Annotated in this window: 48 protein-coding genes, 1 tRNA gene and 1 pseudogene (1 of these 50 running past the window's edge); 25 read left to right on the forward strand and 25 right to left on the reverse strand. The window is 50.1% G+C overall.

Annotated elements, in window-relative coordinates; genetic code table 11:
- Nucleotides 1–36: 36 nt before the first annotated feature.
- Both istA and istB read left to right on the forward strand, forming a co-directional pair.
- A pseudogene (gene istA, locus F566_RS34885) lies at nt 37–1,578 on the forward strand (IS21 family transposase).
- Between the two features lie 12 nt (nt 1,579–1,590).
- Nucleotides 1,591–2,346 carry an IS21-like element helper ATPase IstB gene (gene istB / locus F566_RS0113870; RefSeq protein WP_020405046.1) on the forward strand — a complete coding sequence of 252 codons (756 nt, stop codon included), beginning with the start codon at nt 1,591–1,593 and terminating at the stop codon, nt 2,344–2,346.
- Nucleotides 2,347–2,741: 395 nt separating this feature from the next.
- On the opposite strand, the gene F566_RS0113875 is transcribed toward istB, so the two are convergent.
- Nucleotides 2,742–2,828 (reverse strand) — tRNA-Leu (locus F566_RS0113875).
- Nucleotides 2,829–3,095: 267 nt separating this feature from the next.
- On the opposite strand from F566_RS0113875, the gene rnr reads away from it, so the two are divergent.
- From rnr to F566_RS0113910, 7 genes are all read left to right on the forward strand, one after another.
- Entirely contained in the window at nt 3,096–5,606 is a 2,511-nt protein-coding gene (gene rnr / locus F566_RS0113880; RefSeq protein ID WP_020407600.1) for a ribonuclease R, read from the forward strand.
- Between the two features lie 37 nt (nt 5,607–5,643).
- Complete coding sequence (gene rlmB / locus F566_RS0113885) at nt 5,644–6,408, forward strand: 23S rRNA (guanosine(2251)-2'-O)-methyltransferase RlmB (protein ID WP_020407601.1); 765 nt, start codon at nt 5,644–5,646, stop codon at nt 6,406–6,408.
- 136 nt (nt 6,409–6,544) lie between these two features.
- Nucleotides 6,545–6,982, forward strand: a complete 438-nt coding sequence (rpsF, locus tag F566_RS0113890; RefSeq protein ID WP_020407602.1) for a 30S ribosomal protein S6 — start codon at nt 6,545–6,547, stop codon at nt 6,980–6,982.
- 17 nt (nt 6,983–6,999) lie between these two features.
- On the forward strand, nt 7,000–7,230 hold the full coding sequence (rpsR, locus tag F566_RS0113895) for a 30S ribosomal protein S18 (protein WP_020407603.1): 231 nt from the start codon (nt 7,000–7,002) through the stop codon (nt 7,228–7,230).
- Nucleotides 7,231–7,283: 53 nt separating this feature from the next.
- Complete coding sequence (gene rplI / locus F566_RS0113900; protein ID WP_020407604.1) at nt 7,284–7,730, forward strand: 50S ribosomal protein L9; 447 nt, start codon at nt 7,284–7,286, stop codon at nt 7,728–7,730.
- Between the two features lie 197 nt (nt 7,731–7,927).
- Complete coding sequence (gene dnaB, locus F566_RS0113905; RefSeq protein ID WP_020407605.1) at nt 7,928–9,370, forward strand: replicative DNA helicase; 1,443 nt, start codon at nt 7,928–7,930, stop codon at nt 9,368–9,370.
- A gap of 64 nt (nt 9,371–9,434) precedes the next feature.
- Entirely contained in the window at nt 9,435–10,385 is a 951-nt protein-coding gene (locus F566_RS0113910; RefSeq protein ID WP_020407606.1) for an SDR family oxidoreductase, read from the forward strand.
- A gap of 85 nt (nt 10,386–10,470) precedes the next feature.
- On the opposite strand, the gene fnr is transcribed toward F566_RS0113910, so the two are convergent.
- Together fnr and F566_RS0113920 are read right to left on the reverse strand one after the other, a co-directional pair.
- Nucleotides 10,471–11,241 carry a fumarate/nitrate reduction transcriptional regulator Fnr gene (gene fnr, locus F566_RS0113915; RefSeq protein ID WP_020407607.1) on the reverse strand — a complete coding sequence of 257 codons (771 nt, stop codon included), beginning with the start codon at nt 11,239–11,241 and terminating at the stop codon, nt 10,471–10,473.
- Between the two features lie 69 nt (nt 11,242–11,310).
- Nucleotides 11,311–12,402 (reverse strand): hypothetical protein, encoded by a 1,092-nt coding sequence (locus F566_RS0113920; RefSeq protein WP_020407608.1) that lies wholly within the window; start codon nt 12,400–12,402, stop codon nt 11,311–11,313.
- A 327-nt stretch (nt 12,403–12,729) separates the two neighbouring features.
- Here F566_RS0113920 and F566_RS0113925 point away from each other — a divergent pair, with 327 nt between their 5' ends.
- On the forward strand, nt 12,730–13,476 hold the full coding sequence (locus F566_RS0113925) for a lysophospholipid acyltransferase family protein (protein WP_020407609.1): 747 nt from the start codon (nt 12,730–12,732) through the stop codon (nt 13,474–13,476).
- 5 nt (nt 13,477–13,481) lie between these two features.
- Here the strand turns inward: F566_RS0113925 and F566_RS0113930 are convergent, their stop codons facing one another.
- The 3 genes from F566_RS0113930 to tdh all read right to left on the reverse strand — a co-directional run bounded on the left by F566_RS0113930 (nt 13,482) and on the right by tdh (nt 16,999).
- A complete protein-coding gene (locus F566_RS0113930) occupies nt 13,482–14,228 on the reverse strand; it encodes a substrate-binding periplasmic protein (RefSeq protein ID WP_020407610.1) in 747 nt (248 codons plus the stop codon).
- A 388-nt stretch (nt 14,229–14,616) separates the two neighbouring features.
- Nucleotides 14,617–15,816, reverse strand: coding sequence for a glycine C-acetyltransferase (kbl, locus tag F566_RS0113935; RefSeq protein ID WP_020407611.1), 1,200 nt, complete (start codon nt 15,814–15,816; stop codon nt 14,617–14,619).
- 154 nt (nt 15,817–15,970) lie between these two features.
- Complete coding sequence (gene tdh / locus F566_RS0113940) at nt 15,971–16,999, reverse strand: L-threonine 3-dehydrogenase (RefSeq protein ID WP_026180001.1); 1,029 nt, start codon at nt 16,997–16,999, stop codon at nt 15,971–15,973.
- A gap of 350 nt (nt 17,000–17,349) precedes the next feature.
- On the opposite strand from tdh, the gene F566_RS0113945 reads away from it, so the two are divergent.
- Nucleotides 17,350–20,310, forward strand: a complete 2,961-nt coding sequence (locus F566_RS0113945) for a M14 family metallopeptidase (RefSeq protein ID WP_020407613.1) — start codon at nt 17,350–17,352, stop codon at nt 20,308–20,310.
- A gap of 84 nt (nt 20,311–20,394) precedes the next feature.
- Here the strand turns inward: F566_RS0113945 and tpx are convergent, their stop codons facing one another.
- From tpx to moaA, 3 genes are all read right to left on the reverse strand, one after another.
- Nucleotides 20,395–20,892, reverse strand: coding sequence for a thiol peroxidase (tpx, locus tag F566_RS0113950; protein WP_020407614.1), 498 nt, complete (start codon nt 20,890–20,892; stop codon nt 20,395–20,397).
- 133 nt (nt 20,893–21,025) lie between these two features.
- Complete coding sequence (moaB, locus tag F566_RS0113955) at nt 21,026–21,538, reverse strand: molybdenum cofactor biosynthesis protein B (RefSeq protein WP_020407615.1); 513 nt, start codon at nt 21,536–21,538, stop codon at nt 21,026–21,028.
- A gap of 39 nt (nt 21,539–21,577) precedes the next feature.
- On the reverse strand, nt 21,578–22,612 hold the full coding sequence (gene moaA, locus F566_RS0113960; protein ID WP_020407616.1) for a GTP 3',8-cyclase MoaA: 1,035 nt from the start codon (nt 22,610–22,612) through the stop codon (nt 21,578–21,580).
- A 325-nt stretch (nt 22,613–22,937) separates the two neighbouring features.
- Between moaA and F566_RS0113965 the strand changes: the two genes are divergently transcribed.
- Together F566_RS0113965 and F566_RS0113970 are read left to right on the forward strand one after the other, a co-directional pair.
- Nucleotides 22,938–23,381, forward strand: coding sequence for a G protein-coupled receptor family protein (locus F566_RS0113965; protein ID WP_211210669.1), 444 nt, complete (start codon nt 22,938–22,940; stop codon nt 23,379–23,381).
- 38 nt (nt 23,382–23,419) lie between these two features.
- On the forward strand, nt 23,420–23,758 hold the full coding sequence (locus F566_RS0113970; RefSeq protein WP_020407618.1) for a hypothetical protein: 339 nt from the start codon (nt 23,420–23,422) through the stop codon (nt 23,756–23,758).
- Here the strand turns inward: F566_RS0113970 and F566_RS0113975 are convergent.
- Entirely contained in the window at nt 23,755–25,053 is a 1,299-nt protein-coding gene (locus F566_RS0113975) for an MFS transporter (protein WP_051085333.1), read from the reverse strand. The genes F566_RS0113970 and F566_RS0113975 overlap by 4 nt on opposite strands.
- A gap of 299 nt (nt 25,054–25,352) precedes the next feature.
- Here F566_RS0113975 and F566_RS0113980 point away from each other — a divergent pair, with 299 nt between their 5' ends.
- The 4 genes from F566_RS0113980 (at nt 25,353) to F566_RS32905 (ending at nt 30,308) form a co-directional block, all read left to right on the forward strand.
- Nucleotides 25,353–26,825 carry a NarK family nitrate/nitrite MFS transporter gene (locus F566_RS0113980; RefSeq protein WP_020407620.1) on the forward strand — a complete coding sequence of 491 codons (1,473 nt, stop codon included), beginning with the start codon at nt 25,353–25,355 and terminating at the stop codon, nt 26,823–26,825.
- Between the two features lie 62 nt (nt 26,826–26,887).
- Entirely contained in the window at nt 26,888–28,630 is a 1,743-nt protein-coding gene (locus tag F566_RS0113985; protein ID WP_020407621.1) for a bifunctional protein-serine/threonine kinase/phosphatase, read from the forward strand.
- On the forward strand, nt 28,627–29,796 hold the full coding sequence (locus F566_RS0113990) for an NnrS family protein (protein ID WP_020407622.1): 1,170 nt from the start codon (nt 28,627–28,629) through the stop codon (nt 29,794–29,796). Before F566_RS0113985 ends, F566_RS0113990 begins: the two co-directional genes overlap by 4 nt.
- Nucleotides 29,797–29,837: 41 nt before the next feature.
- A complete protein-coding gene (locus F566_RS32905; protein WP_020407623.1) occupies nt 29,838–30,308 on the forward strand; it encodes a putative zinc-binding protein in 471 nt (156 codons plus the stop codon).
- 5 nt (nt 30,309–30,313) lie between these two features.
- Here F566_RS32905 and F566_RS0114000 read toward each other — a convergent pair whose 3' ends face one another.
- The 9 genes from F566_RS0114000 to ubiU all read right to left on the reverse strand — a co-directional run bounded on the left by F566_RS0114000 (nt 30,314) and on the right by ubiU (nt 38,569).
- Entirely contained in the window at nt 30,314–31,405 is a 1,092-nt protein-coding gene (locus F566_RS0114000) for a hypothetical protein (RefSeq protein WP_020407624.1), read from the reverse strand.
- A gap of 119 nt (nt 31,406–31,524) precedes the next feature.
- Nucleotides 31,525–32,700, reverse strand: a complete 1,176-nt coding sequence (locus F566_RS0114005) for a hypothetical protein (RefSeq protein ID WP_020407625.1) — start codon at nt 32,698–32,700, stop codon at nt 31,525–31,527.
- A 152-nt stretch (nt 32,701–32,852) separates the two neighbouring features.
- Complete coding sequence (locus tag F566_RS0114010) at nt 32,853–33,071, reverse strand: hypothetical protein (RefSeq protein WP_020407626.1); 219 nt, start codon at nt 33,069–33,071, stop codon at nt 32,853–32,855.
- Between the two features lie 146 nt (nt 33,072–33,217).
- Complete coding sequence (locus F566_RS0114015) at nt 33,218–33,871, reverse strand: glutathione S-transferase family protein (protein ID WP_020407627.1); 654 nt, start codon at nt 33,869–33,871, stop codon at nt 33,218–33,220.
- Between the two features lie 74 nt (nt 33,872–33,945).
- Complete coding sequence (locus F566_RS32910; RefSeq protein WP_020407628.1) at nt 33,946–35,193, reverse strand: RNA polymerase sigma factor; 1,248 nt, start codon at nt 35,191–35,193, stop codon at nt 33,946–33,948.
- Nucleotides 35,194–35,234: 41 nt separating this feature from the next.
- Nucleotides 35,235–35,588 (reverse strand): YciI family protein, encoded by a 354-nt coding sequence (locus F566_RS0114025; RefSeq protein ID WP_020407629.1) that lies wholly within the window; start codon nt 35,586–35,588, stop codon nt 35,235–35,237.
- Nucleotides 35,589–35,770: 182 nt separating this feature from the next.
- On the reverse strand, nt 35,771–36,529 hold the full coding sequence (locus F566_RS0114030) for a substrate-binding periplasmic protein (RefSeq protein ID WP_020407630.1): 759 nt from the start codon (nt 36,527–36,529) through the stop codon (nt 35,771–35,773).
- A gap of 123 nt (nt 36,530–36,652) precedes the next feature.
- Nucleotides 36,653–37,531 (reverse strand): U32 family peptidase, encoded by an 879-nt coding sequence (locus tag F566_RS0114035; RefSeq protein ID WP_020407631.1) that lies wholly within the window; start codon nt 37,529–37,531, stop codon nt 36,653–36,655.
- A 42-nt stretch (nt 37,532–37,573) separates the two neighbouring features.
- Nucleotides 37,574–38,569 carry a ubiquinone anaerobic biosynthesis protein UbiU gene (gene ubiU, locus F566_RS0114040; protein ID WP_020407632.1) on the reverse strand — a complete coding sequence of 332 codons (996 nt, stop codon included), beginning with the start codon at nt 38,567–38,569 and terminating at the stop codon, nt 37,574–37,576.
- 187 nt (nt 38,570–38,756) lie between these two features.
- Here ubiU and ubiT point away from each other — a divergent pair, with 187 nt between their 5' ends.
- Nucleotides 38,757–39,374, forward strand: a complete 618-nt coding sequence (gene ubiT, locus F566_RS32915) for a ubiquinone anaerobic biosynthesis accessory factor UbiT (protein WP_020407633.1) — start codon at nt 38,757–38,759, stop codon at nt 39,372–39,374.
- Nucleotides 39,375–39,470: 96 nt separating this feature from the next.
- Here ubiT and F566_RS0114050 read toward each other — a convergent pair whose 3' ends face one another.
- The 5 genes from F566_RS0114050 to F566_RS0114070 all read right to left on the reverse strand — a co-directional run bounded on the left by F566_RS0114050 (nt 39,471) and on the right by F566_RS0114070 (nt 47,042).
- Complete coding sequence (locus tag F566_RS0114050) at nt 39,471–40,223, reverse strand: peptidylprolyl isomerase (RefSeq protein ID WP_020407634.1); 753 nt, start codon at nt 40,221–40,223, stop codon at nt 39,471–39,473.
- A gap of 84 nt (nt 40,224–40,307) precedes the next feature.
- Nucleotides 40,308–40,997 (reverse strand): respiratory nitrate reductase subunit gamma, encoded by a 690-nt coding sequence (gene narI, locus F566_RS0114055; protein ID WP_020407635.1) that lies wholly within the window; start codon nt 40,995–40,997, stop codon nt 40,308–40,310.
- Between the two features lie 9 nt (nt 40,998–41,006).
- A complete protein-coding gene (narJ, locus tag F566_RS0114060; protein ID WP_020407636.1) occupies nt 41,007–41,738 on the reverse strand; it encodes a nitrate reductase molybdenum cofactor assembly chaperone in 732 nt (243 codons plus the stop codon).
- The gene (narH, locus tag F566_RS0114065) at nt 41,738–43,279 is read right to left on the reverse strand and encodes a nitrate reductase subunit beta (RefSeq protein ID WP_020407637.1); all 1,542 of its coding nucleotides are present in this window, start codon (nt 43,277–43,279) and stop codon (nt 41,738–41,740) included. The genes narJ and narH overlap by 1 nt, the downstream gene beginning before the upstream one ends.
- Before the next feature lie 13 nt (nt 43,280–43,292).
- Nucleotides 43,293–47,042, reverse strand: coding sequence for a nitrate reductase subunit alpha (locus F566_RS0114070; RefSeq protein WP_020407638.1), 3,750 nt, complete (start codon nt 47,040–47,042; stop codon nt 43,293–43,295).
- A gap of 419 nt (nt 47,043–47,461) precedes the next feature.
- Between F566_RS0114070 and F566_RS0114075 the strand changes: the two genes are divergently transcribed.
- The 5 genes from F566_RS0114075 to F566_RS35480 all read left to right on the forward strand — a co-directional run bounded on the left by F566_RS0114075 (nt 47,462) and on the right by F566_RS35480 (nt 54,533).
- Nucleotides 47,462–49,348, forward strand: coding sequence for an ATP-binding protein (locus tag F566_RS0114075; protein WP_020407639.1), 1,887 nt, complete (start codon nt 47,462–47,464; stop codon nt 49,346–49,348).
- 115 nt (nt 49,349–49,463) lie between these two features.
- On the forward strand, nt 49,464–49,988 hold the full coding sequence (locus F566_RS0114080) for a VOC family protein (RefSeq protein ID WP_020407640.1): 525 nt from the start codon (nt 49,464–49,466) through the stop codon (nt 49,986–49,988).
- A gap of 343 nt (nt 49,989–50,331) precedes the next feature.
- Nucleotides 50,332–51,552, forward strand: coding sequence for an ETX/MTX2 family pore-forming toxin (locus F566_RS0114085; protein ID WP_020407641.1), 1,221 nt, complete (start codon nt 50,332–50,334; stop codon nt 51,550–51,552).
- Between the two features lie 200 nt (nt 51,553–51,752).
- Entirely contained in the window at nt 51,753–53,054 is a 1,302-nt protein-coding gene (locus F566_RS0114090) for a phosphoinositide-specific phospholipase C-related protein (protein WP_020407642.1), read from the forward strand.
- 399 nt (nt 53,055–53,453) lie between these two features.
- Nucleotides 53,454–54,533 carry an AraC family transcriptional regulator gene (locus F566_RS35480; protein ID WP_020407643.1) on the forward strand — a complete coding sequence of 360 codons (1,080 nt, stop codon included), beginning with the start codon at nt 53,454–53,456 and terminating at the stop codon, nt 54,531–54,533.
- A gap of 143 nt (nt 54,534–54,676) precedes the next feature.
- Here the strand turns inward: F566_RS35480 and F566_RS0114100 are convergent, their stop codons facing one another.
- Nucleotides 54,677–56,293, reverse strand: a complete 1,617-nt coding sequence (locus tag F566_RS0114100; protein WP_020407644.1) for an MFS transporter — start codon at nt 56,291–56,293, stop codon at nt 54,677–54,679.
- A gap of 551 nt (nt 56,294–56,844) precedes the next feature.
- Between F566_RS0114100 and narL the strand changes: the two genes are divergently transcribed.
- Both narL and F566_RS0114115 read left to right on the forward strand, forming a co-directional pair.
- A complete protein-coding gene (narL, locus tag F566_RS0114110) occupies nt 56,845–57,489 on the forward strand; it encodes a two-component system response regulator NarL (protein ID WP_020407647.1) in 645 nt (214 codons plus the stop codon).
- 104 nt (nt 57,490–57,593) lie between these two features.
- Nucleotides 57,594–57,671, forward strand: partial view of a phosphorylase b kinase regulatory subunit alpha/beta gene (locus tag F566_RS0114115; protein ID WP_051085337.1) — the 5' portion only. The gene runs 3,108 nt beyond the window's last position; 78 of the gene's 3,186 nt are visible here — the first part of the coding sequence; it begins with the start codon at nt 57,594–57,596; its stop codon lies beyond the right edge, outside the window.

Here is a 57,671-nt window from a genome sequence, read left to right on the forward strand (position 1 = left end):
CTGCTAACCTGCTGCCTTTTGCACTGGGGAGTGGGGATGCCAACCAAGAGACTATCAATGCGACAACTAAGAGAAATATTACGCCTGCGGTTGCAGGCAAACCTCAGCGTTCGGCAAATCCACCGTAGTTTACGCGTCAGTGTCGGCGCCGTTTCCAAGGTGCTGACCCAAGCGCAGGCGCTGTCTTTACATTGGCCAGCCATTGAGCAGATGGATGATGTTCAATTGGCTTGTCAGTTCTATCCCAATGCGGATACACGCCAGTCTACCCAGTTTGAAATGCCTGATTGGCGAGAGGTCCACCAGGAACTTGCCCGCAAAGGCATGACCAAGCACCTGCTATGGGAGGAATACACCCAGCAATATCCCAATCGGAGCTACATCTACCCGCAGTATTGCCATCACTATCAACGCTGGCAGCAAACGCAGCGCCGCTCCATGCGGCAGAGGCACAAGGCGGGCGAGAAGCTGTTCGTGGACTATGCCGGACAAACCGTCCCGATCGTCTGAGCCAGCACCGGGGAGGTCCGCGACGCCGAGGTGTTTGTGGCGGTGATGGGCGCCTCCAGTTACACCTTTGCCGAAGCCACCTGGAGTCAGGCGCTACCCGACTGGTTGAACAGCCACGCCCATGCGTTCAGCTTCTTCGGTGGTGTGCCGCAGATGGTGGTCCCGGATAATCTCAAGAGTGGCGTCAGCAAAGCCTGTCGTTACGATCCGGAAGTGAATCCTGCTTACCAGCAACTGGCGGCTCACTATGGCACCACCATTGTCCCGGCCAGGCCTTATAAGCCCAAAGATAAAGCCAAAGCGGAAGTTGGCGTACAGGTGATTGAGCGTTGGATATTGGCCCGCCTGCGCCATCAGACCTTCTTCTAGCTGGCGGAGCTGAACACCTGTATCCGTGTTTTGCTCAACGACGTGAATGCCCGACCGTTCAAGCAGCTCAGCGGGTCTCGGCAGTCCTGGTTCGAATCCATCGACAGGCCGGCACTCTCACCGTTACCCCTACAGGTTTATGAATACACCGACATCAAAACCGCGAAGGTCAACATCGATTACCACATTCAATACGACCACCTGTACTCTGTCCCGCATCATCTGGTGGGGGAGCGTGTAGAGGTGCATGCCAGCCGCACATTAATCACCGTGTTCTTCCACAATAAGACGATTGCCAGTCATCCCAGGCAGCACCGTCCAGGCATGAGCACGACCCCTGCCCATATGCCGACCCAACACCAAAAGCACCATGCCTGGAGTCCGGGGCGATTGATGAACTGGGCTCAGGACATTGGTGATGAGGTGCTTGGTTGGGTGAAGTATCAGCTCAACAGCAAGCCACATGAGCAACAAGCCTATCGAGTGTGTCTGGGGCTGCTCAATCTCTCCCGCCAGTACCCCCGGGAGCGTCTCAACAGCGCCTGCGCCATTGCCAATCATCGGCACCTGTATCGGCTCAAGCACATCAAGTCCATCCTTCAGTCCAATCAGGACAGGCTTTACCAGGGGGCCGACGAGACGGCTCCTCAATTACCACAAGCTCACGAGAATATCCGTGGGCCTCATAGCTTTCACTAGCAGGACAACCTTATGATCCAGCATACCTTAACCCAACTGCGCCAGATGAAACTGACCGGCATGGCCGACGCGCTGACCATGCAAACTGAGCAACCAGGCAACTACGACGCCTTAAGCTTCCAGGAGCGTATTCAATTGCTGGCAGATAGCGAGCAGCATGAGCGGGAGCAGCGCAAGCAGCAGCGCCTGCTCAAAGCGGCCAAACTGAAACTGCATGCCACCGCCAAAGGCATCGACTACAGCCACCCTAGAGGACTTAGGCAATCGCAAGTGGCCTCTCTGTTGCCATGTGACTGGGTGAGCAAACATCAGAACCTGCTGCTCACAGGTCCCTGCGGCTGCGGGAAAACCTATCTGGCTTGCGCCTTGGCCCATACCGCCTGCTTGAAAGGCTATAGTGCGAAATACTACCGCCTCTCCAGATTGATGCTGGAACTCTCGCAAGCCAAAGCCGATGGGACCTACAGCAAAGCCCTCCAGCACCTGGCCAAGCTGGATCTGCTGATCCTGGATGACTGGGGGTTAGAGCCGTTGAAAGCAGCGCAACGGAATGACTTGATGGAGATTATGGATGACCGCAATGGAAGCTCATCCACGGTGATCATCAGTCAACTCCCCACGGATCAATGGTATCAATCCATCGGCGACAACACGTTGGCGGATGCCATCCTGGATCGTCTTATGCACAACGCACACAGAATCAACCTGAAAGGGGAATCGATGCGAAAAACCCGGTCTGAGTTGACCGATGGTGAACACTTGGCGTAAAAAAGGGCTTCGCCCAATGCGGGAGATCTCAGGTGTTCACGATGCGCCAGAATGCCTGTTCACGTTCGGCAGAATACGCAAATCAAACGTTTTCGACAATGGACACACTTTTTACTGGCAATTACCGGAATGAGAAGTAATTCTGCAAGAGCTAGTAGAAATATCAGAAAGAAGCCTTGGTCGAGGGAACTCATTAGGATTTGGTCTGCTATAAAGGATTATCTTTTAATAATTGGCTAGATATTGGGATCTAGGCGTGTCAAAAGAAACCAAGGATGCAGGTTGAAGATAGTCAGTATGGGGGAGTAGGAACCCAGAACGGCCGAATTAGTTCTCTGAGGAGTGTATCCTCGGAACTAATCAGCGTATATATGGGAAAATCCTGGAAAAGAAAATGGTGCCGAGGAGAGGACTTGAACCTCCACGGGGTTGCCCCCACTAGCACCTGAAGCTAGCGTGTCTACCAATTTCACCACCTCGGCACTTCAGGATGGCGCGCACTTTACTGGTCTGGTTTTCCTTTGTCAACGGTTTTGTTTGGAATTTTTTTGGTTCTAGTGTTAATGTGCGTTTTATCAACACTTTATTAGTCCCGGTCAAAGTGTTGTGTGCCTTGGAAAGGCTGAGAATTGTCGTCTGTAGAATGCTGTCTTTAACAAAAGTGAAACAGTGGCAGGACAATATGCCGGGCTAAAGCCTCGGGTGTGCACCTGAGGCTGAATGATATATAAAAATTATAGAGAGGATTAATGGCGAAAAAGAGCCAATCAATAAAAGACCCCCATGCCCAGCGCGAAGCTGAGCGTTATGACAATCCCACCGCCAGTCGCGAAGCGATCCTTGCAGCATTAGTAGAGCGCGGGACCCCGGCGACAATCGAAGAACTAGCCCACCATTTCGACATTGAGCAAGCTGAAGTTTATGAAGGTTTGCGGCGACGGTTGATCGCCATGTGCCGTGATGGGCAGTTGGTGTGCAACAGGAAGGGGGCGTATGGCATTGCCAAGAAGATGAACCTGATCCGTGGCCGGGTGCAGGGGCACCGTGATGGCTATGGGTTCCTGATCCCTGAAGAAGGTGGGGAAGATCTGTATTTATCCAGCCGCCAGATGCGGCGGGTGTTTGATGGCGATATTGTCCTGGTGAGGGAAGACAATCGTTCCTTCAAGGGCAAGAAAGAGGCTGTCATTGTTGAGATTGTTGAGCGCAAAACAGAAGAAATCGTCGGTCGTTTCTATCAGGAAGGTGGTGTGGCATTTGTCGTGCCGGATAACCCCAAACTGATTATGGATGTGATGGTGCCTGAGCATGCGATCAATGGTGCGCAAAACGGCCAGTATGTCACTGTCAAAGTGGTGCGGCAGCCGGAAGCCCGTTCCGGGCCCATGGGGCATGTTACTGAAGTATTGGGTGAGCACATGGCACCCGGAATGGAAATTGACGTGGCGCTCAGAACCCATGGCATACCTTTCCGTTGGCCGGAGGAAGTGGATCGGGAAGCCGAAAAGTTCACCACTGATATACCGGAGAATGACAAAGCGCATCGGGTGGATCTGCGTGATCTTCCTTTAGTGACCATTGATGGTGAGGATGCTCGGGACTTTGACGATGCGGTCTTCTGCGAACGCAAGCGCGGTGGCGGATGGCGACTGTATGTGGCTATTGCGGATGTCTCCAACTATGTGATTCCCGGAACGGCCCTGGATAAGGAAGCTTTTGAGCGCGGTAACTCGGTCTATTTCCCCAACCGTGTCGTGCCCATGTTGCCGGAAGTGCTCTCGAATGGACTTTGTTCGCTGAATCCCCAGGTAGAACGGCTGTGTATGGTGTGTGAAATGACCATCAGCGCGTCCGGTCGATTGAGCGGATACAAGTTCTATGAAGCGGTAATGCTTTCTAAAGCCCGTCTGACGTACAGCAAGGTGGGAGCGTTTATTGAAGGGCCGGATACCACAGAAGGTCGTGCTTTTCAGGATCGTTACCCTGACCTGGTGCCACATATCCGTGAGCTTCACAATTTGTATCTGGCGCTGAGGGCTGCGAGAGACGAGCGTGGCGCCATTGATTTTGAAACTGTGGAAACCCGGATTCTGTTTGATGCGGAGCGGAAAATCGACAAGATTGTACCGATCAACCGGAATGACGCTCATAAGCTGATTGAAGAGTGCATGCTGTGTGCGAACGTTGCCACTGCCAGGCTGTTTGAAAAATATGAAATTCCAGCCTTGTACCGGGTTCATGAGGGGCCTTCAGCCGAGCGGCTGGAGAAACTTAGGGCATTCCTGGGTGAGTTAAGTCTGTCGCTGCAGGGAGGCATGAAGCCTAAACCCACGGACTATCAGGATTTGCTTGAGCAGATCAAAGAACGTCCAGATAGTGCTACTTTGCAGACCGTGATGCTGAGATCACTGAGTCAGGCGAAGTATCAGCCAGACAATCAGGGGCATTTTGGTCTGGGTTATCAGGCCTATACTCACTTTACCTCGCCGATTCGTCGCTATCCGGATCTTCTGGTACATCGGGCCATCCGAGACCTGATTCGTGGTGAGCGGCCTTGCAGTAATGTGTTACGGGTAGACGGGGCCAAGCCTCTGAGCAAAAAAGCCCGTCACACTTACGACATGGCTGAGCTGGTCATGTTGGGTGAGCATTGCTCCATGACTGAGCGCCGCGCAGATGACGCCACCCGTGATGTCATGAGCTGGCTCAAGTGTGAGTACCTGACTCAGCATGTGGGCGACAAGTTCGAGGGAATCATTTCGGCGGTAACGGCATTTGGTCTCTTTGTCGAGCTGAAAGAGCTCTATGTCGAGGGACTGGTGCATGTGTCCTCCTTAAAGAGTGACTACTATCACTTTGATGCCGGCAAGCATCGTCTCGTCGGAGAGCGATCCGGAACCACGTTTCGTTTAGGGGATGAGGTTCATGTGCAAGTGGTGCGCGTGGATCTGGATGACCGTAAGGTGGATCTGGAACTGATGGGGGACCCGAAACGTCGGCCTCGTCCAAATAAAGGCGGTGGGTTCAAAGGTAGTCAGCGACGGAAGCAGATACTGGCAGAATGGAACGCTGACTATGAGCGCCAGAGTAAGAAGTCTGCCGACAAGGGGGGAGTCAGTTCACCTTCTGAAGAAAGGCCTGCCAAGGGCAAGAAAGGCGGTTCTGCAGGAAAGCCTGCGAAATCTTCAAAAGCCGGAGGGAAACCTAAATCTACGGGGGCTCGTAAGAAATCCTCGGCAAAACCCCGTAAGCGTCGTTAGAATACGCTATCAAAATCATTAATCACTTGAGGCGCTTGTGTCTGAACCAACCCTAGTTTTTGGTATTCACGCAGTGAAGGGACTGCTGTTAAAACATCCCGGAAAAATCGAAGAGCTGCTGTTTCTGGACCAGCGCCAGGACGGTAGGGTGCGTGAGCTGTTGGGGTTGGCAAGAGACAAGAGCGTGCATTCTCGATCTGTCTCGAAGAATGAGTTTGAAAATCTTCTGAAAGGTCAGAGTGATGCGGCTCATCAGGGCGTGATAGTCAGGATCAAGGCTGACCGGATCAGCAATGAGTCTGATCTTGACGATATGCTGGAAGCTTTATCTCCCCAGGACTTGTTTCTGGTGCTTGATGGCGTGACCGATCCTCATAACCTGGGGGCATGCCTGAGGTCAGCCAACGCGGCGGGGGTTAAAGCGGTGATTGTGCCGAAAGACAAGTCAGCCCCCTTAAACCCTGCTGCGCGCAAGGTGGCCTGTGGGGCTGCGGACATTACCCCTCTGATCCGGGTGACCAATCTGTCCCGAACCATCAAGCATATGCAGTCCTACGGCGTCTGGTTTGTCGGGACTGCAGGTGAAACGGATCATTCGCTTCATGAAGTGAGTCTGACAGGCCCTCTGGCTATTGTGATGGGGGCTGAAGATAAAGGAATGAGGCGCCTGACCCGAGAGAACTGTGATGCCTTGGTCAAGATCCCCATGATGGGGGAAGTCAGTAGCCTGAATGTGTCGGTGGCAACGGGGGTTTGCCTGTTTGAGGCCGTCCGCCAGCGCCATTCCCTGAAACAGGCCTGACTCAGGGCCTGAGGAATATAACTATTGCTTGCAAGTTGGTCTGCATAGGCCTAAAATGCTGCGCTCTCAAAATTAACTTCAACTCCTTGCCTTACGCTGATCGCAACGTAAGGCTGCTAATCCGAAGGGAGATACAATGCGTCACTACGAAATCGTGATCATGGTTCATCCTGATCAAAGCGAGCAGGTTCCTGCAATGATCGAGCGTTACACTTCCAGTGTAAATACTGGTGGTGGTAAGGTTCACCGTCTGGAAGACTGGGGACGTCGTCACCTGGCCTATCCAATCAACAAAATTCACAAAGCCCACTATGTGCTGATGAATATCGAGTGTACTCAGGAAGTCATCGACGAGTTGTCCCACAACTTCCGTTTCAATGATGCTATCCTGCGTGATCTGGTTCTGCGTGAAAAAGCGCCGGTTACAGATGTATCACCGATTAAAGCAGCAGAGTCTCGTGAACAGCGTGCTCCTCGCTCTGAAGACCGTCCATCCCGTCAGGAAGATGTCGATACCGACAGCAATAATGATGCGGAAAATGACGATTCCGACAACGATGAAAACGAAGAGTAATTAAGAGGAGACATAGTATGGCTCGTTTCTTCCGCCGCAGAAAGTTCTGCCGTTTTACTGCAGAAGGCGTTAAGCAAATCGATTATAAAGATGTAGAGCTGTTGAAGGGCTACATCACTGAAACCGGCAAGATCGTTCCTAGCCGTATTACTGGTACCAAGGCGCGTTATCAGCGTCAGCTGGCGACTGCTATCAAGCGCGCACGCTACCTGGCCCTGTTGCCTTACACCGATCGTCACGATAACTAAGAGATTAAGCGGTGGGGTAGAGCACCCTGCTGCACCGAATTGAGGTAATCAAGATGGAAGTTATTCTTCTGGAAAAAGTGGCCAACCTCGGAAGCCTTGGTGATCAAGTAAAGGTTCGTTCCGGTTATGGCCGTAACTACCTGGTACCCTACGGTAAAGCGGTACCAGCGACTAAAGCAAACGTTGAAATGTTCGAGCAGCGTCGTGCGGAGTTGGAAAAAGCACAGGCAGAGAAACTGTCTGAAGCTCAAGCTCGCGCTGATGCTGTCAACGGTAAGGAAGTGACTATCGTTTCCAAAGCCGGTGACGAAGGTAAGCTGTTTGGTTCTGTTGGTACCCGCGATATCGCTGATGCGATCTCTACTCTGGGAACAGAAATTACCAAAGCCGAAGTCAAACTGCCCGAAGGTGCTCTGCGCACTACAGGTGAGTTCGAAATCGACTTGCAGCTGCACAGCGATGTGTTTGCAACTGTAAAAGTGATTATTGTCGCAGAATAATTTCTGGCGATAATCCCTCAAGTCTACATGTTGACTTGAGACAGTCATGGAAAAAGGCAGTCTCGCCATGCGGACTGCCTTTTTTTGTTTGTGAAATTAATTATTTCAAATCCAATTGCTGTTGACCCTTTTCATTAGTGGCTTTTCATTGATAATAGTGGTCCAGATAAATCAGTTTTCTTTGTTTACAGGTGTTCATGAAAGACGCTCAAGTCAGTCAGGAAAATAGTGCCAGCTTCGAAAAAGCGAAGAATTCATCCACGGACGGGCAGGGCAGTACAAGCTCGTTAAGGTTGCCGCCCCATTCTATTGAGGCAGAACAATCGCTTCTGGGTGGGTTGATGCTGGATGGTGATTCCTGGGACAAAGTTTCCGAAGTTGTCAGTGCAAAGGATTTCTATCGTCAGGACCATCGGTTGATTTTTGCGGCGATTGAAAATCTGGTGAAGTTCGACAAACTGCCTGATGCGGTCACTGTGTCTGAACAGTTGGAAAACCGCAAAGAGCTGGATAAGGTCGGTGGTCTGGCATACTTGGGAGAGTTGGTGAAAAACACTCCCAGCGCTGCCAATATCAGGGCTTATGGAGAAATTATCCGTGAGCGCTCTGTCCTTCGTCAGTTGATTTCGGTATCGAACGAAATCACGGAAATGTCCTATGATACGGAAGGGCGGACCAGTACTGAAATACTTGATGATGCCGAGCGCAAGGTTTTCCAGATTGCAGAGGCGCGCCCGAACCAGGGGGGGCCTGAGTCGGTAAACCCGATTATCACAAAAACCCTGAAACGTATCGATGAGTTGTTCCATTCTGATGGCGGTATTACCGGGGTGACAACAGGTTTTGCCGACCTGGATAAGAGTACCTCGGGTATGCAACCCTCGGATTTGATTATCGTGGCTGGTCGTCCTTCCATGGGAAAAACCACGTTTTCGATGAACCTGGTGGAAAATGCTCTGATGGGGACCGGGTTGCCGGTACTTGTTTTCAGTATGGAGATGCCTTCTGATTCGATTGTCATGAGGATGCTCTCGTCGCTGGGGCGTATTGACCAGACCAAGGTCCGAAGTGGTAAGCTTGAAGAAGATGACTGGCTCAGATTGACGTCTGCAGTGAATATGCTGCGCGATAAGCCGCTTTATATCGATGATACTGCTGCACTCAGTCCGACGGAAATGAGGTCACGTGCCCGGCGTGTGGCCAGGGATCATGATGGCAAGATCGGCCTGATCATGGTGGATTACCTTCAGTTGATGAGGGTGCCGGGGATGACTGAAGGGCGAACGGCTGAGATATCAGAAATCTCGCGGGGCTTGAAGGCTTTGGCGAAAGAGCTTGATTGTCCGGTGGTGGCCCTTTCTCAGCTTAACCGAAGTCTTGAGCAGCGTCCGAACAAGCGTCCGGTAAACTCGGACCTCCGGGAATCCGGAGCGATCGAGCAGGATGCGGATGTTATCATGTTCATCTACCGGGATGAGGTGTATAACGAGGATAGTCCTGATAAAGGAATTGCCGAAATTATTATCGGTAAGCAGCGGAATGGTCCTATCGGCACTGTGCGTCTAGCGTTCCTTGGTCGTTATACCAAGTTTGAGGACCTGGCGCCGGATTATGACCGCTCGCGTTTTGATGATGAGTAATCTCGTCATATAGATAGATGATTGCCCAAATCCATGTTAATAAAAGAGAAAGTTGAGTTCTGACGTGTCCAGCCAAGTCGTGATCTGCCTTACAGGAATCGATCTGCCTATCGGGCAGGCTATCAGGAAGCGCCTGGAGGCAAGCAATTGTCTGGTCCAGGGGGTGCTTTCGGAGCATTTTAATTTGGCTACTGACTCCCTTGTCAGGGAATTCAAGAAGCTGGAAAAGTCTCACTATATTATCAATGCCGCTGAGCTGGCTGATCTGGAAAAAGCTGAAAAGCACCCGGATCTGGCCTATCAATACAACGTCAAAAGCTGCGAAGCAATCGTGGAGGTAGCCAAAGAGTGGAAGGCTTCTGTGATTCACCTTTCCAGCTATCAGGTGTTTGACGGTCAGAAAAAGAACCCGTACATCTCAGCCAATAAAGGGCGACCACTGAATGCCTATGGCCGGACCAAGTTGCAGAGTGAGGAATTGCTGCAGGAGCAATTGGAGGAGCACTTGATTCTACGCTTGGGTTGGCTATTGAGCGCTGGTGACAGTGGGTGGATGGTTGACTGTATGCGTCAATGGCAAGCTGATACACCGGTTTCCTGCTTGGAGGATGTTGAGCTGTCTCCGACGGCCTCGGAGGATGTTGCCAGAGTTGTAGATGCGATCATCAAGCAACTGAACTGTGGTGTCAGTGTTTGGGGGATCTATCATTACGCCAGCGCGGAATCCGTTTCACATGAGGAATTGACCAGGGCTGTCTATTACCAGGCCTATGGCCAGGATGCGCCGCAAAATCTACTACTGTCTCGTCGTCTGGAAACGGCTGCGATGGACTATTTGTTGCCCCGTAACGGAGTGTTGGGTTGTATCAAACTGCGCAATACGTTCGGAATAAAACAACTACCTTGGCGTCGATATCTGCCGGCGATGGTGGAGGAGCTGGTAGAGAAGGGATTGGTTAAGCCAAGTGTTGCTGCGGCCATGGCGGGCGAGGCGGAAACAACAGTAAATCGATGACGTCCCCGGGCTGATGTGGCCGCAGGGACTATTTGTTCATGCTTGGCTTAGCTCTCTGTTAGGTCGGTTTCCAAACATGAGAGCGTCAGGCAATACTTCCTGAGCGCTTGTGGTCCATGCACTTCACATCCTTCAGCATGGCCTGTAACCCTTCCAAGTCATTGATTTTGACATCTCTTCCCTGTACATGGATCAGGTTCTGTTGCTGAAAACGTGTTAATACACGACTCACCGTTTCGACGGCCAGTCCCAGATAGTTGGCAATATCGCTTCTGGGCATGGGGAGTTTAAACTCCGTATCTGACAATTTGCGACGACGAAAGCGGCTGGACAAAGAGAGCAACAATGAAGCGATTCTTTCCTCTGCCGTATTCTTGCTCAAAAGCATGGTGAGTTGCCTGCTTTCCTGGATTTCCTTACTCATCAGAGAGAAGAAGTGATGTTGCAGCTTTGGAATCTGGGTGGCGAGATCTTCGAATTTGGACAATGGAATTTCACAAACGGTTGTGCGCTCCAGAGCAACGGCCGAGCAGGAATATTCTTCCATGCTGACGCTGTCCAGGCCTATCATTTCACCTGGAAGGTAGAAGCCTGTGACTTGCTCCTCTCCATCCTCAGAGACGGTGAACGTCTTGATGGCACCGCTTCTTACAGCGAAACAGGATTTGAATGCTGATTGCTGTTCAAAGATGTAGTCACCACGGGACAGAATGCGCCCCTGTTTGATGATTTCTTCCAGGCGATCAATATCATCAGCTTCAACAGCAATAGGTATGCAGAGCTTGCTCAGGCTGCACTCATGACACCCATGATTTATCGAAAAGGATGAGGATGTTCGTATCCGTTTCGTATCCATAGACCAACTCCCAACGTAGAAAGTCTAGGATAGCTGAATAGGGTGAAAAAGAGAATCCATGTTCGTGGTTTAATAGAGTTCCGTAATGAGTTTTCTTGCCCTGTTGACAGGTAGCTTTCCGGCATCGAGTAACTGGTAATATTCTGTCAGACCACAGGTGTTATAAAACTCCAGGGCTGTGGTATAGGATTTGGCTCCCAGGCCAATACCTTTCACCAAATGTGAGTTTGTGGAGTTCCATCCCTGAGCAACGTAGAAAGAATCTGTCATGGGCGTGTATCTTGCTTTCAGCAAGGCGTGCTTAACGGTGACTGGGGGAAATTCGAAACCCTCCCGCGCGCTTGGGCCTGAGCCCGTTTTGGCCATCAGAACAGCGTCAGGAGCTGCAGAGATAATATCCTCGATATAAAGTGGAAGCTCATCCGCCAGTTCGTCTGTGAGATTAAGTCTCAGCAATACTTTGTTGATACCGTAATCTCTGACGAGATTGATCCAGTCCTTCACGTCCGGGAGAGGGAAGCTGTAAATCGTCGCTCCCGGATCATTGATGCATATTGTGTTGATTCCCAGACCGACCAGTAAAGCCAGCAGGTCATTAGACTTCGGAGGTGCATCCAGTTCAGATACCAGCATGGTGGCCGGATCATTTATTCCGACAAATGATCGATTGATGAAAAACATCAACTGCGTTAGCTCGCTTTCAGAAAGGAAGTGTACGAGGTCTCCGTTCCAGTGCATGTAAGTCAGCCGTATCTGGTCCGGTAGCGTCCTGCGCAGTATCTGAATTTCCTTGACCATATAGTCGATGTAGCGTTGTAGAGCTGAAGGGCTTTGATAAACGCTTCTCAGAGCCTGAATCTGGCTTCGGCTATACTGATTTTGTGAATCAGGCTGCCAGCCAGGTAATTGAAAGCTCAGAGCCAGGTTAGAAGGCGAATCAGCTCGCTCACATTCTTTCAGCAGCCAGTGGGAATTATCCGTCCCCAACTGAGACAGCGGTACCTCTGGTCCATTAAGAAATGTTCTAGGTGGAGTGTTCAGCAGGAATGGCCATTGGGCGTGAATATCCAATCCGGCGCACGAGGAAGCCTTGATATCTCGAAAGGCTTTACGATGCACTGCTTCGTCCAGATATAATGTACGTTGATCTCCTGAATACATTGATTCCTGTCCGCCTGTTGCTTCCCAAGTTAATGGAGGAGGTTATTGGAGGATTTACTAGTTAATGGAGATAAGTTTACGCTGGCAAGGCTTTTGCCTATTGACGTCTGTCAATTTTCGAGGCAGGTGAGTACTGACTTGGATCATTTCTATTTGAAGTGTTTAACGTTTCGTTTGGCAGGGATGGTGGAGTCTCATTTATTGCTACGGTGAGCCAAGCCTTGTTATCATCCCTGATCCCCTATATCCGTCGCTGTAAGTAGCTGCAAATCCTGGCTGCACAGCAAATTTTATTGGTGATTTTTCCAAACAGGATACTTTTCCCAAGTGCAGATAATTAATGCTTTAAGATCCACCATCTTTTATATCGGCTATGCCTTTGGTGTCATACTTGTTGGCTGTATGAGTATTTGCCTGGGCGCCTTTGTTGATTTTGAGAAACGTTATTATCTGATTTCCAGGTTTAATGTCTTTGCCATCTGGTGGGCCAAAGTCATCTGTGGCTTGAAATACGAGATTGAGGGGATAGAGAATATTCCGGAACAGGCATGCGTTGTGGTGAGCAACCATCAAAGTGCCTGGGAAACCTATTTATTGGGTATCATGTTTCGCCCTCAGGCAACCGTACTGAAGCAGGAACTGATTAAAATCCCATTTTTTGGCTGGGCATTGAAAAAGGTGATGCCAATTGCGCTTGACCGCAGCAAGCCAGCGTTAGCTCTGAAACAGTTGCTTAAACAGGGGAAGGAGCGTCTGGCGGCAGGTCTTTGGGTTGTGATTTATCCGGAGGGTACCCGAATCCGTAAAGGCGGATACGGGCGCTATAACAAGGGCGCAACCTATCTGGCATGTGCCGCTGGAGTACCTCTATTGCCTATCGCTCATAATGCAGGTACCTGCTGGCCTCTCGATTCCATGCTAAAGGTACCGGGTAAGATTAAGGTGGTCATTGGAAAGCCGATTCCAACGGAAGGGCGGTCCCGGGATGAAGTGCATAGTGAAATGGAGCAATGGATCAGGACAAATGTCCGGGCAATACCGGGAGGAGAAGCCTGGCCCGAAAGCCAGACTTGAAGGAATTAACGGTACCGGTCCTCAATCGCTTTGAGCTCGCCCGAAGCACGGATTTTTTCCAGTTCCGCATTCAGTTTGTTCACCACTGCATCTGGCGTATCCTTATTTACGGCCAGATACAGCTGTGTTTCTCTAACTGTGTAAACCGGTTTCAGACCGCGGACACCGTTTTGAAGAGCGTAGTAAGGTCCTGACACAGGGCCTGATATCCAGAGATCGATTTGCCCGCTCTCAAGGCGTTTGGGGTTCAGGTTGTCTTTGTCGAGGCTGGAAGTCTTGAAGCCGTTTTCAATCAGCCATTGCTCCCGGACATCCCCTTTGTAAGCGCCGATGAGATATTTTTTAGCCTCTTCAACGTCGTTGATAACGATATCCGAGCCCGGTTTGGCATATAGTACCCAACCGTCAGATGCGATGGGCCCGACCCACTTGAAAATGGGTTTACGTTCTTCGGTAAGTGTGGTGCCAAATACACCTCTGTATTCCTTGCGTTGTACGTAGTTGTATGCGTAGTTCCATTGACGCAATTTCATGGTGTAGGGGATACCGGCATTTTTGAAGATCAGTTTAACCACCTCGGTTATCAGGCCGGTGATTTCTTCTTCTTTATGCTCGTACTCAGCGTCACTGAGGCTCATGTTGTAAGGCGGGAAGTTTTCGGTGACAAGGTTAAACGTTGTTTCAGCCTGCGTGGTCCAGGATGCCACCAATATAACCAACGCTGATAGCAATCTAATGGATCTCGACGCCATAATGTCTCCTCGGGAAAAGTGTTTTATACGTATTTTTCTGTACAACCCAGTATTACTAAGAATACTAGTCCCCCTTGCTCGATTTGCCAGATCCCTTGGTACAATATTTGATCAGCTAATAAGCGGACCAAGCAGAACGTCCTTCAATTCTTCTTATATTTCAGATCCTTCTGCGGAAGCTTCGAAACTGAGTCTATATTACCTCAGTATGAGAAAAGGGGCATCACTTAGCCCCTTCCTGGTTTAGTCGCTGGAGCAATTTTTCAGGTAACGCTCCCGACCGTGAAGCAGATATCCATGTGGTATCTTTCTGGAATTGTGATGAATTGTCGCCCATTTTGGGCGTAGGAAATTGTTATTTTTTGTGTTTACCTACAGAGCAATCGTTTCAGTTTGAGGTAATCCCCAGCTCTTCTTTGACTGCTCTAAACTGACTGATAACAAACTCCAGATCCTGTTGGCTGTGAGCTGCTGATATCTGGGTGCGTATCCGCGCTTTCCCCTGAGGAACCACAGGATAGGAAAACGCCACCACGTAGATGCCTCTTTGCAGCATTTTGTCAGCAAATTCCACAGCTAGTTTGGCATCATACAGCATGATGGGAACAATGGAATGTTCTCCTGGCAAAATATCGAAGCCTAACTTGCTCATTTCTTCTCGAAAATACTGGGTATTTGCCTCTAACTTGTCGCGAAGTTCCGTGCTTGTTGTCAATAACTCAAGAGCCTTGATTGCTCCGGCGACGACAGGAGGAGCCACGGTATTTGAGAACAGATAGGGCCTGGAGCGCTGTCGCAATAGTTCCACAATTTCCCGGCGTCCGCTGGTATATCCGCCGCTGGCTCCGCCAAGGGCCTTGCCAAGTGTACCTGTCGTGATATCGATTCTGTCCATGCAGTTCCGGTACTCATGAGTACCCCGGCCGGTGGCTCCAACAAATCCGGTGGCGTGACAATCGTCAAAATGGACCAGCGCCTGATATTTCTCTGCCAGATCACAGACTTTATCCAGCTGTGCGATATAGCCATCCATGGAAAATACACCGTCGGTGGTGATCAGTTTGAATCGTGCTCCAGCATCGGTGGCTTCCTGCAGCTTCTGCTCCAGATCAGCCATATTGTTGTTCTCATAGCGATAACGTTTAGCTTTACAAAGTCGGATTCCGTCAATAATGCTGGCATGATTCAGTGAATCGGAAATTACTGCATCCTCTGGACCCAGCAGAGTTTCAAACAGACCCCCATTAGCGTCGAAGCACGAGGGGTAGAGAATTGTGTCTTCGGTTCCCAGAAACTCTGTCAGCTTTTGTTCAAGTGCTTTGTGGATGGATTGGGTTCCGCAGATGAAGCGCACGGAAGCCATACCATAACCCCACTTCTTCAACCCTTCCATGGCTGCTTCATTAACTTCCGGATGCTGTGCCAACCCAAGATAGTTGTTGGCGCACATATTGATAACTTCCTGACCACTGGAGACACCAACGTGAGCCCCCTGGGGAGAGGTGATTTCGCGTTCATGTTTGTACAGGCCCGCATCCTTGATAGCGTCCAGTTCCGTCTGGAGGTGTTGTTTGAAATTACCGTACATATCGTTATTTCCCCAACTGTATTCGCGTTTTATATTGTCTCCGGGAGCTTCTGGGTAGCTTCCTGGTAAAGTTTTGGCTGGTTGTACCCGGCTGTTGCTGGGTTTTTAACCTGATTGGCTGTTTTACGGAGCAGATATTATCTGCCTGCGCCCGTTAATCCGACCAGTTCAAAACGACTTTGCTGGCCTCACCGGCCCGCATCGCGTCAAAACCCTTCTGGAACTCGGTAAAGTGCAGCCGGTGAGAGATGACCGGGTCAATGTCCAGGCCACAGTCAATCATCACCGACATTTTGTACCATGTCTCGTACATTTCCCGGCCGTAAATACCTTTGATGGTGAGCATGTTGAAAATGACCGTATTCCAGTCGATGGCCATTTCGTTTTCCGGGATACCGAGCATGGCGATTTTTCCGCCATGGCACATGTTGGTCAGCATACTTTGGAAGGCGGAAGGGTTTCCTGACATTTCCAGCCCGACATCAAAGCCCTCATACATATTGAGGTCTTTTTGGACATCAGCCAGGTTTTCAGTCCTTACATCCACAGCGCGGGTGGCGCCCAGCTTAAGGGCTGTTTCCAGACGCTTGGGGTTGATGTCGGTGATGACCACATGACGTGCCCCGGCATGACGGCAAACGGCAGCTGCCATCGCGCCAATGGGACCGGCACCGGTGATCAGGACATCTTCACCTAACAGGTCAAATTGTAGAGCTGTGTGGACGGCGTTCCCCAGGGGATCGAACAGAGAGGCTATGTCCAGATCGATACCTTCATGGTGAACCCAGACATTAGACATGGGCAAAGCAACGTATTCCGCAAAAGCCCCAGGCCGGTTAACCCCAATTCCACTGGTGTGAGCACAGAGATGTCTTCGGCCCGCCATACAATTACGGCACCGGCCGCAAACCACATGGCCTTCTCCGGAGACAATCTGTCCGGGATGAAAATCGTTAACATTGGAGCCCACTTCCACGATCTCGCCAACGAATTCATGGCCGACCGTCATGGGAACAGGAATGGTCTTCTGGGCCCAGTTGTCCCAGTTGTAGATGTGGAGGTCAGTACCGCAAATAGCGGTTTTCTTTACTTTGATCAGCACGTCGTTAATGCCGATTTCTGGGCGAGGGACTTCCTCAAGCCAGAGCCCTTCTTTGGCTTCGCGCTTGACCAGGGCCTGCATGGTGTTCATCGGGTCACCTCCGTTGTCTGATCGTTATTGTTTTTTACTCACCGGTCATTATACGACCGCACTCTAAAACCCGTTATAGGTAAAAGGAATGGTTGCCTATTCAGCAATAAATCCTAGTCGATTGCCCTTAAGTAATTGTACCTATCACGACTTTACAAAAAATTAATGCGGGTAAAGAATGAACATTCACCTTTTATCAGGGGGGACTGGATCAAGATAGAACAATATGTCCGGTAATAACGCCCGATAGAGGTGGCTAGTCTCGAGTGCTTAAGGAAAAGCATTGCTTTCCTGTTGTTAAGCTGTGGTCCGGGTAAACCTCATCAAGAAGGAACTCAGCAATGAAACTAATAAAATGGTTAGGCTTTCTCAGCCTGTTTATACCCGCACTCGCCATGGCAAAAAGCCAGCTGGATATGGCATTTATAGAAGTGGATTCCTTTGAAGCCTCCCAGAAGCTAAGCACAATGAATCTGGATATTGCGAATGTCAGGGATGTCAGTACTGACAAAAAACGCAAGCTCCGGTATGAAGTTGTACTGTCAGTCAAAGATAAGGCGAAGCTTGCCAAGGAAGGTATCAAATGGAGTGCGATAGCCGCTCAGGCGCAACTTCGCAGCTTCTCCATCTCTGGTGCCAGCGACACTGTCTATCACAGTTTCGACGAGCCGGATCTTGGAGTAAAAGACACCCTTTTCAAAATGGCCGAGGACTATCCGGATCTGGTGACGTTGTACAGTATCGGTGAGTCTGTTCAGGGGCGTCCTCTGATCATGGTCAAGCTTGGTAAGAAAAACTGGTGGGACCGCTGGTTTGATCGTGGTCCTGTGTTGAAGGAACATGGCGATCGTCGGCGCAGTTACAAGCCGGAAGTTCTTTATGTTGCCGCACACCATGCCCGTGAGTGGGTTGCTCCTCAAATGGCGTTGCGTTACCTCAATTATCTACTGGAAAATTATGGTAAAGATGATCGGGTCACCAAACTATTAGAATCAGTCGACCAGTGGATAATGCCGGTAGGTAACCCTGACGGTTATGAATACACCTTCACCAATGAGCGCCTATGGCGGAAAAATCTTGCTGACAATGACGGTGATGGTGTCATCAGTCAACTGGATGGTGTTGACCTTAACCGTAACTTCTCGCGGAATTGGGGACTGGATGACGAAGGTTCAAGTCCAATCATTTCCGATGCAACCTATCGGGGTCCTGAAGCCGAGAGTGAGCCGGAAACCAAGGCTCTGGTGAAGTTCATCAAGCGGCATGATTTCAAATTTGTCATTTCCTATCACACCTACAGTAACCTGATTCTCTATCCGTGGGGATGGCAGGTACAAACGCCTTCGTTTGATGATCCCATTTTCCTGGCGCAGGCTGGAACGGATGAAAACCCGGCGATATACGACAGTATTATCGGGCAGGGGTATGATCCCGGAGTGAGTGCAGATTTGTACACCACGAATGGTGACTTCACTGATTATACCTATGGTGCCCTTGGCATACCCTCATATACGGTGGAGCTGACACCGGGTCAGGATTCCGAAGGGAATTTTTATGGCTTTGAGTTCCCTGATAACGAAGAAATGGTGCAGACGGTTTTTGAAGACAATCTGGAGTTTGCTATGTCAGTGGCGGAAAGTGCCCTGACGCCGAATAAGCCGGTATCACCCGTTGATATGAGCGCCGATGATATCTACCACGATGGGCTGACCAACTCCTGGGGGGAAACGCAAAACATTGATATTCTGGCCCAGAAGAATGTTGCACCCTGGACAAGGCTTGTATATCAGGTTGATGGTGGTCCCTGGCGGTTGGGAACTTTCAAGTCCCGTAAAGGGAAAATCTATAACACAGATAAGGGCACGTATTATTCCCGTTATGAAAGCAAAATAGATGGGCAAAGTGCCGGTAGTGAGGTGACTTACTACATCTGGTCCCCCTGGCAGCGCCTTGGACCATTCAATTACTCTGTTGAGCAGGCCAGCGGTGCAGATGTGCTGATTATTGCGGCCGAAGATTATACCGGTGACTATCCGGTGTATGACGACAATACCGCACCCAATTATCTGTCTTTCTACACTGATGCACTGGATGGGGCCGGTTACAGCTACGATATCTGGAATGTGGATGAGCGCCTGGCTGCTCCGGACTATCGTGAGGTGTTGAGTCATTACGATGCAGTGATCTGGTATACCGGGGACGACTTCGCTCCGACGCAACCGGATTTCATTATTCATGAGCAGATGAAGCTGGCCGTGCGTGACTACCTCAACTACTACGATGGTAAACTCCTGGCAACAGGGCAGGGATTGTCACAGCTGTCGACCGTATTTGGTAACTACTCGGATGATTTCTTCCAATACTACCTCGGCTCCTTTATCCATCTGGAAGCCGGTGGCGTTGATTCAGAAGGTCACCCTTATCCGTTTGAAGGGATTGAAGGTGATCCGCTGATGGATGGCCTGACACTGAATCTCAATGGTAGTGAAAGTGCCAATAACCAGACCAATAGTGATTCCTTCCTGGCGACCAGTGGATTCCTGTCCAGCTATGATCAGCAGATCGGTGCGACCTACATACGTCCAGGTGGTGGATTCGGTCCGACCTCCGGTGAGTACTATATCTACAGCGGCCAGGCGGATCAGAGCTATAAGCGTCTTGGGGGAACCTTCGTGGTACCTGCGGATAATCCGACATTGACCTTTAACATGGCCTACGAAACGGAAGCTGATTGGGATTTTGCCTTCGTGGAAGTTTCGGTGGCGGGTTCCGGAAACTGGACGACTCTCCCTGAAGCCGGCGGCGCAACGACCCAGAATACGGGGTCAAGCTGCACCTCTGGATGGGTGGATCAACTGCATCCATTCCTGGCGAATTATATGGATGCAGCCTGTAATCCGACTGGTACAACAGGCGAATGGCATTCACTGGAAGGTAGCAGTGCGGGCTTCAAAGCATTGACCTTTGACCTTTCCGCCTACGCTGGTGAGACTGTCGAGCTATATATTTCCTATGCATCTGACTGGGGGACTCAAGGCTTGGGTATCTTTGTTGATGATGTGAAACTTGGAAATGACGCGGCTGAGGACTTCGAAAGTGATTTTGGAGACTGGCAGCCATCCGCGCCCGACGGAACCTTCAATATCAACAACTGGGAACGTAAGCTTGGTGAAGGATTTGTGGACGGACCGGTCCTCCGCAGTGATAACACCGTATACTTTGGTTTTGGTCTGGAAGGGGTAGACGGGTTTGATAACCGTGTGGAACTTCTTGATCGCAGTCTGAAGTATCTGGGGCTCTAGTCTCAAGGATCTGAATGATCCCAGTAAAAAGCCGGCATGAAAATGCCGGCTTTTTTATGACCTGATAAAGTCTATTAAACTCTTTTACAACTTGGCCAGTGCGGCGTCGTAATCCGGCTCATCGGCAATTTCAGCGACTTGCTCGGTGTGGATAACATTGCCGGATTCATCAATGACCACAACCGCTCTGGACAGAACACCGGTCAGTGGTCCGCTGGTGATCAACACTCCGTAATCCCGTCCAAAATCCGGGGACCGGAATACAGAAGCGGTTTCCACGTTGCTGATTCCCTCTGCGCCACAGAAGCGGCCAAACGCAAATGGCAGGTCAGCAGACACGCAAAGGACTTTGGTGTTCGGCACTGCGCTGGCTTTTTCATTGAATTTTCTGACGGATGTGGCACAGGTCGGAGTATCCACACTGGGGAAGATATTCAAGACCAGCTTGGATCCGGCATACTGTTCCAGAGTGGCGTCTGACAGATCGCTTTTAACGAGGCTGAATGCCGGCGCCTTACTTCCTGTTTCCGGAAGTTCGCCAATAGTCTGAATCGGATTGCCTTTGAGGGTGATGGTAGCCATGCTGAACGCTCCTTGATAAAGGATGGATAGAGTTCATAACTTTAGCATAACTCCTGCCAGCACAACTCCCGCCATACACAGGGATAAATGTTATTTAATAAATTGCCGGGCAGGCAATTCAATAAGTAGCCTGCTACTTAGTAAACAACAGACCTGCCAGATTACAGGGCCCCTGGCGACTATCCAATTGTTTCTTCAGAATCTCATCCCAGGCCAACTTACAAGCGCCGGTGGATCCCGGCAGGCAGAAGATGGCGGTACTATTGGCCAGTCCAGCGATAGCTCGGGATTGAATGGTCGATGTACCGATATCATCGTAAGACAACTGGCGAAACAGTTCTCCAAAGCCGTCCATCGTTTTATCAAATAACGGAACCAATGCTTCCGGAGTGCTGTCGCGGGCGGTAAATCCAGTGCCGCCGGTGACCAGAATGACCTGTACTTCAGGGTCTGCAATCCAGGCGGAGACCATGGCTCTGATCTGGTAGATATCATCTTTCACCAGTAAGCGGTCCGCGAACAGGTGACCTGCGTCCTGCAATGCTTCACACAGATATTTGCCGGAAGTATCTGTATCTCTGTTACGTGTATCTGAAACAGTCAGAACCGCTATCTTTAGCGGGAGAAATTCTTGGCTAGCTTTCATGGTTTTCGTTCCAAATGTTCAAGGGACCGGGACTTCTGATCACCCACCAATTGAGGCCAGGTGGCGAGTCGAGCCGGTGAAACCGTCGTTAAGAAAATGTCCGGACTTTTTATCAGGGAGGCTTTGTCTGATCGCCCTGATGGTGCCAACAACATCACCTTGTAAAAGATAAGGTCGGAGGTCCACTTGGCTGTCACCAAACAGGCACAAGTGGAGTTTGCCTTCTGAAGATACCCTTAACCGGTTGCAGGAGTTACAGAAGTCTTTGCTGTAAGGCATAATCAGTCCAATGTTGCCCGCATAATCAGGGTGGCTGAATTCTTTGGCAGGACCTCCCAGCCGGTCTTTCAGTTTTTCAGTCCAGCCCTGCTCCAGCAAATGTGACTTGATTGATTCACCGGTAATTCTGTTTTCCCTGAAGAAGACCCGGTTGTCACCGGTTTCCATCAGTTCGATAAAGCGAACCGTCACAGGCATGTGTTTTACCCAGTCGATAAACCTCTCTAATTGATTGAGATTAAACTGTTGCAAAAGGACTGCGTTAATTTTGATATTCGAGTATCCCAGCTCAATGGCTCGATCGATACCGCTGAGGACCTTTGGCAGAATATCGTGACCGGTGATTTGGGCGAATTGGACGGGATCCAGGCTGTCGACACTGACATTAATCGCATCCAGACCAGCCTGTTTCCAGATAGGGATCTTATGCTTCAGGTTGTAGCCGTTGGTGGTGAGGGCCACTTTCTGTATGCCCGAAGTGGATTTACACATGGAAATCAGTTTATCCAGGTCTCTTCTTATGCCGGGCTCGCCACCTGTTAAGCGGACTTTCTGGGTTCCCAGAGCGGCAAACGCTTGCAGGAGGGTTTCAATTTCCACTTGATTGAGCGGCAACGGTTTGTGGGAGGACTGGTAACCGTTGGGCAGGCAATAATTGCAGCGAAAATTACAAGCCTCAGTCACAGACAGGCGCAAGTACTGGAAGCGCCTGCCGTAGGCATCCTCAAGAGTCGGGTACATAGGGCCGGTTTTGGTACCGCCCGATTGCACCACCGCACTTGGGTAATTCGGCATATTCATCTCCGCTGATAACAACTGATTTCAATGGTTTTCATTGTAGAGAACAGTAGGGAGAAGCTGGTTTGATCTTTATCAAGTCTTGCCGGATAGACTGGAAGGCAGAAGAGGTATCCCTTTATGGGTAGAAGGCTTTTGATCTGACAATTCTCAATATTAAGTAATTACAAAGCCCCTGTATTTGTACATCGGGGAAAATCCTGTAAGAAGATGTAGATACTCAGCTTTACTCAATTTACCAACAAGATAATAATTGCCTCTCTTATTGAGTTATCAAATACAAAGCTATCTTAGGTAGTTGAAAAGATCTATGAACTCTAACTTGTATAAAACCCCAGAAGCGAACCTGGATACGAGCCTACCAAGTGAAATCAAAAAGCTCTATTCTCCTAACCAGGTTGCGTGCGGCACAATTGGTGGTCCAATTGGGATAATCTATTTTTTAGCTTCAAACTTTTCTGCACTGGGTAAAGAAAGGGAAAAACAAAAAACACTGGTTATTGGAAGTCTTTTTATTGCACTTTTAATTGGATTAATGCCTTTTATTCCAGATGAGATGCCTGGAAGTGTTTTTACAATTGCTTATGTTGTTATCGCTCGAACGATATCAGTTAAATATCAAATGACCAAAGAGAGCATTATTAACTCCGAGCGCCACGACTTCTATTCAAATTGGCGTGTGTTTGGTATGGGGCTCGTGTGTTTGGTTGTTTCGTTTGTCGTGTTGATGGCGCCGTACCTTATTCTTGACTTAATGGGAGTATGATTACCCGAGTAAAAAATAGTTTAGGGTCTCGATAACAGATGAATTTGAAGTCCTATATTAAGAAAGCATTTCCTGAGGGCATGACCTATAACGATGCTGCACAGCTATGCCTGCAGTTGTATTGCTCGCTTGATGGTGTGCCTGAGCCACTTCATCCACAATGCACCAGGGATACCCTGTCAGAAACTTTTGCCCAGTTGGCACAAGAAGGAAATATTAAAGGCCCGGCATTGGAATCTGCCTATTATGGCGCAAACTTCCATCAAGTTGAGGATAAGGGACATTGGTTGGAGGTAATTGCCTCTATATTCAAAGTAGGAGAAACCAGGGATATGGACGCCGGAGCCAAGTTAATCCAGAGGCTGACACGCCTTTAGTCTTCCTCCAAGAAATTATGCTCAATCGCCTGCTGCACTCGACGTCTTTGCCGTTCGGCTTCGTTTGCAAAATGCATCACGATCATACAGCCGGCGAGTACTCCGTACAGCACCATAAAACAAGCTGAATATATATTCAGGAAATCGACCGCAATACCAAAAATAACGGGTAGGGTGAAACCGCCAACCGCCCCCAGAGTGGCAACTATGCCACCTGCACTTCCCATATGATGCGGGTAATAGTCATGAATGATTTTATACACTGAGGCCCGCCCGAAACCCTGGGCGATGCCAATTATATTGATCAGCACGGTAAACAGAGAAAGATTGATACCCAGGCTGAGATTAACATCATGTGTGATGCCATGGATGGTCATACTGGTTTGGGGGTAGCTCAGGAAAAACAGGCAGACTAAGCATATCCAGAATACGCTCCAGTTCACAGCCCTACCACCGTACCGGTCGGCAAACCAACCACCCAGCGCCCGCACCACACTGGACGTGGTGACAAACAACAGAGTGAACAGCATGGCTTGTGGTTGACTCAACTGGTAAGCCTCAACGTAGTAGTGGGGGAGCCACATCAATAGGGCCAGAAAACTGCCAAAGACGAAATAATAATAGAGACTGAAACGCCAGACCTGAAGGTGCTTGAGAGGTGCCAGCTGTTCTTGCAAGGTAAGGTTTTTTTGCGACTGCATATAGCGGGTTTCTTCGGGAGCGATCAGCATGAAAATGACAATCATCACCAGCATGCCGATGCCGTAAAGAGGGCCAACGTGGCTTTCACCCCAGTACTGGATAATTAAGGGAGCCAGAACCAATGTGATGGCGGCACCGGCATTGCCTGCACCGAAGACTCCCAGGGCGAATCCCTGTTGGCGGCGCTCAAACCAGGGAGTGACATAACGAATGCCGATGGTGAATGACACTCCTGATACGCCTAATAGCAAGCCGGCTGCTATGTATTCCAGGTAGCTCTCCATCCAGGGCAGGGCGAACAGAACTGGTAATACAATCAACATTTGCCAGAGAAATAGACGGCGGCATGAATAGCGTTCACTGAGAATTCCGGCGGGAAATCGCAGAAGAGCACCGGTAAGCATCGGGGAGGCCAATAGAAGGCCAAATTCGGTGGCACTTAATTGCAATTCTTCCCGAAGGTTGAGCCCAAGGACGGCGTAGAGGGTCCATACCGAAAAATTGGCGGCAAACGCGAGGGTGGCAGCGGCCAACGCCCGTTGTCCGAGTCTTTCGGTATACAGAATTTCCTTGGTGTTTTCTCTATGTGTCATCACTTCATCATAGCCTGAGCCCTTCAATGTGTTCAGGATAACCAGTAATTTAATATTCCAAACCCCGATGCCTCCAATGCTCCTGGCGCTACCTCTTGCGATGGTGGAGATACCTCTTTGGTGGTAGGTCGACCTGTAATTTGGCTGATTCGGGGCTGGCGACGATTCCTCCAAAGGAGTATGTAGTGAGGTGAGGTTAAAAAATGAACATGTGACGAGTTGATGCGAATCAATTTTCCAGAGTAGTTGCAGTGGGATATTGCAGTTGAATTTCACGGGCCTGTATTCAGGAGAACTATATGAACGACAGCAGTCTGAATCTGTTCCGGTTCAGCGATCCCAAAATCAAAACCTTGCATATCACTTGGTTTGCTTTCTTCCTGACTTTTGTTGTCTGGTTTAGTCATGCGCCGCTTCTCGCGTTTATCCGGGAAGCCTTCGATTTGACGGACCAGCAGGTAAAAGCCCTGTTGATCCTTAATGTGGCTCTGACGATTCCATCCCGTATCCTGATTGGAATGCTGGTGGATAAGTTCGGGCCAAAGATTGTCTACTCTGGATTGCTCGTCATATCCTCTTTTATCTGTCTTGGGTTTGCCACGGCAACCACATACGAAGCACTGGCGTTATTCCGCTTTCTGCTTGGCTTTGTGGGCGCAGGATTCGTGATTGGAATACGTATGGTGGGAGAGTGGTTTCCTGCCAAGCAAGTAGGGATCGCTGAAGGAATTTATGGTGGCTGGGGCAACTTTGGATCCGCTGCCGGGGCTATGACGCTGCCGACGATTGCCTTGATGTTTGGTGGAGATGATGGCTGGCGCTATGCTCTGGGGTTAACTGGTATCCTGGCTGGCCTCTATGGCTTGGTATATTACAAGAATGCCCATAATACGCCGAAGGCCTCCACTTACTTCAAGCCGAAGAAGTCTGGTGGACTGGAAGTTACCAGCATGAAAGACCTGATTTTCTATCTGGTAATGAATGTTCCCATGTATGTGGCCTTGGCCGTGCTGGCCTGGAAACTTTCTCCGGCCGGGCTGGGGCTGCTGTCAGATACGACCACCTATGCGTTGTGGGGCGGGTTGGTTGCTTTATACGCCTTTCAGGCACATCAGATCTGGCAAGTGAACTATGAACATCTGCGTGATGGCGTGCCTGAATATGAGCATTACAAGTTCAAGCAGGTAGCTATCCTGGATCTGGCTTATTTCGTTACCTTTGGTTCTGAACTGGCTGTCGTTTCCATGCTTCCGCTGTTTTTCCTGGAGACCTTTGATGGTCTGGATCCGGTAAAGGCGGGTCTTCTCGCCTCTGGATTTGCCTTTATGAATCTGGTGGCCCGTCCAACCGGTGGATTCTTCAGCGATAAGTTTGGACGGCGCAGAAGCATGATGATTCTGGTCGGTGGCCTTGCCATTGGCTATCTGATCCTCAGTCAGATCGACGGTGGCTGGTGGATTCCTCTGGCTGTTATCGCCACCATGGCCTGTTCTTTCTTTGTCCAGGCGGGTGAAGGAGCGGTTTTTGCGATCGTTCCACTAGTGAAAAGACGCATGACCGGACAGATTGCCGGGATGGCTGGTGCTTATGGAAATGTCGGCGCAGTATGCTATCTGACAGTACTGTCTTTTGTGGACTACAGTACTTTCTTTATGGTGATCGCAGGATCTGCCGGATTTATTTTCCTGGCTTGTCTGTTCCTGGAAGAGCCCAAAGGACAGATCGCCGAGGTAATGGAAGACGGTACTGTACATATGATCGACGTGAGCTGATGTTCACCTGTTGATCAGGAAAAGGATGATTTGTTCGGAATGATCTGGAACAGGAGATAGGTATGGCATTGCAGTTGGACATCGGACAACTGACCACAGCAGGAATTAAACCACTCAATGAGGATGCTGTGGGCCATACGTCTCTGGACAGTGAACTCTATACGGCGTCCAAGGGCGCCGTTTTTCTGCTGGCGGATGGTGTCAGCTCCTGTGAAGCCGGCCAGGAAGCCAGTCGGCAGGCGGTAATGGAGTTCCAGCGGGACTACCTGATTACGCCAGACACCTGGTCGGTGGAACATGCGGGCCGAAAAGCCCTGACCTCCCTTAATCTCAGACTCTATAAACGTAGCCACGAATTTACTCAGCAGGAAAAAGGTTATCTATGTACCTTTACCGGTCTGATCCTGAAGTCTCGGACAGCGCATTTCTTCCATTTGGGAGATAGTCGTCTTTACCGTCTTCGCGAAGGAGAGCTGCAGCAACTGACCAAAGATCATGTGGCGACTCTGGGTGGTGGACGCCGGATGCTCGCCAGAGCACTGGGAATGGACAGTGTTATTCAGATCGATTACGGGCAATCGCCAGTTATCGAGAATGATATTTTTCTCCTGACATCGGATGGTATTCATGACTTTCTGAATGCAGAGCAATTGACCTCCCTTCTGATCCTGGCAAGAAATGATGAACTCAGCGCTCATGATCTGGCGGATCTGATGGTTGATCGGGCATTACGTGCCGGTAGTGATGACAATATCAGTGTGATTCTGGTGAGAGTGTTGTCTCTGCCGGATTCTACATTGGAAGACTATAGCGGTGAATTGAACCGGTTGCCTTTTCCTCCGGACCTTGAACCTGGCATGGTGTTGGATGGCTATGAAGTCATCCGTGAATTATTTGCGTCCTCACGGAGCCAGTTGTATTTGGTGAAAGATCAGTCCTCAGGGGATCAATTGGTGATGAAAACCCCCTCGCGAAATTTCGAGGAGGATATGAATTACATCGACCGATTTATCCAGGAGGAGTGGATTGGAAAGCGGATCAGCAGCCCGCATGTGGTCAGAGTGGTTACCCAGACGACCAAGCGCACGGCCCTGTATTACCTGATGGAATATGTGGAAGGCGAGTCTTTGGATACCTGGATGGATCATCACAGGTTTCCCAAACCAAAGCTGGCTATTCAACTGGTTAAGCAGATTGCACAGGGATTGAGGGCGCTGCATGAGCACGACACGGTCCATCAGGATCTTAAGCCCGCCAACATTATGGTGATGCCGTCAGGCAATATTAAGCTTGTGGATTTCGGATCAGTCTATGTGGCCGGAGTGGCAGAGGTATTCCGGCCTCTTGAACAAGAGGGGGCTCTTGGCACAGCCTGTTACTCGGATCCTCAATATCTGCTTGGACACAACAGCGGACGACGGGGTGATTTGTATTCTCTGGCGACGATTACCTATGAAATATTTACCGGGGAATTACCTTATGGTGAGCAGATTAACGAGTGTCGTTCTGCTTTTGATTATGACCGTCTGCGGTATCGATCTGCCTCCCAGTTTAATCCGGTGATTCCTCTATGGTTTGATCGGGCACTGGAAAAAGGTGTTGCGATTGATCCAGAGCAGCGTTACCTCACAATAGATCAGTTTCTGAAGGACCTTCTTCACCTTAATCCTGATTTCTTGCGCAATGATCCCCGTCTTGGTGACGATCGCAGTCCTGTATTGTTCTGGCAGATACTTTCCGGGTTCTGGGTATTGATACTGTTGTTGGTGATCACGCTCTTTTCCTGCCAGGGAGGCGCTGCATGAAAATGCCCGGGCACCCTACTGTTTTGAACCTTGGTTTCCGGCCGTTTTTCCTTGGCGCTGTCATTGTTGCCATCCTTTCAATGGGAGCTTGGCTGATACTGCTCTCCGGACACCTGAACTTGAGTTTTGAGCATCTGGCCAGCCCTCAATGGCACGCTCATGAAATGATATACGGCTACGCCATGGCGGTCATTGCCGGTTTTCTGCTGACGGCGGTTCGCAATTGGACTGGAGAAGCGACACCCCAGGGATGGCCGCTTGGGGGGCTGTTTGGACTCTGGTGTCTTGCCAGACTGTTGTTTCTGGGAGGCAGCGGTTTGGTAGAGATAGTGGCAGTGGCGGACATACTCTTTAACTTGGTCCTGATGGGAGCTATTTGCCGCCCGATCCTGAAAGTTCGTCAATGGCGTCAACTCGGAATCATCGCAAAGCTGGGTCTACTGACGGCAGGAAATCTGCTGTTTTATATCGGGGTATTGGCTGATCAGCCAGGCCTGATCACTGTCAGTTTATACGGTGCGCTGTATCTGGTAATCGCTTTAATACTGACGATCGGGCGCCGAGTGGTTCCGTTTTTTGTGCGCAGTGCCTTGGGCGTTGAACTGCCTAACTCTCGTTGGCTTGATGCCACAAGTCTGGCGGGATTGCTGGTGTTCTTTGTCAGTGATCTTGTTATGCCTGGGCATGTGGTCAGTCAGGTGGCGGCGCTTGCCGTGTTCATTGCCAATGCTTTGCGACTGATCGGCTGGCATCATCTGGCGATCTGGCGCTATCCCATGCTGTGGAGTCTGTTTATCTCTTTCTGGTGCATTACCCTGGGATTCCTGATGTTCGCGACAGTGGACATTTTCACCTTTTCCCGATTGTTGGCGGTTCATGCTTTAGCTCTTGGTGGAATTGGGTTGATGACTGTCGCCATGATGGGGAGAGTGGCCGTCGGTCATACCGGGCGTCAGTTGTCTCATCCGCCATCGCAATACCAACTGGCGCTGGTATTGATAATAGCCGGGGGGATATTTCGGGTGTTAATGCCGCTGTTGTTGCCCGGTCTTTATCTTCATTGGGTATATATATCGGCGGCTTTCTGGATGGGTGGTTTTACCGTATTTCTGACCGGATATGCCGGAATTTTGATACGTCCCAGAGTCGATGGGCGCTATGGATAGGGACCGGGGCATGATGAATTAATTAGCAGGTGGAGGTTTGTATGTTTGAAAAAATTAGTCATCTTGAGTTTATCGCCGCCCAACAGCAGCGTTCTTATGCCGAACTGCCTTTAGTCTACGCGTGCTCGGGTTGCTCCAGTGCTGCGCAGATGGCCAATGCCCTGGCGGTGCGACTTGATCGGGAGCATCTGGCAGAAATGTCCTGTATCGCGGGGGTGGGTGGAGATGTCCAGCCTCTTGTGCGTGCCGCACAGCGGGGGCGTAAGATTCTGGCACTGGACGGTTGTCTGCTCCACTGTGTTCGCAACTGCCTTAAGCGCCATGATATTGAGCCTTCTTTTCATCTTGAGCTGGCGGATCACGGGGTGAAAAAACGTCATCATGCAGACGCTGCCGAAGAAGAAATTCAACGAGTATGGAATGAAGCGTTGATTCCGGCCCTGATCTGTCTGCAAAAGGAGGAGAGTCTGGACTCGGAGCATCAGCCTGACCGGGTAGGTCAGGCTGATTGAGCGGGCTATTCGAAAGAATCCAATATCACCCGACCCATGGTCTTGTCATCGGCGTTGGTGATATAGCGATACTCACGGAACCAGTCCCACCAGGCGTAGACTGTATGATATTCCACGTCCACACCAATGGTTTTGGCCAGGCTGCTGTTGTAATGATCAGCGCCGCTCAGGGCGAAAGTCATGTCTCTGCCGTCCTTGTTGGCCTGCATTTCATTGTGGGCCATTTTCTCACTCATGATGAGAGGATAGTGGTAGTTATACAACTGGTTCAGAGAAGGCGCTTTACTGACACTGGTGACTCTGCCATCGATGCGAAGATCCTGAACGCAGGAGTCAAAGGAGCCGTCATAAGCTGCGCCACAGGCACTGTGCAGTGGTACAACACTATCGTCTGAGCCTTTGATCAGAGGATGAGTGGCAAAGCCATAGAGCTCATTACCAGTGGCAGCAATCCGCAGGCGGGGAATCGCTGGAATGTTGTTGACGGCGGTATTTCTCGCGACACTGGGTTGCAGGTCAATGGCGACACCCGGGTTCATGCCGATTTCCAGGTCGTAGCCAAGAAACTCCAGCAAGGTCTCGAGAATGTCTGCGCCATGGTTCACGCCGTTAATCACATCAACACCGTAGTTGGCCAGTTCAGTCCCACCTCCGGCGCCTGCCATGTCGATGACCGCGGCAACCTTGAACCTGTTGGCCAGGGTTGAGCCGAGCAGAGACATTTTATTGGCGATAACATAACGCATCACCAGATCTCCGGTCGAGTGGGTGATGATAATACAGTCATTGTCACAGTGTCCTGAAGACAGAATTGGCTGTAGCTGGGTTGCAATCAGCTCGGCGATGCCACCTGCACCGGGTAGCCGTTTATTGGAAGGCCAATAAAGTATTTTGGTTGAGGGAGAGTCTTTGATGGCCGAATCGAATCCGTCCCAGTAGGCAATCCCATCTGACTGGCCATTATCACTGGGGGGGAGGGGAATATGCCAGGGAAGGAATCCTTGAATCAGAATCACATTTTCCCCGGCAAGTTGGGCGTAGGAGCCGGTGGCCACGAGCATAAGCGCGACGGCCAACATCAGTTTGAGTTTTTTCACCTTAATTCTCCAATTGTTATCTTTGTTGCGGAGAGCATACAGACGGTATTGCTCATGGAAATGCAGGACCTGCGATTGCGTTGTCAGGCCTTGCCTTGGGATAGTCCCTGTATTTGTTGTTATTGGGTGCTACCCAGTTGACGAAGGAACTCCAGACGCTTTTGCGCCTCTTCGTCGACATAGGGCACGTCGTCATATTCGTCAAAGCCATGTGCTGCAATGGCGAAGGACTCTTTTGACGAGCGGCCGTATTCAGTGGTGTAGGTGGGAGGAGCGGGCATGCGTGCCAGCATGATGTCCTTGAGTTTGTAGGGGCCAGGGTGCCCTTTTTCTTTCAGTGCGCTGATATGGGCGCGTAACGGTATGATTCCCCGGCTACTGCGAACTTCGTGCTGTGCTGTCAAGTGTACCAATGGCTGTTCTGAATCTGCACTATAGAGGTTCGCTCCGAGCTCATGATAGCCTGGGTTGTCTGTTTCGATATGGACCGGTATTTCCAGATACTCACCGTTGACCTGGGCGACATCAACATGCGTGAGTGTCGCGATGCCTTCAGTGTAGGTAACCGGGGTGCCCACTTCGTGTACCTGACCGTCAATTGTCAGACTGGCAACAGCGCGTAGTTCTGTGCTTGCAGGAGTTCTGGAAATTTCATTGGGATTAAAACGAAGCCGATAGCCCGGTGCGGCTCCTTCAATCCTGCTTGCAGTGGCCTGCACCAGTGTTTTGCCGCTTTCGACCAGCCTGCCTTCCACTTGAACCCAGGCGCCATCTGCCAATCCGTTGATGGTCACAATTGCCTGAATCGTCTCTCCAGTGAAATACTGGCGTTTATCGGTTTTCAGTAAAATGGTGGGGCTGTTCTCATCTTTGAAATCCAATGGCAGTGTTGCGGCAAAACTCTGGTTGGGAAGGTATTTCTGTAAAGCATCCTGGTCAGTGATGGGCATGGAGAACGTAGGGAATCGAATCTGGTCGGCATAGACATCGGCAACCTGGGCTAATCGTGCTTTGACTTCCTGTTCAAAGTAGGGATTATCCACGTAGTCCGGATCTTGGGGGGCGTTTTGGCCGGGAATATTGGCGGATTCAACTTTGACTGCCTTATGGGCGGAAGCCAGGGTAGCAGGTCTATTATGATCCTGGACTGAAGCATGATTCTGGTGGGCAGAGTTCGGGCTTTCTCCGGAATGTGAAATAAAGAGCAGCAATCCTGCAACGATGACCAGCCCCGAGACAGAAGTAAGACCCTTGTGTTTCCTGGCAAGATCCAGGACTTTTTCAAACGAAAACATAGCGGCGAATCCTGTGTCTTTTTGTTTTTATTAGACGGATATCTCTGCTGCACAATGCTTTAATTCAGGCACGGGAGATGCAGCCGAGTGGTTTTCGACACACTATATAAGGTTTTGTATGAGGATTGCCCCACCCAAATGGGGGAGCTGATCTAACGAATTTGGGCGAGAGAATTCAAAACGAACTGTCTCATATCGATCGTCAGAGTGAGGAGAAGATCCTGGTCAGGTGGTGGGGTATCCAGAGGGGGGTTGGAGAACATCATATGAAGGAAATAGGTGTGCGGGACACAACCTGAGTTGTGTCCCGCTGCAATAAGCGCTTCCTTTGCCAATTCCTGAGGCTCGTTAATCATCCTTGCCGCTTCCATGCATCGTGTCCCTACGTCGCTGATTGCATCCCTACGCTGCTTATATTAGTCATTCATCCGGTCAGGCAAAAGGCTACATATCCTAAAGGAATGTAAGAGATATCCTACGTGGTTTGAGACTGATGCAACTGCTTGTTTTTTGCATATCAGTCAGCCTCGGCCACGGCCTCAAGCATCTTTTCGTTTATCTGTGCTGTAGAATTCCAGCTCTCAACACAGTTCAATCTTTCCAGCCATTGAATGATGTTTTTGTATGGCTGATAGGGGACATCGCCGGCGTCCCAGTGGTCTGACTGAGAGGCAACAGCGAAATCTGCGATGGTTAGCTTGTCGCCTGCCACAAACGGGGTCTGTGCCAATTGGTCGTCCAGAATTTGCGCATAAATTGCAAATCTCTCTTTTCCTTCGGCAATTTTGGCCGGGTCTCCTGAAGCACCCATGAATAGAGGTTTAAAAAAGGTTTCCATGAGGATAGTGCCCGAAGCCAGATTAAAATGGGCCATTTCCCAGAACAGCCAGCGGGTGATGTTCGCTCTTTCCTGAGGGGAGCCTGAAAATAACTCTCCGGATCCGTATTGGCAGGCCAGATACTGACAGATCGCATTCGATTCCCAGAGTCTGAAATCCCCATCGACCAGCACAGGTACTTTCCGGTTTGGGTTAAGGGCGGTGTATTCAGGCGTCATCAGATCACCTTTGTCAAACTCAAGATACTCAATCTCCACATCCAACTGGAGGTGTTGGATAGTGGCCAGAACCTTACGGCAGTTTGGGGAACCGTAGACAAGATATGCTTTCATTTCGTCGCCTCATTCAATGGTTTTTGGTTGTTGCCTTACCTAGACGAATGAGGAGATAGAATCCCTACAGACTCCTAACGTTTTTTCTGAATTTCGGGAAGAAGGCTGTCGATCTTGTTTTGCAGATAGGATTTTTCTTCCCTGGTTTTACTGAAGTCATGCGCTTTTTGCAGGTTCGTAATGGCCTCAGTGAGATTGCCGGCCATCTCGTAAAGGTGCCCTATTACCACGTAGAAATGGCTGTATCCTTGCATGGACTTGTCATGGGCATACCCGTTCAACAGAGTGATGGCCTCATCAGGACCGTAGACATGGGCCAAGGCCACAGCGCGGTTGAGTTGAATAATGGCAGAGTCCTCAAACCTGACCAGTGAGTCATAGAGCATCAGGATTTGTGGCCAGTCAGTTTCTTCATTTGTCGTAGCGGTGCAGTGCAGTGCAGCAATCGCTGCCTGCACCTGGTAAGGTCCGGGATACTGCAATCTGAGTGCTTTGTCCAGCAGGGCCTGGCCGAGAGTGATCTGATCCTGATCCCATAATCTGCGATCCTGCTCCGGAAGAGGGACAAGGTTTCCTTCAGGTGAGAGGCGAGCACTATGCCTCGAGTCCTGAAAATTCAGCAGCGCCGCCAGTCCCAGTACTTCGCTGTTTTCCGGGTACAGTTTTAACAGAGTTTCCGCAAGAGAAGTTGCTTCCTGACATAAAGACTTCCTGATTGGATCCTCTCCCGGGCTGCAGCTATAGCCTTCGTTAAAGATCAGATAGATGACTTTCAGAACCGCCTCCAGGCGTGACTCCAAATGTCGCGGTGCTGGTATCTGGTAGGCAATTCTGGCCTGGGTGATCTTGTGTTTTGCCCTGAGCAATCGTTGTTCCATGGTCTTTTCACTGATCACCAGGGAACGTGCCACCTCTGACAGCGATAATCCAGCGACGGTTTTCAGTGTCAGGGCAATCTGGGTTTCCAGGGCCAAAGCCGGGTGGCAACAGGTAAATATCAGACACAGATAGTCATTCTGGAGATGTTGGCGGAGAATATCCTGCTCCTGTTGAAGGGGAAGGTCTGTGTCGCTATCCACCAGCTCCAGAAAAGGAAGGACAGATTTTTGGTGATATTGTCGGCGCCGAAAGATATCTGTGGCCCGGTTGCGAGCTGTGGTCACCAGCCAGGCCACCGGGTTTTCCGGAACCTGGCCGTTCCAGGTTTCTACGGCCTTCAAGCAGGCATCCTGTAGGCAATCTTCGGCCAGATCAAATTCGCCGGTCAGCCTGATCAGGGTGGCCAGCGCCGGGCCATAGGCCTTCTTAATTGCCTCTTGCATGATTGACCCTCACAGGAGGCCCTAACTTGTTTAGGAACGAGCTAACCACGGGGTACCGAGTAATTCACCGGTCTGACTTCTACACCTCCACCCTCAGGCACTGGAATCATTCTGGCATATTCCAGTGCCTGATCTAGATTCTCACAGTCCATAAGGTAGTAGCCCACAAACACTTCCTTGGATTCAGCAAAAGGGCCATCTGTGACAACCAGTTCGTCGTTTCTCCTGCGTACAGTTGTGGCGGTTTCGATACCATGAAGTCGATCGCCTGCAACAAAATGCCCTTTGGACTTGCTCAATTTCTGCAGCTTTCTGTGTTGCTCAAAAAGAGGCTCCATATCTACAGAGCTGTCTGGCCAGGCCGAGTCATGATGAATGAGTAACATATATTGCATCGAAAGGTTTCCTTGATTGATGAATGTATGCAATAGACGAACAGTGTTGTTCAAATCCTACAACTAAATGAAAAAAATTTATAACGTATCCGGAAATGCAAAGTTGAAATTGGGGGGGGCAAAAATTGAAGGTCTAATGTGGTGTACATAAACCCGAGAAATTCGATATCAGGGATTTCGTTTTAAGGATTATAGTAACCCTCAATCAGAAGGCTCTCGAGTTTGCCGTATTCTCCGGATTCCTTTAACCGCTTCAGGCCGTGATTAATGCTGCTCAGGATTTGTTCGGCCCGCTCTCTGGATATTTTCCGGGAAATCATCAGATGATAAGAAGATTTCAGCAGAGCTTTGTCATGATTGGTAATTTGGCTGGCTTGTGCGGCCGGGAAAATTTCATAGAGCGTTGTGTATCCAACCACCATTTCCACTGGAAACAGGTCAATTCTCCCCAGTAATAGTTTTCTCAGGTTAGTGGCATCATCAGTAATGGGCTCTATGGTAATCCTGTTTTCCTTGGCTGCCCGATCAAATTCATCGCCGTAGGAGTAGCCCAATGCGGTTCCGATACGATAGGGCTGAAGATCATCTATTGTGTCCCAGTTGAAATTGAAATCTTTTCGATGGAAAAACACTTTTTTGTTCACCATCAAAGGATCGGAAAAGATGAACTTCGCCATTCTTTCTTCGTTGGGAATCCAACACGGAGTGACATCCATTTCACCATCCATGACGGTAACCGCCGCTCTTTTCCAGGGGAAATAGGTGACCTGCAGTTCGAATTCTGTCATGGCTTTTTCGAGCAGATGAGTGCAGAAGCCGCCATGTTTTAAATCTTTCCCGGTAAATGGTGGCCACTCACCGCTACTGACGGTAATAATCTCCTTGGCAGATATGACAAACGATAAGAGTATCCCTACAGTGATCACGATGACTTGCTTCATTTTGGTGACACTGCTGATTGGAGGTATTGATCCAAGTATAGGTTATAAATTGACCATTAGGGAAGAATACCTCAGAACAGGTGATTATAGAGAAATCTTGACGATCAACCGGGCTGAAAAGTTTCAGGTATGCAGCTCCATTCCAGCCAGTCTGTTCCAGTACCCGTTACAGTGATGAGCCAGGTAAGGTGTGACAGTTGAAAGGTCGCTTTCCTTGGCGCTTTTCAGATTAGTCACCAGTTCCAGAACGGTGCGGCTTTCCGGTGCCAGTCTGATCAGTTGGATGCCCGTGGCCCGGATTTCCTGCCATTGATTCAGCAGGTTCAGGCACTTGCCGGACTGAGTCTGGATACCGTTAAGTGTAAACAGCTCCTGGCCATCCTGACTGGTAGCTTTCATACCCGCAGGATGCTGCAGGCAAATAAACTGGCACTGGTCCTTGGGCAGGTTGTGGGCTCTGGCGGTATAACACCTGGCAGAGTAAGCCAGTGTCATATGTCCATAAGCAAAGAGTTCTGTTTCTACAGGACTGGTTGCTGCCTGCATAATGTCTCTGATGGCATCTTTGCTTAGTTCAAGGGGGGGCACCCAGCGTATGCAGCCTGTATTAGCCAGCAATTCCAGGCTGTGCGCATTGTAGATATTCAATGCAGGCCCGGCGACATAAGGGTGTTGAAGTTTGGACAGTATGTTAACTGCAGCCATGTCATTGGCTTCTACCAAACAGCCGTGTTTGGCAGCTGTTTCACATAACCGGTAGAGAGCATTCAGTTCAGATTCGGCTTCGATCAGAGCCAGAGTGGATAAGACCACTTGTTTTCCGGCCTCTTTGAGGTTGTGAGCCAAACCCAGCCAATCATCCAGGTTGAGTTGCCTCCTTTTGGAGCAAACGGTTTCTCCCAGGTAAATAATATCGACATCCGAATCGGCAGCCGACTGGTAAAAATCCATAACGATTTTCTTTTCCCAGAAGTAGGGAAGGGGGCCAAGGGTAATTTTCATAGTAAGCTCGTAGTAATCCGCTATAAATTTATACTTCGTTGGTTACTGCCAGGGGCGAGAATAAGCGCCGAGGGTTGTCTGGCTACCCTCGGACAAAGACTGAAGAGCCTGCATCCATTGATGATGAGTCGTGTATCTCTCAGGGGACTGTCGAAGCTCATCCAACGCCTGCCGCCACACGGAGACCACTTGACTGACATATGCCGGGCTGCGCTGGCGCCCCTCGATTTTGACCGCTTTGACTCCGGCGGCTTGAAGTTCCGGTAGTATCTCCAACGTGTTCAGACTGGTGGGTTCCTCAAGGGCGTGGTATCGGTGTCCATCCACATCGAATCGACCTTTGCACAATGTGGGGTATCCGGCTTTCTCGTCGGCACGGTAGCGATCAATCACTACATTGTTAAGTCGTGACTCCAGGTGTTGGCCAGTTTCCCGCCATTCTACGAAACGAGCCGGCGAGCAGACTCCTTGTGTATTGGGTGATTCGCCAGTGATATATGACGATAGATAACAACGACCTTCAGCCATGATGCAAAGGCTGCCGAATCCAAAGACTTCCACGTCGACAACGTTACTTGAGGCAACCTGTTTGACTTGTTTAAGTGAGAGAACTCTCGGCAGGACCGCCCGCTTGATATTGAACTGTCGGACATAAAATTCGAGCGCACCGATATTGGTGGCAGATCCCTGTACGGAGAGATGCAACGCCAGCTCGGGGTGGTTTGTGTGAGCGTATTCCATCACACTCATGTCGGCAGCAATTAATGCGTCTGCGCCTATAGCGACTGCCTGATCAACGGCTGACTGCCAGCGGTGCCATTCCCGTTGTTGTGCATAAGTGTTTATGGCGACAAAAAGCTTCACCCCCTTTTGTCGGGCAAGATCAAGCGCCTGTCGCGCTTTGCGGTCGTCAAAATTCAAACCTGCAAAATGCCGGGCGTTGGTGTTGTCTTTGAATCCGATGTAGATCGCATCGGCGCCTGCTTCTACGGCTGCCTTAAAAGCGGGAAGGCTCCCGGCGGGACATACCAGTTCCATATTTACCTCTGAATGACATCGAACTTTCTTTGTTTGAGTGGGCATGTTGATAAGAGGTTTTCAGCATACCCGCATGTATTCCCAGCCTATTGTGAAAAGGCCGGCTGTTTGTTGATTGATATCAATGTCGATCACGGTTAAAGCCGTTTAAATAACCCTTTCCAGGTTCAATATGGAGACATCACCCGTGTCGTTATTCCAATCAATCAAAGACCGTGTTTCATCTTCTTCCTTGCCTGCTTTGCCTGCTTTGCCTGTTTATAGTCCTCCAGATCCTCTGGAAGTTTTTAAACGTCCCATGTTTTATGCGGCAACACCGTTTCGTGCCTTACCTTCCCAACTTCAATGTCTGTTGCTACGGCAGATTCTCGAGCATGTTCTGGGCAATCGTATTGCTGATGGAGATTTTGATTGCCTGATCAGCCGTCGTGTGAAAATCAACGTGGTAGATATGAACCTCGCCTGGGAGTTTGGTCTGTCGCCACAACGAAATATTCTGGTCTCGTCGCACACTGATCCGGATACGGAGATTCGCGGCGATGCATTGAGTTTTATGCAGATCGCTACCCGCAGCGTTGATCCGGATACACTGTTTTTTCAACGTCGCCTGATGATATTGGGAGATACCGAACTGGGACATGAAGTGAAAAACCTTATGGACAGCATCGATATGGAGCATCTTCCGCGTCCGTTGCAGTCGTTGTTTAACCGCTGGTGCCAACGGGTGATCAAGGCGCATCAGTGGAGTGATAAACTTGGTCAGGCTCTGCAGTATCGAGTACCTCTTCAGCAGGCAGATCTATGAAATGAAAGAGGCGGGAAGCCGCCTCTCATATATCCTCTTTGCCAGGTTTACCGTTACCCCGTTCAGTTGTGTTCGTATTTCCAATAATCCTGCTTGCTATTGAATGAGCGGTGAGGCTTCCATTTCATATCCACTGATTTCGGCCTCATCCGCCAAACGCCTGAGATAATCGGCAATCGTCTGACGTTCTCCCAGCTCTTCCAGATATTTACGGATAGTTTCAACGACCATTTCGTAGGGTAGAGACTGGCCTGGAATGCTGCGGTCCACCCAGATGACATGGACACCATAACGACTTTCAACAGGTTGTGAGAGCAGTCCGGTATCTGCCCGAAACAGTGCTTTCTCAAACTCAGCAACAGTCTGCCCCTGTGATACCTGTCCCAGAGATCCCCCGGTCGCTTTTGAAGGGCAGTCTGAAAACTTCTCCGCCAGTTTGCTGAAATCTTCTGGTGAATCTTTGAGCCGAGCTATCAGTGCTTCGGCCTGAGACAGTCGTTCGCTGCGTAGTTTGGCATCATCAGGTGCGGCTCCTAAGAGGATATGTCTGGCCTCAACCAATGGGGAACTGCTGAATTCCTGTGGATGACTGGCATAGAAGCGCTCGCATTCCTCTTCTGTTGGTTTGGGCGTGCTGACTTCCCTGGCGATCAGGATTTCCAGCAATTCGTCACTATTCTCGGCGTTTAAGCCCAGAGCCTTTGCTCTTTGACAAAGTAACTCTTTAATGATCAGCGAACGGCTGGCAGCGCTTTGAGCCGTTTCAACCGAATCGGCGGGAAAGAATTGCATCTCGGTATAGATCTGATCTGAGGTGATTTCAATGCCGTTAACGGTGATTGCATTCATGGTGTTCGTCCGGGTTAAAGGATTGATTGAGTCCGGGATCATTGTTATCAGGATTGGACGGGTCTGAAGACCCGTCCGGATTTTTCAAGATTTGGCAGTACCACGTACGACTTGATAGTTCCGGGTAAAGTACCGAACCGGAATGCTCCATACGTGAACCAGACGACTGAATGGAAACAGCACAAACAGCGTCATCCCCAGAACAATATGCAGTTTGTAGATGATATGGACGTCCACCATGACAGCAGCTGCCTGAGCAGCATTGAAAGTGACAATAGACTGCGCCCAGTTCATCATTTTCAGCATTTCGCCACCATCCATATGGCCGGCTGATACGAAGATGCTCAACAGACCGAGAATCAACTGAGCCAGCAGTAGTAACAGAATGGTGATATCCATCCGGGTGGAAGATGCTCTAACGCGAGGATTGGTCAGACGCCTTTTCACCAGAATGATCAGGCCAAACAGGCAGATGATGCCGAAAAATCCGCCAACGCCCATGGCAACCGCCTGTTTGAAGCTAGCGGAAATGCCGAGGACATGCCAGACAGCAGCTGGGGTCAGGAGACCGACAAAATGCCCAAGGAGAACAGCAATGACGCCGATATGGAACAGAATACTGCCCAGGCGAAGTTGTTTGCTTTCTAGTATCTGACTGGAAGCGGTTTTCCAAGTGTATTGATCCCGATCATAACGAATCAGGCTGCCGATTAAGAAAATGGCCAACGCCACATAGGGGTAGACGGCCAGGAATAAAGTGTTGAGATAGCTCATAGGAATCTCCTAAGACCGGGTTATGTTCTGGGAAGTTGATACTGGGGCCTCTACCCATTGCACGGTGCTGACATCGTCGCAGCGTTGCGTGGGCGATGGCTTATAGCGACTGCTGGGGCAGCTGGTGTCGTCTGGAGCTGTAAACGAGACGGCCTCTTCCTCCCAGATTTTATCCAGGGCTTCTGGAGTGTCGTCGCGTTCTTCCTTCGCCACCTGCTCACGGACTTCTGTCAGATCCAGTTCAATATCTGCCAGACGTAATAAAGCGCCGATGACCAGAGCATAATCGCTTTCCCGCTCTTCCAGTCGCGCCTGTAGAAGGGTCAGCACATGAGCCACATCGACAACCCAGCCCAGTGCCTGATCACCCTGGGTGGCAGCGAATTCCAGGTAGACGGGGAGGTAGTCTGGAAGTTCTCTGACAGAGAGTTCCAGCCCGGCATTCCGATACTGTCTGATCAGTTCTACCATGGCTTGACCACGGTCACGGGATTCGCCATGTACGTGCTCAAACAGGTGCAGGGAAACAGAGCGCCCTCGTTCAAACAGTCCGTCATATTCGCTCTGCCAGTCCAACAAGTCTTTGTTTTGGGCCTGGCTGACAAAAACGGTTAATGACTCTCTGGTCACCAGTGGTAGTGAGGTGTCTTCCCTGATCATGTTTCCTATCAGGTCCAGATGCTGATAAACCTCTTGAGTGGGGTAATCCAGCAGGGTGGCTATTAAGCGTAGAGCTTTCATTACACGTCCTCCTGAACAGCCGGAATGACCTGACGCACAGTGGCTGATTTGCCGCCGAACAGATTGACCGAGTTGTCTCCAGTGGAACAACCGTTACCGAAGCTGAAGCCACAACTGCTTTTCATGTCGTATGCGTTCTCGGCATAGGCGCGGTGAGTTGTCGGAATGACAAAGCGATCTTCGTAGTTGGCCAACGCCATGATCCGGTACATGTCTTCCACCAATGCTTTGGTCAGGCCTGTCTGGGCCAGTACTTCCAGATCTTCCTGCTGATCCACATGTTTGCTACGCATATACGCCCGCATGGCGATCATGCGCTCCAGAGCTCGCACGATGGGAGCTTCGTCTCCTGCGGTTAACAGGTTGGCCAGATAGCGCAATGGAATTCGCAGGCTCTTGAGATCCGGTATCTCGCCATTCATACCTACATGCCCTTGTTCCACAGCATTTTGGATCGGGCTCAAAGGTGGGACGTACCAGACCATGGGCAGGGTGCGGTATTCAGGGTGTAATGGCAGTGCAACTTTCCAGTCGATCGCCATTTTATACACCGGTGAATTCTGTGCGGCTTCCAGCCAGGCTTCGGGAATCCCTTCCTTGCGGGCGGCGGCGCGAACCTCTGGATCATTGGGATCCAGGAAAATATCGCACTGGGCCTGGTACAGATCCTTGTCGTTAGTGGTGGAGGCTGCCTGTTCAATACGATCAGCATCGTAAAGGAGTACACCCAGGTAGCGGATACGCCCGACACAGGTTTCAGAGCAGACAGTGGGTTGCCCTGATTCGATCCGTGGATAGCAGAAAATACATTTTTCGGATTTACCGCTTTTCCAGTTGTAGTAGATCTTTTTGTATGGGCACGCGGAGACACACATCCGCCAGCCACGACATTTATCCTGATCGATCAGAACAATGCCGTCTTCTTCCCGTTTGTAGATGGCTCCGCTAGGGCAGGAGGCGACACAGGCGGGATTCAGACAGTGCTCGCACAGGCGTGGCAAATACATCATGAAAGTTTTCTCAAACTCGCCGTACATATCTGCCTGTACCTGATCGAAGTTTTTATCCTTACGACGCTTGGCGAACTCGGTTCCGAGAATTTCTTCCCAGTTGGGGCCCCATTCGATTTTCTCCATCCGCTGCCCGGATATCAGTGAGCGTGGCCTTGCAGTGGGCTGATGCTTCATATCCGGTGCTTTATGCAGGTGCTGATAATCGTAATCGAACGGTTCGTAGTACTCGTCGATCGTCGGCAGATCAGGGTTGGCGAATATATTGGCCAGAACCCGATGCCGGCCACCGATCCGGGGCTGCAGTTTTTTGGTGCCGTTTCCTTTGAGGGTCCAGCCACCTTTCCATTTGTCCTGGTTTTCCCATTCTTTGGGGTAGCCTATGCCGGGTTTGGTTTCCACATTGTTAAACCAAGCATATTCGACGCCTTCACGTGAGGTCCACACGTTTTTACAGGTGATCGAGCAGGTGTGGCAGCCGATACATTTGTCCAGATTCAGGACCATGCCGATTTGTGCACGTACTTTCATCTCGCGTTTCTCCTCACTCGGTCGCAGCCAGCGTATGTTCAGGCCCGTCCAGCCATTCAACTTTGTTCATCTTGCGGACGATGACGAATTCGTCCCGGTTGCAACCCACAGTGCCGTAGTAATTAAAGCCGTATGATTGCTGCACATAACCACCAATCATGTGAGTTGGTTTCATCACTGCGCGGGTAACAGAGTTGTGGATACCGCCGCGGGTCTGGGTGGTTTCGGCTCCCGGTGTGTTGATAATCCGTTCCTGGGCGTGATACATCATGGCCATGCCCTGGGGAACCCGTTGTGAGACCACTGCCCGGCAGGCGATGGCACCATTGACGTTAAATACCTCAATCCAGTCGTTATCCACGATGCCAGCTTCTTTGGCATCCCGTTCACTCATCCACACAATCGGACCGCCGCGGGACAGGGTCAGCATCAGCAGGTTGTCGGAGTAGGTACTGTGTATGCCCCATTTCTGGTGTGGGGTGATCCAGTTCAACAGGATTTCCCGGTTACCGTTTCCTTTCTTGTTCAGGACCGGATCGGTGGTCTTCAGGTTAATGGGTGGCTTGTATAGACACATGGTTTCGCCGAAGTCACGCATCCACTCATGATCCTGATAGAACTGCTGGCGACCGGTCACTGTACGCCAGGGAATTTGCTCGTGAACGTTGGTATAACCGGCGTTGTAGCTCACATGCTCATCTTCCAACCCGGACCAGGTGGGGGAAGAGATGATCTTGCGGGGTTGCGCCACAATATCCCGGAAACGGATTTTCTCTTCTTCCTTGGGACGGGCCAGATGGGTATGGTCCAGGCCAGTGATTTCGCTCAGTGCCCCCCAGGCCTTCACGGCGACCTGACCGTTGGTTTCCGGTGCGAGTGACAGAATCACTTCGGCGGCATCAATGGCAGATTCAATTTTTGGCCTGCCGCCGCGGGCGCTGTCTTCCTGATGGGTTAGATTAAGTTTGCCCAGGAATTCCACTTCTGCTTTGGTATCCCAGGTAATCCCTTTGCCCCCATTGCCCAGGTTCTCCAGAAGAGGGCCCAGCGAGGTAAAGCGATGGTAGGTGTTGGGGTAATCCCGTTCCACCACAACCATATTCGGGGCTGTTTTGCCCGGTATCAGATCACATTCCCCTTTCCACCAGTGTTTGACTCCGAAAGGTTGGGCAATTTCCGCAGGCGTATCGTGGAGGATTGGCAGGGTGACCAGATCCTTTTCGACACCAAGGTGGCCTTGCACGGTTTTGGAAAAGGCTTTGGCTATGCCCTTGAAAATATCCCAGTCACTGCGGGCTTCCCACACTGGATCGACGGCTTTGCTGAGAGGGTGAATGAACGGATGCATGTCGGATGTGTTCAGGTCATCTTTCTCATACCAGGTGGCCGTAGGCAGCACGATGTCGGAGTACAGACAGGTAGTCGACATGCGGAAGTCCAGAGTGACCAGCAGATCCACTTTGCCCTCAGGGGCCTCATCGCGCCAGGCGACATCTTCCGGTTTCTTGCCGCCCATTTCCCCCAAATCCTTGCCCAGTAGACCGTGCTTGGTACCGAGTAGGTGGCGCAACATATACTCATGGCCTTTGCCGGATGATCCCAGCAGATTTGAGCGCCAGATAAACATGTTACGTGGATAGTTTTGTGGATTATCCGGGTCTTCGCAGGCGAACTTCAGTGAGCCGTCCTTGAGGTGCTCAATGGCAAATTCCTTTGGATCCTTACCGGCTTTTTCGGCAGCTTTGACCAGTTCCAGGGGGTTCATTCCCAGTTGCGGTGCTGACGGCAGCCAGCCCATACGTTCGGCGCGGGTATTGTAGTCGATAATGGAGCCAGTCCATTTGGATTGATCTGCCAGCGGCGAGACCACCTCTGTCATCTCCAGTTTTTCATAGCGCCACTGATCTGAGTGGTTATAGAAGAAAGAGGTTCCGTTCATATGGCGTGGCGGACGCTGCCAGTCAAGAGCAAAGGCCAGTGGCTGCCAGCCGGTTTGCGGGCGCAGTTTTTCCTGCCCGACATAGTGAGCCCAACCGCCACCACTCTGACCGATACAGCCGCACATCATCAGCATGTTGATCAGGCCACGGTAGTTCATGTCCATGTGATACCAGTGGTTCAGTGCAGCCCCCACAATGACCATGGAGCGTCCCTGAGTCTTGTCGGCATTACGTGCGAACTCTCTGGCGACGCGAATCACGGCATCACGGGGAACGCCGGTAATGGCTTCCTGCCAGGCAGGGGTATAGGGTTGGTTATCGTCAAAATCTTTGGCGCAGTTGGGGTCGTTGTATCCGTTGTCCACGCCATAGTTGGCCAGCGTCAGGTCAAATACGGTGGCAACCTGTGCTTTGGTTCCATCCGCCAGTGTGATTTGTTTAACCGGTACTTTGCGATAGATAAGGTTGTCGTGGTCAGTATGCTGGAAGTAATCCAGTTCATGTTCCTGCCCGCCGAAATAGGGGAAAGCAACGTCTGCCAAAGCATCATGGTGATCTTTCTGGCTCAGACGCAGGGTCACATCTTTACCATCTTTGCCTTCGCGGGGCTGGATGTTCCATTTGCCTTTTTCTCCCCAGCGATAACCGACAGACCCGAGGGGAGAAACCAGTTCGTTGTCTGTGTCATTGACGGCAATGGTTTTCCATTCAGGGTTGTTGTCCTGACCCAGGTGACCATCAAGATCAGACGCCCGTAAAAAACGGTCCTGTATCAGTTTGCCATTGTGCTCTTTCAGCATGACCAGCATGGGCATATCGGTCGTGCGACGTACATAGTCGGTAAAGTAGGCGCTAGGCTGGTCCACATGAAATTCTTTCAGAATGACATGCCCGAATGCCATGGCCAGTGCTGCATCGGTCCCCTGTTTCGGAGCCAGCCAGGTGTCACCGAACTTGGAAGCCTCTGAATAGTCAGAGGTGATGACACAGGTTTTGGTCCCTTTATAGCGGACTTCTGTCAGGAAGTGCGCATCAGGGGTTCGGGTCTGTGGAACGTTTGACCCCCAGACAATGATGTAGTTGGAGTTATACCAGTCCGCGGATTCCGGAACGTCGGTCTGCTCCCCCCAGATTTGTGGAGACGCGGGGGGAAGGTCACAGTACCAGTCGTAGAAGCTCAGGCAGTTACCGCCGATCAGTGACAGATAGCGGGCACCTGCTGCATAGGAGACCATGGACATGGCGGGTATCGGAGAAAAACCGGTGATGCGGTCGGGTCCATATTTTTTGGCAGTGTAAACGTTCGCTGCGGCGATGATGTCATTCACTTCGTCCCAGTCACCACGCACAAAGCCACCCATACCACGGCGTTGCTTGTAGGATTTTGCCTTGGCGGGGTCTTCCACAATGCTGGCCCAGGCGTCAACCGGGTCGCTGTGCTGCATCCTGGCCTCACGCCAGAGTTTGATCAGATGCTTACGCACTTTGGGATATTTCAGTCGGTTGGCGCTATAGATATACCAGGAGTAGCTGGCACCGCGAGGACAGCCACGGGGTTCGTGGTTAGGAAGGTCCGGCCGGGTGCGTGGGTAGTCTGTTTGCTGTGTTTCCCAGGTGACCAGGCCGTCTTTAACGTAGATTTTCCAGCTGCAGGAACCGGTACAGTTGACGCCGTGGGTGGAGCGGACAATCTTATCGTGTTGCCAACGGCGTCTGTATCCCTCCTCCCAGCTGCGATCATCTGTGGTGGTAATGCCATGCCCCTCTGAAAAGGGTTCGCCTTTGCGTTTAAAAAACTGCAGGCGATCCAGAAAATGACTCATGCTCTACTCCTCGTGGTATGAGCGCCACCTGTTTACACTTTCAGGGGCGAACGTGTTGAACCTATGTCCCTTTCAATTCTAGGAGTGAGGCGTCAGGTAAGTTTGATCTGGGTCAAAGTGTCTTGGCTGGCAATATGGTGGGCTAAGTAGTGTCTACCCCCAAAGAGGTAGCCAAAAAAAACAGAAAATATAGGTGATACAATGACTTATTGATTACGGCAATGAACTTTCCGACACTAAGGGGTAGGGTGAGTCTTTAGAGGTACTACCTGAAAAAGGACCTTCATTGGGGTTAGTCTGTTCGTTGTTTTATTAGCCGGTGCTAAGCTAGGGGATAAATCGTTCAACGGCATCGGTACGAATCCAGGAGGGATTGAGAAAGGATGGATAGGCCACAGATGCCAGGCAGGAGAATTATCATGCTGCAACGCATGCAGAAGTCGATCGTATTCAGAATAGGTGTGTTGATGGTCGCAATGGTAACCGTCGCCATCGCGGCCATGCTGAGTTCCTACCTGATTGCAGACGAGGCTGACCGTGATGCTGAGTCTGTCAATCTCTCCGGATCGTTGCGTATGCAGAGTTATCGGGTTCTGTCTACGCTTCTCGCCACAGAAGTTGACCCGGAATACCGTAGCAAGGCCCGGGATCAGATCATCAAACTGGAGAATCGGCTGGATAGCGCCATTCTGGTGACGGAAGCTGACAAGCAGGAAGGGACGGAACTGAACACGCGCTATTATGCCGTGAGTCAACGTTGGCGAGATCAGATCCGGCCTCGGCTGGAACGTTTCCTGGCTGAACAGGAAAGCATCTCTGCAGGTGAACTGCAGAAAATGATTGATGGCTTTGTGGATGAAGTGGACATGTTGGTCCAGGCTTATCAGGAAAGCGCGGAAGCACGAGTCGCCAATCTCAGAATCGTGCAGCTGGTAGCCTTGTTTTTTACGTTGGGGCTGGTGGCACTGTCCCTGAGTATTCTTCATGAGCATGTGGAGCTTCCCCTTAGAGTATTGACGAAAAGGGCTGAACAGATCGGTGAAGGAGATTTCAGCGGTGAGGTGGAGCTTAAGAATCAGGATGAGCTCGGAATTCTGGCGGATACGATCAATCGCATGTCCCAGCAGCTATACCGTATGTATGACACGCTGGAAACCAAAGTCCGGGAAAAAACCCGGGCGCTGGAGCTGAGTGCCGATTCATTGAATTTTCTCTATCAGATGGCTCGACAGATCAATGAAACCACCCACGATAATATTGATTTTCAGGACTGGTTGATTGATTTATCCAAAATCACCGGCGTTAAGCGAATCGAATTGTGCTTGAAAACCCCTGAGGCGATTATTCCTTACGAACATGTTCGTGCCGATTATATACAACCTTTGCCTGCCGTCTGCGATCGTGAGGACTGTGAGAAGTGCATGAGCGTGGGGCTGGAGGAGTGCAATACTGAAGACGGCAACCTTCAAAGTGAAGAAGTCAGATACGGGTTGTTAAAAGAAGGCATTCAATATGGCGTGATCGTCTGTACGCTGGAGCCGGGACAGCATCTGGAACCCTGGCAACAGCAGGTAATGCAGTCTTTTGCCGATCAGGTCACGGTGGCTTTGAGCCTCAAGAATCAAAGCGAGCAGGAGCGCCGTGAGGCGTTGATGAATGAGCGTAATGTTATCGCAAGGGAGCTTCACGACTCATTGGCCCAATCACTGTCCTATCTCAAGATACAGGTCACCCGCCTGACCCGGGTATTGGGAAGGGAGGATATGGAGCCGGAACTATTGGAGGAAATCACGGAAGAGATCAAGGAAGGAATCACCTCTGCCTATCGCCAACTGAGAGAGCTGCTGACTACTTTTCGGCTTACCATCTCAGAAAAAGGCTTGCGAGCTGCGGTGGAGCATACAGTCGAGTCCCTGCAGGAACAGCATTCCTCTATGAATATTCAGTTGAAGTATTCTGTTACGGACGTTCCTTTTACACCCAATGAGGAAATTCACCTGCTACAGCTTGTGCGGGAAGCATTACAGAATGCGGTACGCCACTCCAAAGGCTCCGAGGTTCAGGTGACTTTGAAAAGTGATCAGCAAAGAAGTGTGTTGGTACAGATTGATGATAACGGTATTAATATTCCCAAGGATCCGGATAAGCTCAATCACTATGGCCTTGCCATCATGCGTGAACGCACCCGTAACCTGAGGGGAGAATTAAGTATCAGTCGGCGACCGGAAGGCGGAACCCGGGTGCAGTTTCAGTTCCAGCCGGATTACTATGCTGAGCGGAACAGGACGATTATGAGCCAGGCATGATCCACCAAAACGGTCAGGCTAACAGGCCAGATACGATTGGGGCTTCAGTGTAAATTGCTTTATGAGTGTAATATAGTGTCAGGCCCTGACTTGAAATCGATGTTGGATCATCAGTATGGCCTTTCCCAATCTGGCATTAAGCCACTTCGAACTTTTCGTCAATAATGTGGACGAGATGGAGCACTTCTATCGGGAAACCCTCGGATTCATTGTGACTGACAGGGGAAAAGGGGAAGGCGCTATGGTGTTTCTAAGCCGGAGCCCGGAGGAGCATCATCAGTTGGTCCTGAATCCGCAGTCAGGGTTCAAATCTGATAAAAGTCCTCTTGATCATCTGTCATTCAGGGTGGCCTCACTTTCAGATCTGCGTCAGTTCTACCTGTCTCTGTCAAAATCAGAAGTATCCTGCGACACAGTCTCTCATGGCACTGCTTGGTCGATATACTTCCGCGATCCTGAAGGAAACCGCCTGGAGATTTTTACCGATACGCCCTGGTATGTTCACCAGCCCTGTAAGTTTAAGGTAGATTTGTCGTTATCTGATGACGCTTTATACGCTTATACCGAAGCTAAGGTTTCTGATATGCCCGGATTTTGTGCTGTGAGTGAATGGTCTAGAGCTCATCAGGCGTCTGTTTAAGATAAGACAAACGTCCTTCCCCATACATACTCCCGCCTGCATTTGTTCCCTAAAACCGATGGTTCCCGGATCATCCGTTTTTTTGCTGATAGTGGCTTTTCACTGGCATCTAGTGCACCCATTGTTGTTTTTTCCTCTTTGAAAGTTGTCGTCTTTTATTGTCTTTTTGTCGTCATATCAATCTCCGTCTTGGATAGAGTGAATTTTACACGAGTGTTGTGTGAACACGGATGGATGATTCAGTGGCGAGCTTGAACTATGGGCAGACCGGTAAAGAGGGAACGATAAGGAGAGCCTGGTGAAGGCAGTACGTTATGAGACGAATTTCAAAAGGAATAACAAGATGAAAAGACTCGCGATATTTGTATTTCTGGCTCTGGGAGCTTCACAGGCGTTTGCCTCTGATCTGTTGGATTATTACTTCGACATCAACTACCGGTCGGATATTGTCTACGGCAAAACCAGTAAGGGCAGTGATTTCGATATGTGTGACAACTATAAGAACAAAAGGCGGCCAGGGGATAAGATCACCGCGATAACCACCTATAGTGGTGATGAGCGAATCAAGGGGATCAAAATTGAATATCTGTATGCCGACACCGAAACTGTCGGTTCAACTGGCGGGAGTGGTTATCGGAAGGTTCTGGGGCACACGGAGTATGTTCAGAAGTTTCGGTTCTACAAAAAACGGGATGGAAATATCTCACGCATATTGCTTACCGCGAAGGATATGACAGACAGCTCAACACGTGAGCTCTACTTTGGTAAAGGTAACGGCTGGTACAAGTGGTATGAAAATGTTATCGGCTATTCTCATCGTTCACTGGTGGGGTTTGCTGGCACAGCCGGTGATTCAAAGATCTGGAGTATTTATCCATGTGCTGGGAATCGTCTGACCCTTGAGGAAGTGGGGGTGGAAATCCATTGGGACCAGATTTCAGAAAGCAGTGATGATCAAAAAGTCTTCTTTGGCGAACGGCTTCTGACCAATAACTCTACTATAGAACAATCTGATAATACCAAAGTACTGTACAGCTATGGTTCAAGAGAGTCTGATAGCTGGACTGATACTCTTGGCGTGTCGGTCACTGCGGGCGTTAGCCTGACGCAAGGCTTTAAAGCTGGTGTTCCCTCGACCCTTGAGACCAGTGGCTCCATTACCTATAGCTTTTCCGAGACTTTCAGCGCCTCTACCACTGTTGGCTATACAGAAGAAGTTAATGAACAGCGAACAATTGATGAGTGGATGGCAGCCTATGTTCCGGCGCACACTGTGATGGTGGCAAGGATGTCATTGGAATATGGGGAGGTTTCGGTTCCATACACCTCGACAGTCAGAAATCCGCATGATGGTAAACAGTTTAAATTTAAGGGCGTTATTTCGGGTTCAGATTATAGTAATGCCCGGAAGCGCTGGGATGAGGTTGGCAAAGTCTATGGTGATCGGTATGAAATCTATAGAAGTAATGCCTGGGTTATTGACTACTATGGCCTGGAAAATGCCACTTTGATCGACGATCCTGACTGGATGGATTCGATGTCTATAGTTGAAGGTCCTATGTAGTCAGGACTGAAGTATGTAAGTAGCCAAATACTGAAAAAAGGGTGAGCAGTAATGTGCTGTTCATCCTTTTTCAAAAAGAATAGGTGATTGACGTCAAACCGATCCTTGGCAGAAAAAACCATTCTGATTGAGGCTATATTCTTATTCGAATTTACCTGGATTCAGAACAACAATAAAGGCTTACTCAGGGAATCGCTGAAATGTATATTAAGAACCGTGACTTTTTTATATCCGCTGTATTTGTTCTTTCATGTTTTTTTTCCTGGCCCGCTACTGCTGAGACGTTGGACGCATGGGCGCAACGGGCACTTCTGATTCAAAATAATATTGATAACAACCTTCCTCTGGCCAGAACCACCTGGGTCGGAACCCATAACTCCTTTGCCAATGCTGATGACGATAATTTCTCATTTGGTGTCAATCAGGGGATGTCCATGCGCAGGCAGCTTGATGCTGGCGTTAGGGAGCTGGTTCTTGATCTTCATAAGGCGAATAAACAGATTCGTATGTGTCATAACAATACGGGGTTTGGTGGTTGTGTAAAGAACATTACTGGGTGGCGTCGCTTTACGGCGGGGTTGAAGGATATTCGCGACTGGATTAATGCCGGAAACCAGGATCAAGTGGTGATGATCAAACTGGAGTTGGCCGGGTCAGCAAAAGACAGCCTGAACAAAGTCTATAAGGCCATTGATGAGAGCGGCATTATATCCATGGTATACCGCCCGGATAGTCAGTCCTACCAAGGTAATGGAGGTGATGACAATTGTACCTTGCTGAATACCGATCATTTGACGAAATCTCAAATACTGGCAGCCGGCAAGAATGTGTTGATGATCACCTATGGTTGTACCGGAAATTCAAGTTTCAATGGACATGTGTTTAATGCTGCGCAGTCCATGAAAGACTTTAAATCCGCTGATGATATTGAAAACCTGGGCGATGGAGAACGTTATACCACAATGAGTCGAGTCAAGGATGGCACCGTCAAAGGTGGTGATGACGCGAAACTGAAACCCAGCACGGTTGGAGGTTTTCTCAATGCCGGGTTGAATATTTTTGAACTGTACGGCTACGCAGCCGAAGGCAGTGGATGGAAGGTGGATGGCGAGTACCCGGTCTCTCAGAGCGATCTGGTATGGTCCTGGGATGCGGTCGGATATGAACCCAATGGCGACGGAAGTTGTACAGTGATATCCCACGATTCCGATCGCTTCAGAGATATATCCTGCGGAGAGCGCTTGTATGCTGTTTGTCTCAGAACAAATCAAAGCCAGATAGATTGGGCGTTAACCTCTCAACCGGTTTATCTCGGTGAAGCTCAGGCACAATGCCAGCAGGATTACGGTGCTGAGTACCAGTTTTCCACACCCCATAGTCAGCATGAACTGAATGCTGTCCTGGAAACTCGTCACAGTAACAGCCTGGGGCAGGTGGATCTGTGGATCAATTATCAAAGGATAGGCAACCAGTGGATTGCTGATCATGCCAGCAATCCATAAGGTGATTTAAGCAACTATTTAAAAAATCTCTTGTTAACGGAGTCTGGGATCAGGCTCCGTTTTTTGCTGTTTTGCCCTGCTACCTACTAGATGGATTCCTGTTTCCCCGGATATCCTTCCGCTCCCCTTCATCCCCTATATTTTGCTGAAAATCATCTGAATTCTCTAAAAAACAGACTGACAACATTCTCCGTCAGTCTTCTTAAATTCTTCTTAACGAGTTGCACCTATATACGTAAGAAGTATCACCAATAGTGTAATTCCCTAAGGTCTCTTTCTCAGAAAACACTAAAATCAGGTTGTTTTTTGCACAGCGGCATACGCCCGAATTCAAATAAAAAGAATCCGTTGGATCGGATACATTCCGGCAGCGGGGCAGTCATGACGAGGTAGGCACGAATGTTGGACGGTGGTTTTACTGTGGCAGGGGATTATTTGATATCAACCCGGTTACTTATGAGCATTCTGAAGCTTTTGGAAAAAGACGGCATCGAAGTTGAGCGACTTCAGGAGACCTACGGTTTGCCGATAGGGATCAGCGAAGATAAATATCGCTCAATCGAACTTGATCGGTTTCGGCAATTGTTGGGGGATGCTCAACGTCAGATGGGGGGCCCTGCCTATGGACTACGAATGGCAGAGGTGTACTTTTCCTCTCTGTTTACGAAACTGGTACACCTGTTTTTGACCACAGAAAGTATATTTTCTTCCTTCTGTTTTCTTGAGGAAAGGCTGCAAGCCTCGAAAGCACCTAATTATATTATTCTGACGAAAGCCGGGAATGACGATAAGGTGATTATTCAAAATCGTGACAACAGTCCCCACCGGCCACAGATGATGATGGTGTTCGATATGGGCTTGCTCTGGAAGTTCAGCGAGCGTGTGGCAGGTGATTTCGAGTTCCCGGTCAGGGTAAAGCTGGCGTATCCTCAGGATAACCCACTTTCCGTCTATCAGGCATTCTTTGGCTCTCAGTGTGAAATTTCTTTCGATTGTGAGGAGTATGCGTTGATTTTTTCTCATCACGATTTCAGAAAAGGGAATCCCATAGCTGATGTGGATCTGCAGCACAGGATCAAAAACGTCTTACGGGGATTTGAACCGGATGCCTTAAATATCAGTGCTCAGGACCTGGCTCAAAACTGGCCTCACAAGGTAAGGAAAAAGATCGAAGCACATCTACCGCATGATGTCTCCATTGATAGCATCGCAGAAACGCTGCACATATCCCCGCGCACACTCCAGAGAAAACTAAAACAAAATGGCCTGAGCTACTCGCGAATTCTGGAAGAGTGCCGCAAGGACTTAAGCCTGCTGGCGTTGAGATCAGGGAAGACCGTGGCCAAGGTCGCCTCTGAACTTGGATACAGCAGTGTGGCAAGCTTCCGACAAGCATTTCTGGTTTGGTATGGTACATCGCCCTCACTGGTTCAGATCGTGACAGACGACAAGGACGATTCACATAACCACGATGATTGAGGATTCGGTCCGGATCCTCCAACTGACCCACATAGATCAGTGATCCTTACCCAAAAAAAAGCGCCCCGAAGGGCGCATCAAGTGTGAGCTGGAGGGAGAACACCTATTCTTCAATCCAGACTCAGGGTAGGTAGAAAGCTTGGCTAGGGGTTATAAAATTCACCATTTTTACGCAGGTAAAACACCCAGTTAATGACCATGCACAGGGCATAGAAGATCGCGAATCCGATAAAGGCATATTCCGGTGTAGCTGCCTTGATTTGTTCCCCAATGACTTTCGGGATATAGAAAGCCCCGTAGGCTGCCACCGCAGAGGTCCATCCCAGTACAGGGCCGGCCTGTTCTTTCGGGAAGACCATGGCAATGGTCCGGAAAGTGGAGCCATTCCCAATCCCACTGGCAGCAAAGAGCAGCAGGAACAGCACAAAGAAGGGAACAAAATAGTCTTCAGGGGTGGCAGAGGCGTAGGCCGCTTTCAGGTAATAGGCCACTGCAGCCGCGCAGACCACCATGATCAGCGAGCACACTTGAGTGACCAGAGCCCCGCCGATCTTGTCTGATACCCATCCTCCGACAGGACGAATCAGAGCGCCGATAAAGGGCCCCATCCAGGCATACATCAAGGCGCTGGGTCCGTTGGGGTTGATGGTATCGTGGGTCATCACGCCGCCAACCTCAATATGGCTGTAGCCGAAGATGACTTTGATGGCCAGGGCGAATGCGGCTGAAAACCCGATGAAGCTGCCGAATGTCATGGTGTAGATCAGGCTCATCACCCAGGTGTGACGGTTGCCGAAGATTCTATACTGACGGCTAAGGCTGGTGCCGATCTGGCCCGGGATTAACTTCAGCAAAAAGACGGTGGCAGCAATGACACCAACAAGGACGAGTTCCTTGGGAACGCCAAATCCAGAGCCATTGGCAGATTCCGGCAGCATCAACCAGAGACCAACCGTCGCGGTAAAGAAGCCGATCAGCAGCATGAAGGTGATTTTGGTGAAACTGCTAAGAGGGCCGCCGATATCGGGTGAAACCTCTTCTGTCCGTATATTGTTCATGCCAAACCAGCTGGCAAACGCCAGTGGCACCAGGAACAGCAGCCACAGAAAACCGGCGTTCTGAATCCAGGTTTCTGATCCGGCCGGAATTTTACCGATCAGGGTACCTGAAGAATTGACCAGGACCATCGGATCGCCACCCGCAGCGCCGAATGCGCCGAATGTCATGAACAGCGGCACCAGAATCTGCATGGTGGTGACGCCGAAATTACCCAGTCCCGCATTCAACCCCAGCGCCAGACCTTGCTGCTTCTTGGGAAAGAAGAAGCTGATGTTGGACATGGAAGAGGCAAAGTTACCGCCACCCAGGCCAGAGAGCAGTGCCAGGACCTGAAACACCCAAAGCGGGGTGTCTTTATTTTGTAGGGCAATCCCTGCGCCCAATGCTGGGATCATCAACAGAGAGGTGGTGAAGAAGATCGTGTTACGACCACCGCATAACCGGATAAAAAAGCTGCTGGGTATACGCAGAGTTGCTCCGGTCAGGCCGGCAATGGCCATCAGAGTAAAGAGTTCTGAGGCAGAAAAGGAAAAGCCCAGGTTGAGCATCTGGACGGTGATAATACCCCAGTACAGCCAGACAGCGAATCCGCATAACAAACTGGGAATGGATATCCAAAGATTGCGGTTGGCAATCTTTTTGCCGGAGCTGTCCCAGAAACTACTGTCTTCCGGGTTCCAGCCAGTGGTGATGTCAGCCATAAGCGTTACCTCTTGGCAATTGAAAGCGAAGGTCGTTCGTTGCCAAGGTAAAAAAGAGGAGGCCACTGCCACAATGCTCACTAAGGGGTATGGAGAGGAAGTGCTGAGTCAAACATTGTGATGGTTCTCTGCTGATTGTTGGTGTCACTTTCATTGACTCCCGTTGCACTATGAGGACCTGCTTTACCGTTTTTTCGGTAAAGTTTGGCTGGGAAAACGAGGCTGAAACCCTTTATCTGAAAGCGATGCAACGGATTGGCGTGGAGGACGGGGTTCTATTGTGGTGCTCGTCTATGCACGTGAAAAAAAGGAAGGCGCGTTGGAAACTTGAATTGCCAGACCCCTGGGATCTATCCCCAAAGGGGTATCCACAATTGCTCTCTTTTGCGTATGCTTTGGTTATCTTGTGGCAACAGGTATCCTTGTAAAACCTGATCTGGATCAATTCGAAAATTCACCTGAGCTAAGGCCATGCCATACTCTGAAGTGAATTGATTTATGCTCAACAGAGCCTAACAGGAAATGATGTAACCCCCGGGGAATGATAAGTAATGAATAAAGCAACGGTAATGTTAGTGGACGACCATCCCCTGTTTCGTAAAGGCATCCGTCAGTTGATTGAATTGGAGGATGAGCTTTCGATTGTGGCCGAAGCCAAGAATGGCGAGGAGGCGCTGGAACAAGCACGTGAACTGGAACCTGATCTGATTCTGTTGGATCTGAATATGCAGGGAATGGATGGTCTGGATACCTTGCGTATGCTCCGCACCAGTGGGGTGGATTCCCGTGTGATTATGCTGACGGTGTCCGACAATGAAGCGGATGTGGTGAACTGCTTTCGGGCTGGTGCTGACGGCTATCTGCTCAAAGATATGGAGCCGGAGGAAATCCTGGAAAAAATCAAACAGGCCACATTGGGCAAAATGGCGATCAGTGAGCGTTTGACGGAAATTCTGGCTGTAGCACTGCGCAAACCCGGTGATCGGGACGTTGACCCTTCCGCGTCACTGACCAGCCGTGAATATGAAATTCTGACCCGCATCGCCGAAGGGCACAGTAATAAAGTGATTGCCCGGGATCTGGATATTTCTGACGGCACCGTTAAGGTGCATGTGAAGCATATACTTAAGAAAATGGGCATGAAATCCCGGGTAGAGGCTGCGGTGTGGCTGGTCAATCGCCGCAGTGGAAGCTGAACGCCAGCAAGGCATCTCTGTTTCTGAGTCGTATTTAAAGTGGTGTATATTTTGTCAAGGTATTGCCTGATAATGATCTGAGTTCGGTGACGATTGGGCTCCTGATGAAACAAACCGCTTTTCTGGATCAACTGTATAACGACGTTAATTCAGTCATTTTGTCCCGCCAGCATCCGGTGACG

It is taken from the genome of Hahella ganghwensis DSM 17046, assembly GCF_000376785.1.
Lineage (GTDB): Bacteria > Pseudomonadota > Gammaproteobacteria > Pseudomonadales > Oleiphilaceae > Hahella > Hahella ganghwensis.

Bases quoted from the DNA above. Each gene is read 5' to 3' on its own strand.
- tdh (WP_026180001.1), bottom strand. From the start codon at position 16,999: ATGCAGGCCCTGGTCAAGCGCGAAGCCAAAGAAGGGCTCTGGCTTGAG.
- F566_RS0114005 (WP_020407625.1), bottom strand. From the start codon at position 32,700: ATGTTTTCGTTTGAAAAAGTCCTGGATCTTGCCAGGAAACACAAGGGT.
- F566_RS0114015 (WP_020407627.1), bottom strand. From the start codon at position 33,871: ATGAAAGCATATCTTGTCTACGGTTCCCCAAACTGCCGTAAGGTTCTG.
- F566_RS0113920 (WP_020407608.1), bottom strand. From the start codon at position 12,402: ATGTATTCAGGAGATCAACGTACATTATATCTGGACGAAGCAGTGCAT.
- F566_RS0113970 (WP_020407618.1), top strand. From the start codon at position 23,420: ATGAATTTGAAGTCCTATATTAAGAAAGCATTTCCTGAGGGCATGACC.
- F566_RS32905 (WP_020407623.1), top strand. From the start codon at position 29,838: ATGTTTGAAAAAATTAGTCATCTTGAGTTTATCGCCGCCCAACAGCAG.
- F566_RS0114030 (WP_020407630.1), bottom strand. From the start codon at position 36,529: ATGAAGCAAGTCATCGTGATCACTGTAGGGATACTCTTATCGTTTGTC.
- F566_RS0113945 (WP_020407613.1), top strand. From the start codon at position 17,350: ATGAAACTAATAAAATGGTTAGGCTTTCTCAGCCTGTTTATACCCGCA.
- fnr (WP_020407607.1), bottom strand. From the start codon at position 11,241: ATGGATACGAAACGGATACGAACATCCTCATCCTTTTCGATAAATCAT.
- dnaB (WP_020407605.1), top strand. From the start codon at position 7,928: ATGAAAGACGCTCAAGTCAGTCAGGAAAATAGTGCCAGCTTCGAAAAA.
- rpsF (WP_020407602.1), top strand. From the start codon at position 6,545: ATGCGTCACTACGAAATCGTGATCATGGTTCATCCTGATCAAAGCGAG.
- kbl (WP_020407611.1), bottom strand. From the start codon at position 15,816: ATGTACGGTAATTTCAAACAACACCTCCAGACGGAACTGGACGCTATC.
- F566_RS0113980 (WP_020407620.1), top strand. From the start codon at position 25,353: ATGAACGACAGCAGTCTGAATCTGTTCCGGTTCAGCGATCCCAAAATC.
- F566_RS32910 (WP_020407628.1), bottom strand. From the start codon at position 35,193: ATGCAAGAGGCAATTAAGAAGGCCTATGGCCCGGCGCTGGCCACCCTG.
- narJ (WP_020407636.1), bottom strand. From the start codon at position 41,738: ATGAAAGCTCTACGCTTAATAGCCACCCTGCTGGATTACCCCACTCAA.
- narH (WP_020407637.1), bottom strand. From the start codon at position 43,279: ATGAAAGTACGTGCACAAATCGGCATGGTCCTGAATCTGGACAAATGT.
- F566_RS0114025 (WP_020407629.1), bottom strand. From the start codon at position 35,588: ATGCAATATATGTTACTCATTCATCATGACTCGGCCTGGCCAGACAGC.
- ubiU (WP_020407632.1), bottom strand. From the start codon at position 38,569: ATGGAACTGGTATGTCCCGCCGGGAGCCTTCCCGCTTTTAAGGCAGCC.
- istB (WP_020405046.1), top strand. From the start codon at position 1,591: ATGATCCAGCATACCTTAACCCAACTGCGCCAGATGAAACTGACCGGC.
- F566_RS0114035 (WP_020407631.1), bottom strand. From the start codon at position 37,531: ATGAAAATTACCCTTGGCCCCCTTCCCTACTTCTGGGAAAAGAAAATC.
- rplI (WP_020407604.1), top strand. From the start codon at position 7,284: ATGGAAGTTATTCTTCTGGAAAAAGTGGCCAACCTCGGAAGCCTTGGT.
- moaB (WP_020407615.1), bottom strand. From the start codon at position 21,538: ATGAAAGCTAGCCAAGAATTTCTCCCGCTAAAGATAGCGGTTCTGACT.
- F566_RS0113990 (WP_020407622.1), top strand. From the start codon at position 28,627: ATGAAAATGCCCGGGCACCCTACTGTTTTGAACCTTGGTTTCCGGCCG.
- F566_RS0114100 (WP_020407644.1), bottom strand. From the start codon at position 56,293: ATGGCTGACATCACCACTGGCTGGAACCCGGAAGACAGTAGTTTCTGG.
- F566_RS0114090 (WP_020407642.1), top strand. From the start codon at position 51,753: ATGTATATTAAGAACCGTGACTTTTTTATATCCGCTGTATTTGTTCTT.
- F566_RS0114010 (WP_020407626.1), bottom strand. From the start codon at position 33,071: ATGGAAGCGGCAAGGATGATTAACGAGCCTCAGGAATTGGCAAAGGAA.
- tpx (WP_020407614.1), bottom strand. From the start codon at position 20,892: ATGGCTACCATCACCCTCAAAGGCAATCCGATTCAGACTATTGGCGAA.
- rpsR (WP_020407603.1), top strand. From the start codon at position 7,000: ATGGCTCGTTTCTTCCGCCGCAGAAAGTTCTGCCGTTTTACTGCAGAA.
- F566_RS35480 (WP_020407643.1), top strand. From the start codon at position 53,454: ATGTTGGACGGTGGTTTTACTGTGGCAGGGGATTATTTGATATCAACC.
- F566_RS0114080 (WP_020407640.1), top strand. From the start codon at position 49,464: ATGGCCTTTCCCAATCTGGCATTAAGCCACTTCGAACTTTTCGTCAAT.
- rnr (WP_020407600.1), top strand. From the start codon at position 3,096: ATGGCGAAAAAGAGCCAATCAATAAAAGACCCCCATGCCCAGCGCGAA.
- F566_RS0113975 (WP_051085333.1), bottom strand. From the start codon at position 25,053: ATGACACATAGAGAAAACACCAAGGAAATTCTGTATACCGAAAGACTC.
- narL (WP_020407647.1), top strand. From the start codon at position 56,845: ATGAATAAAGCAACGGTAATGTTAGTGGACGACCATCCCCTGTTTCGT.
- F566_RS0114050 (WP_020407634.1), bottom strand. From the start codon at position 40,223: ATGAATGCAATCACCGTTAACGGCATTGAAATCACCTCAGATCAGATC.
- F566_RS0113985 (WP_020407621.1), top strand. From the start codon at position 26,888: ATGGCATTGCAGTTGGACATCGGACAACTGACCACAGCAGGAATTAAA.
- F566_RS0114070 (WP_020407638.1), bottom strand. From the start codon at position 47,042: ATGAGTCATTTTCTGGATCGCCTGCAGTTTTTTAAACGCAAAGGCGAA.
- F566_RS0114085 (WP_020407641.1), top strand. From the start codon at position 50,332: ATGAAAAGACTCGCGATATTTGTATTTCTGGCTCTGGGAGCTTCACAG.
- narI (WP_020407635.1), bottom strand. From the start codon at position 40,997: ATGAGCTATCTCAACACTTTATTCCTGGCCGTCTACCCCTATGTGGCG.
- F566_RS0113930 (WP_020407610.1), bottom strand. From the start codon at position 14,228: ATGGCGTCGAGATCCATTAGATTGCTATCAGCGTTGGTTATATTGGTG.
- F566_RS0114075 (WP_020407639.1), top strand. From the start codon at position 47,462: ATGCTGCAACGCATGCAGAAGTCGATCGTATTCAGAATAGGTGTGTTG.
- moaA (WP_020407616.1), bottom strand. From the start codon at position 22,612: ATGCCGAATTACCCAAGTGCGGTGGTGCAATCGGGCGGTACCAAAACC.